This window comes from Haloferula luteola, from assembly GCF_014201715.1.
Taxonomy (GTDB): domain Bacteria; phylum Verrucomicrobiota; class Verrucomicrobiia; order Verrucomicrobiales; family Akkermansiaceae; genus Haloferula; species Haloferula luteola.
In genome coordinates this window covers 1-50,315 of the sequence record NZ_JACHFD010000027.1, presented here as the reverse complement: position 1 = coordinate 50,315, position 50,315 = coordinate 1, and the positions used below count along the sequence as shown (strand labels likewise).

Sequence of the window (50,315 nt, the reverse complement as noted above, 5' to 3'; positions counted from 1 at the left end):
ACGCCAGGAAGGTCTCCATTTCTCCTGAATACGGATTCCAGGCCCCGCCGACGAACTCCCCGAAATCATTCACATCATAGAACTGGCTGTTGGCGCCCAAGTCCGAGAATCGAATCCGGGTTCCACCCAGAGTTCCCGCGAAAGGAGTGCCCGACAGCGAGCGGATCGAGCCCACCACATCGCCATGATCGCTGACCCGACGCGGAATCGCCGAAACCATCGCGCCGCCGTCCTCCACCATGAAGGTGCGGGAAAACGCCATCGTCGGGTCCCACACAAATCCATAGCGCCCCGAATAACCGACCACCTCGCCCTTGGCATTCACGTCCAGGGCGACGAGTGGGTAGCGCGAGGAGGATCCCGCCAACCTCGGCACCTGCGACCAGCTCTGGGCTTGCGGGTGCCACAAACACGGCTCGGTGGTGCGGCTCGTCGCGCCATGGAAATAGCCGGTCACCTGGACTAGCAGGATCCCATTGGAGGCACACTCGACGATCTGATAGCTTGCCGAGCTGACCCAGGGAACTGCAGGCAGCACCTGCGAACTCCAGGTGCCGGTGGGATTTCCATAGAGTCCGCCGGTGAGAGTGTGGATCTGGTATTCCTGCAGCGCGGTGACGCCATCGCGATCGAAGTCACTCCAGGCATCCCGGGCGACATCCGGATTGAGATCGTGAGCAAGTTCCCAGGCATTGGGGATGCCATCGCCATCGGTGTCGTTGCTACTCGGCGATCGAAGAAAATCGCTGGGAAAAGGAGTCCACCCACCGACCCCACCCCATTCCGCGGAGGCGGGGAGAGCAAGCAGTAGGGAAAGAGGGAGGAGAAGCCGAAGAGAAAGCGAGAGGGAGCTCGGACGCCGAAGGGAAGAAGAGCGGGATCCTCTCGCGAACGTAGGGGGGAGATTCGCGGGAAGCATGGATTTGTCTGGTTATCAGACGCTTACCCCGAATCAAAAATCCGATCAACCAGGAAAGATGTCGTAACTCATTGAAATGGCGTCATTCCCCAAGGAATCAGGTTTTGTCCGCCCAGAGAAGGGCTCAGAAACCCCCGCATTGCCGGCAACTCTACTCTTTCTGCTGCATGATTTCCCCGAGGCGAGCGGCATCCTCAGGAGAAAGTTCGATCAGATTCCACGGTTGGTCGCGTTGAAGTGCCGAAGGGAGCACGGCCGCAGCGGGCCGATCTTCAGGGGCTCCGCGAAGCTCCAGAATGGCTTCTTCCGGATCGATGCGATTCAGTGGAAAGGAGCTGTAGCCTGCACCCATATCGACACCATCACTCTCGCGCATCTCAAAATGCAAATGGGCCGGATAATAGCCGTTAGAGGTCCCTACCGTACCAATCTTTTGGTCTCTAGCCACCAACGATCCCAGAGGAACGGTGATCTCATGCATGTGCGCATACATGCTTTGCAGCACTTTGCCATCTGCCAAGCGATGAGCCAATACGACGGTATTTCCCCATCCAGGGGATGGTTCCCCCGCATAGATCACTCGACCGTCGGCGACTGCCGTGACGGGGTCACCCAAATCGGTATTCATGCCTCCGATGCCATTGAGATCATCACCTGTGTGATGACCTCCACGGGCTTCGTTCATCTCCCAAAATGGCTGGGCATTGTAGGTGAGGGCCCCATTGGCAGCACCCATCGGGGCATCGAAGCGAACGGCCTCTGGTAAAGCAGCACGATCCCAAGCCGAAAGCTGATGCAGGCGGAATCGAGGTTGGCCATCCTCCGGCAGAAACAAGGGCGCATCGGCTGTTTGGAAATTGGCCAAAGACTCCACCTCGGGCAAATGCGATGAAGGACCCCGAAACACCAACCACCCCACCAAAGCCAGAGTCAGCGTCAACACGATGACCGATAGGGGGTGAAGTCGGCGGATCGACATAGACCAATCAGGAACTCAAAATACTAGAAATCGAGATAAATCTCAGACCGTCGATTGGCACGGCGTCCCGATGGATTGTCGGCACCCGATTCGGTAAAATTTGGCCTCAATGGCTGGCTTGGACCTCGCGCGAGTGTCTCGATCTGGGCTTCCTCGACACCGGATTTCACCAGAAACGACTTCACGGCATCCGCACGGCCCCCCGACAACTGCTCATTGTAGTTTTCACTTCCCAAGGCATCGGTGTGCCCAGAGATGGTGAGCTTCTTGTCGGGATCCAACCGCAGAATGTCGGCCACGATTTCGAGTTGGCGCTCCGTCCGGGGAGTAAGGGCGTCGGAATCAAAATCAAAGTAGAGCACGAGCGTATCGCCGCCTTTGGGATTCTTGAGCAGTGGGGTATAATAGACATCACCCCCACCTAGGCGAGCGGCGTAATCGGCAAGCAGTTCATCAAGATTGATTTCTCGAATCCTCCACCCGTGCTCCGCACTGCGGTCGAGAGTGATCGAGAACTGAGCAATGCCTTGTTCCTCGCCTGAAACCACACTCGCGAGCAGTCCAGCGGTATCTTCCTTCTCGAACATCCCGCGAAGCGGCTTCTCCGGTCTGAGGCGGTAATCGCCTTCTTCAAATAGGATGCAAAGGCCAGCAATCTTGGCGTCGGAGACGCTCGTGGAATCGACGAACTCTCGAGCCTTCTCGAAGTCTTGAATGAGGGTGGCTTGGAGAAAGGCATCGGTGATGCCTAGGGGATCGAGCACTCCCGCTTTTGGCAGCGGGATTCCGGGATTCGGGGGAAACATCAGCCGCTCCACCTTCCATCCGTCTGGCCCACGAACGAGGTCGAGAAAGATCCTTTCACGACCGGCTTCAGCGCCTTCGAGATGCAATGACCACCGCGCACGCGCATTGACCTCCATTTCTCCCACCTCATGCGCCCCATCGGGAAGCAGGCTCTTGAGGGTGCCATTCGCCGCCAGCTCGGCCAGCTTTTCTCGCGCTTCTGGAGTGAGGGCCATTCCACCAATCAGCTGACCAGCTGAATCGAGGTCGCCCGCTTCAAGTGCTTCACCGATTTCTGAAACCAACTGGCGAGGATTGCGCATGGCTTTGCCTGGTCCTGGATTCTCCGGAAGCCGTGCCGCAGTCGAATCCACCGGCTTTTCTTCCATGGCTTCCAAAGGAGGAACCCCCGCCTCCTCTTCCACAGGAAGTTCCGGAGCGAGGGATTCGGCCGCAGGAATCTCGGTGACTTCGGGCATCACCACAGGTTCCTTGGCAAATCGGTTCAGCAGCAGAAACGCGGCAAGCGCCCCGATGCCGAACGCGAGCAGAAGATAGGGAACCTGATGTCTCATCGTCGATTGGGGATGGAAACGCGACTTAAGCGAGTGATTTATCGTTGTTGAGCCAGCGGAGGAAGGGTCACGCGACCGCTGACATTGCCGCGGACAATTTGCAATGCTGTCGATTGAGCGGTGACCGATGCCGCGAGCTGAACCAAGAGATCGTCTTTGCTTCGCACGGCGACGCCATTGATGCCAAAGATCCGATCTCCTGCTTGAAGATGTCCTTCGGCCAGCGAGCCTTTGACGACCTCCGTCACGGGGAGACCCGGCAAGCTGGGATCTTCGTCACCCAAGGTTACGCCTACCTGATCGAGAACCCCTGCGACATCCCTCTCAGGCGCTGCGACCGAACGCACCCCCGCTTCCGCAATCGTCACCTGCAGCGTCTGCACCTCACCCTTTCTCCAGATCTCCACCGGCAACGTGGAGCCGACTTTCGAACGCTGTACCATGTTCAAAAGAGCAGTCACGTTCTCCACCTTCTTCCCATCGTACTGGCGAACAATGTCGTAGGGTTGGAGCCCTGCCGTTTCCGCAGGTGATCCTGCTCCAACGGTTTCGACCATAGCCCCTGTTTCCGTGTATCCCAGCTGGCGTCGAAGCTGCCGATCCAGATTGCTCATCCTCACTCCCAGGTACCCTCGAATCGGCCGACCGCGTTCGAGAATCGTCTGAAGTGCCGTCATCACTTCGTTCGAAGGAATGGAAAAGCCGACTCCTTGGAAACCGGAGTTCACACGTTCGTCTGGGCGATAAATCGCAGAGTTGATCCCGATGACCTCGCCTCTCAAGTTCACCAATGGCCCCCCAGAGTTGCCCGGATTGATGGCTGCATCCGTTTGGAAGAGATCGCGCTGCGTATCGGAAACCGAACGTTCGACCGCGGAGATGATGCCCTGGGTGACCGTCTCCCCTAGGCCAAAAGGGTTTCCAATAGCGAAAACGATCTGGCCACGACGCACTTTCGCCGAATCCCCTAGCTTGAGCGGTTCGAATTCTCCGCCGCCCTCGATTTTCAAGACCGCGATATCGAGAAGAGGATCATCTCCAACGAGGGTCGCATTGTACTTTTCGCCGTTGTGGAGTGTCACCTCGATCTTCTGCTGGTCCTTGATCACATGGTGATTGGTTACGATGTGCCCTTCATGGGTGACAATGACCCCTGATCCTTGTCCCTGGGTCGGAACCGGACGAATCAGTTGGCGACCAAATCCATCCAGCAACCTCTCGGCACGAACGCCACTGGTATCGATCGAGACCACCGATTTGACCACCGCATCGGTCAGGCGGGCATATTCATCGTTGAGTCGTGTCAAAAGCTCGACGTCGTCCAGCTCAAGCGGAGCCGTGTCAGGTAAAGTGTAAGTCTCAGGACGATAGGCCTCATGACTGGGCTCACGACCCAGAAGCTGCTGAAGCCCGCCGGTTCCATTTCGGATGAGAAAAACAGAGGCGAAGGTGCCGAGGAAGACGGCGGCCAACACGAGAAAGCTACGAGTTCCGCGATTCATGCGATGGGGTGGGGTAACGCCTCGAATGGGCCCTCGGCAGCCGTTCAATGCAAGGAAATCCTTCCTCGAAGAGAACCCTCCCTTTCAGGGCGTCGAAGGTGGTGGCATGGGATAGTCCCCTTCGTCACCAATCACTTTCGTCAACCGGAAAAGGGTCTCGCAATAGTTGCGGTAGACAGGTCCGAAAAGCTCAGCGGTGGTGGTGGTGCTCATCACGCTTCGATCATTTCGACGCAATTGCCCGGCCAGCTGTCCGAGAGCCTTCGATGTATTGAAGGCGAGGTCGTGCAGCTCGGCACGATCTGTAATCGCCTCACACAGTCCCTCAATCTCCGCCAACCTCTCCCGGCATTGAGAGTCGGCCTCAAGGAGTGCCTTGGGATCCGCCTTCTCGGCGGCCCAGGGCGGGGACAATACCGGTTTCAACCCCGCCAATGCCATGCGGATCTCCCGCGCATACATTTTGCGCTCGAGCCGACGGGGCCACTGAGAAGAGCTGCGAAGCGCCAGAAGTGAGGCCGATGCATGTTGAGGTAGCTGCGTCACGATGCCGAGCAGTAACTGACGGGTTTCCTCGCGAGCGAGGAAGCTACCCAACGAGTGAGTGCCTTGAGCTACCCGAATTTCATGGAAGTTTCGCTCCGCATCCCTCACCTCCGGTCCTGGATCGATCGCGGCGAGCTGAATGGCTTCGGTCAAATCGCGCGCGAGAAGAAGCTCATGTTGAAGAAAGAAATCACTCTGGTCCAAGGGAATCAGGGCTTTCAACAGAGGCTCGGCTTCTGCTGGAAGAATCCACTTTTCTCCGTTTCCCGGCTCCAGGTGCCGCAAAGTCTCCCAAAATAGTCCAGGCAGAACGAGTCTTCCCTCAGCATCTGCCTCCGCCAGAAGAGTGACCTCCGGATCAAGAGGAACTCCCTGAACGCTTGCCTGGACCAGCATTCGCGCAGCAGCGTCGAATAGAGCAAAGCTCGAAGAAGAGACTCGTGGAGTCTTCTCAACCAGGGTCCATCGCCAGTGGCCTTGAGGAGAGTCCTCAGTTCCGAATTCTGACTGCATCCACGGGAGGAGAGTGTTTCGAAATCGTCCCATGCTCCCAGGAAGCTGAGGAGGAAGCTCCAAAATCATCTCGGGGCTCTCCTCCCCTGGCTTCTGCACTTCGAATCGGAGAAGACCACGAGAGACATCCTGCTCCGATCCATCGGGTTTCGGAGTGACATTGGGGATGCCGATCGAGACTTCGTCCAACTGAGGAGTGATCGCTGGCAGAGGTGCGTTCTCAGGAATCTGAGGTTCGACGGTCGGCCTGGCATCTTGAAAGCGCTCCAAATCGCCCACCCAGGGTTCCCAGCTTTTTGTCGCCATTGCTTCGTGCGCCGTCGGCAGCTCCAAGGCGACAGAAAGTCGCTCGGCTAAGCGATGTCCATCGACACCTGCCTCTGAGTCCAGGAGCCATGCCCAAGCTTTCTGGAGGTCAGCGGGAAAAGGCGCCGATGAAGGTTCTGCAAGAGGTCTTCCCTCTTCCCATGCATCGAGCTTCGCACGAGCTTCGGGACTACCTGGATCCAATGCGAGGGCCAGCCCAAGAAGCTGGGCCGCACGGCGTGCAAGATAGGGATCATCCGAGGGACTGGGGACTCGCTCGATCAATTCGTGAGAGAATCGTTTGAGGATCGCGGCATCCAATGGAACTCGCTCCCTCCTGAAGGGTTCAAGACCCTCCTGAGGTGGAACCCACCGAGCTTCCGCCGTCGCCGTCATCACGAAAGCCCACGCGAGACCGAAAGTTCCTTTCATCGCCATCACCTTGAAACCGTCGGGACGACCCGACAAGGCGACAGATTCAGTCTCCTTCGATCTGGGCGTCGCGCCGACAGGTGGATTCGAAATTGTCGGGAGCTACGGGAGCTTCCAGCATTGCCCCATGAGTGAGATGCCCATCGAATGCACGACGCGTGAAGAAGTCATGTTCTTCGACACCGACTGCGGCCAAGTCGTCCATAACATCGCCTACCTCCGCATGATCGAGACCTGCCGAACCCGGCTCGCAGCGAAAATGGGCATGGATCTCGTCGAAATGACCACATCACGACGATTTCCGGTGGTGACCCGGACGGAAATCGACTACCGGCGCCCCGCCAAACTTGGGGATTGGCTCGTTCTCAAGGGCCGTGTCACCGAGATGGGCGCTGCCCGGTTTTGGTGTGATTTCGAAGTCCATCGAGAGTCCGATCAAGAGCTTCTCATCACATGCCGACAATGCCTCGCGCTCGTTCAGATGCCCGAGGGGCGGCCCGTGCGCCTCCCGAAAGAGTGGACGCACTGACACAGACCAAGCTTGGCCTCCTCAGTCCTCGGAGCGCTCGGGGGGGCGTCCCTTCTCCAACCAGATGGCCAGAACGGCGACGTCAGCGGGTGTGATGCCAGGAATCCGTGCCGCTTGGCCCAGGGACCCGGGTCGGATTTCGGCAAACCGTTGCTTCGCTTCGGTCTTCAATCCTCGAATCTCATGGAAATCGAGAGAAGCTGGAATCCGCTTCTCTTCTGCACGAGACATCCGATCGACTTGAACCTGCTGGCGCTGGAGATGGCCCTCGTACTTGAATTCCGTCTCAATCAGAGGCCAATGTTCCACGTGGAACTCTTTCAGCAGTTCGGCGGGCAGGTTTTCCCACCGGTTCTCGACCCTGCGGAACCAATGATCGAGTTTCACGCCCTCATGGGTGACTCGCCGTCCGAAGGCCATGGCCTGATCCAGTGAAGTCTGCTTCTCCCGAGCTCTCTCCACCCGGCTGCCGGTTGCCAGACCGACCTCTGCGGCGAGAGGGGTGAGTCGGAGATCGCCATTATCTTGGCGGAGCAAAAGTCGAAACTCCGCACGGCTCGTGAACATCCGGTAAGGTTCTGTGCATCCCTTGGTCACCAGATCATCCACCATGACCCCCAAATACGCCTGATCCCGCCGAAGAATCAGCGGCGCCTTGCCAGCCACTTTGAGGGCGGCATTGGCACCCGCTAACAATCCCTGTCCCGCCGCTTCTTCATAACCTGAGGTCCCATTGATCTGACCGGCGAAATAGAGGCCCGACACCTTCTGAGTTTCGAGCGTGGCCTGAAGCTGTGTTGGAGGGCAATAGTCATACTCCACGGCGTACCCCGGTCGCAGGATCTGGCATTGCTCCAAGCCTGGAATGGTCCGCAGGAAGGCAAGTTGAACCTCGTAGGGCAATGAGGTGGAAACTCCGTTCACGTAGTACTCTTCGGTGTGCCGTCCTTCAGGCTCAAGAAACACTTGGTGCCGTTCCTTCTCTGCGAATCGCACCACCTTGTCCTCAATGGAGGGACAGTAGCGAGGTCCCACCCCTTCGATCACACCGCAGTACATCGGTGATTGGTCCAAATTCTCTCGAATGATGTCGTGGGTTTCAGGCCGGGTGTAGGTGATCCAGCAGGGAGATTGTTCCATGTGGAACATCGGGTCGCCCCAGGGATTCAGCGTAAACAGGTCGTTCGGTCCCCTCTCGAGACTGTCAGAAAGATACGAGAACCGCGGTGCCGGAGTATCGCCGTCCTGTCTTTCACACTTGGAAAAATCGAGGGACCTACCGAGGAGGCGGCATGGGGTTCCCGTTTTGAAACGTTCCACGTGGAACCCTAAATGCCGGAGAGAATCAGACACGGTCGAAATGGCATCCCCCATGCGACCCCCCTTCTCGTTCCGCAAACCCACATGCATGAGCCCACGCATGAAGGTTCCTGCGGAGAGTACCACCGCTTTGGCATCAATGTGCATCCCAAGCGACGTTGTCACCCCTTGAACCGCGTCCTCCACCACTCGGAGTTCCGCCACATTGCCCTGATGGATTTCAATGCCTGGCGTCGTCTCCAGAATCCACTTCATCCGAAATTGATACGCCTTCTTATCGCACTGGGCACGAGGTGCGCGCACTGATGGCCCTTTGGAAGCGTTCAACATGCGAAACTGAATTCCGGTAGCATCCGTATTCAGTCCCATGGCACCCCCTAAGGCATCGATCTCACGGACCATGTGTCCCTTTGCCAACCCGCCAATGGCCGGGTTGCAGGACATTTGACCAATCGTGTCCAAATTCTGAGTGAGAACGGCGACTTCGGCACCAAGCCGTGCGGCAGCCAAGGCTGCTTCCAGACCAGCGTGGCCTGCACCAATCACCAGGACATCATAGGATTTCGGGTAACGAAACATGCGGGGCCGCGAAGCTAGCAGTGCTCCTACGGGAAACAAGACCATCCAACGTTCCACGTGGAACATGAATGAAGTGCCAGCTCCCTCAATCTCCCCTTCGATCAAGAATGCCTTCTCGAGCACGAGGAAGGAGATCCTCCAAACGAAAGACCTCAGACCGATGCCGATTCACCAGCCAGACTTCCGGATTCCCAAATTCCGCCAAGACCTGTCGGCAGGCTCCACACGGGGAAATGGGAATCTCCGTATCCGCCACCACCACGACCTGACAGATCTCTCGCACCCCCGCAGCAACCGCACTCCCCAAAGCAACCCGTTCCGCACAGTTCGTCAGTCCAAAAGAAAGGTTCTCAACGTTGCAACCTTGAAAGCATTGCCCCTGGGATCCCACCAGCACAGCACCCACCCGAAATTGCGAATAGGGAGCATAGGCATGCTCACGCACCTCCCAAGCCAACTCGATCCATCGTTCAAGAGACATTGCGCAGCAATTGCAGGAATTCGCACGGCCTGGCGATCATTTTCGACTCGCACCTGACTGGCGACTGCGACATCCATAGGACATGCGCACGACATGGCTTGCCTCCGCGTCCGTCTTGGTTCTTTTGGTCGCCTTCCGCCTCATCAGCGCCGCGGGCTTCCTTCCGAACTTTTCGCCCCTTCCCGCGATCTTTCTTTGCAGCCTGATCTTCTTGAAGGGCCGCACGGCATGGATTCTTCCACTTCTTGCTTGGTTGGTCTCGGATCCCTTCGTTTCCCTGATCCAAAAATCGCCGGTCCTCGGTTACCACCATCTTGCGATTTTCACGGGTCTTGCCACTGTCGCCGGCATCGGAGTTTTCCTGCGTCGCCGCCCCACTCCTCTCGTCGCCCTTGGTGGCTCTCTTGCAGCATCCCTGCTCTTCTATGCGGTGAGCAACACCTTCTCGTTCGCGACCGATCCGATCTATTCGAAGACACTGGAAGGATTTGTCCAGGCTCAGTGGACCGGACCCGTTGGCTTCGGACCCACTTGGCTTTTCCTTCGTAACTTGGCTCTGGGAAATTTCCTCTTCACCGGACTTTTCGTGGCAGTTCTCTATCCCTTCCAACTTCGGAATCGCTCGATGGTACAAGGATCTGTTCAGCATTCGTGATCGGATAAGCCTTGCCTCAAACCCCGCCCCGCCCTAAGTCGGGTCTGCCTATGTATTCCGCCGATACCCAGCAGCTCGACTTCGCCGGCTCGCCGATCAATCAGGCACTTGATGCCAAACAAAAGGTCGGGCTCTATCGAAAAATGGTGCGAATCCGCCGCTTCGAACAAGCGGCGTTGAAGTACTACAACGCCGGAAAGATGGGGGGCTTCCTCCACCTCTATATCGGTCAGGAGTCAGTCGCGGTCGGCACCCTCTCCCTCTGCGGAGATCACGACCACAACATCACCGCCTATCGTTGTCATGCTCACGCCCTCTCCGTGGGCATGAGCATGAACGAATGCATGGCGGAGCTTTACGGCAAAGCGACCGGATGCTCGAAAGGCAAAGGCGGTTCGATGCACTTTTTTGCCCCTGACAAGAACTACTGGGGTGGCCACGGGATCGTTGCTGGCCAAACTCCACTGGGCCTCGGACTCGCCTATGGCCTCAAATACAAGGGACTCGAAGGTGCTGCCCTTTGCTATCTTGGCGATGGCGCCGTCAACCAAGGTGCCTTCCACGAATCTCTCAACCTTGCCGCCCTCTTCGAGCTCCCGGTCGTCTACGTCATCGAGAACAATGGATACTCGATGGGCACCTCCCAAAAACGCTCCTCTTCCTTCAAAGGTTGCCTCGCTCAACGAGCCGAAGGGTATGATATGGAGTGGGACCTGGTGAATGGAGCCGATCTCTACGAAGTCCGCGCCAAGACCCACATTGCCATGGAACGGGCTCGCAAGCAGCACAAGCCCACCATCCTCGAGATCGCAACCTACCGTTACTACGGTCATAGTATCGCCGACGCGAACCACAAGAAGTACCGGACCCCCGAGGAAATCGAAAACTACAAGCAGAACCACGATCCCATCCGGCTGTGGGAGCGTCGCCTTGTCGATGAAGGCGTCCTCACCGACGACCTCATCAAGGAGATCGACCTGGAAGCCAAGCAAGAGGCCGCTGCTTCCGTCGAATTCGCCGAAAGCTCTCCGGCTCCCACAGTCGATTCGATCATGAACGACGTGTATTGGGAAACCGACAACCAAACCGACGCCTCCAAGGTCGGCCGCCACTTCTTTACTGATTGATTCCTCCTACGACGCCACTTGCCGTCTTGAACCGGATCACACGATACTTCTTCTGATGTCCCGTACTCTGACTTACCGCGAAGCCATCCGCGAAGGCCTCGACGAGGAACTCGCCCGCGACGAAAATGTTGTTATCCTCGGCGAGGAAGTCGCCCAATACAACGGTGCCTACAAAGTCACCGAAGGCCTATGGGCCAAGTGGGGTGACAAGCGCGTGGTGGACACCCCGATCTCCGAAGCCGGATTCATCGGCATGGGAATCGGCGCCTCCATGCTCGGCGTCCGCCCTGTCATGGAACTCATGTTCTGGTCCTTCCACTCGGTGGCCTTCGACCAGCTCGTGAACAATGCCGCCTGCGTCCGCTACATGTCTGGCGGCCTGATCAATGTTCCGATCGTGATGCGCGGCCCTGCCAACGGCGGAAACAACGTCGGCGCCACTCACTGCCACGTCCCTGAAGCCCTTTTTGCGTCCTTCCCGGGTCTCAAGGTCTGTGCACCCGCGACACCCGCGGATGCCAAAGGTCTGATCAAAGCCGCCATTCGCGACAATGATCCGGTCTACATCATGGAAAACGTCCTTCTTTACGGAACCTCCGGTGAAGTCCCCGACCCCTCCGAAGGTGACCACGTCGTTCCCCTCGGGAAAGCAGACTTGAAGCGCGAAGGCAAAGACGTGTCCATCATTGCTCACGGTCGCTCCGTACTCCAGGCCCTCGCAGCCGCAGAGACTCTCCAACAAGAGCACGGCATTTCCGCAGAAGTTCTCGATCTCCGCTCGATCCGTCCGCTGGATGTCGACGCGATCTTAGCCACCGTCCGCAAGACCAATCGGGTCGTCCTCGTCGACGAGTCGAAGGGCTTTGGTGGAGTCTCCGCGATGGTCTCCCACGTCATTCAAGATGAAGCCTTCGACTACCTCGATGCACCCATCAAACGCGTGACCACTCTCGATGCACCTGCGACCTACTCGCCCCACATCGAGCCCCATCAACTCCCCAATCCGGCTCGCATCATCGAACGCGTCCTTTCGATGGGTTGAATCGCCCAACGGCGAATCCAACTCCACAACCGGCTAGATTTTTCGTTGCCTCCTTGCTCACTCCCCGTAGCATTCCAGCAATGTTGAAACTTGTCCGTCTCCTCGTCGTTGCGGCCGCATGCTTCGCGGTTTCCTCGTGCTGCTGCCTCTTCTGACCACCTTCCTACTATCCCACATGAAAAACCTGACCCTGCTCCTGTCGCTCGTCGCCATCTCCCTTGGCTTCAGCTCCTGCTGCTCCATGTTCGGCGTGAAGAACCTCTTCGCCGGCGTGTCTGAAGAAACCTATCAAGCCAAGGTTTGCGGCTACGACGTCGTCCGTGAGGAAAAAGTCGTCGACGCCAAGTCCGGACTTGTCGAAGTCACCGAAAAGAAGGTGCCTCGCTACGAGACCCGCACCAAGAAGGTGTTCGTCAAGTGCCCCACGTGCACCCGCTTCTACTGCCTCAAGGAAGGCTGCTGCGGCTCCAACACGGAAGCCGCTCGCAAGATGGCCACGGCTCAAGGTTCTTCGGGCAGCCCCCACCTCGGTCTGATCCCGACGATGAAGCCGATCACTCCCTGATCGCTTCTCTCCCTTTGATTGCATCTTCAGCGGAGTTCCGGATCCCCGGGCTCCGCTTTTTTCGTCCCATCATCCCGAGAATCCATCACAGCCCGAAAAACGCTGGATTTGCCTCCTTCTTCGGACAAGCCTCTCGCCGGAGCCCTTTCCTAATCACGATCCATGGCTATCAATATCGAAATGCCCAAGCTCTCGGACACCATGACCGAGGGCACTCTCATCAAATGGCACAAGAAGGTCGGCGACAGCGTCGAGATCGGCGACATCGTCGCTGAAGTCGAAACCGACAAAGCGACCATGGAAATGGAAGCCTTCGACGAAGGCACCATCACCGAAATCCGCATTCAGGAAGGCGAAAAAGCTCCGATTGGGGGCGTCCTCGCCGTGCTGGATGGTGACGATGCCGGATCCGAAGCCGCCGCCCCAGCCGAAACGCCTCAAGCTCAATCCGAAGCTACCCCTGCAGCAACGGCTACCAGCCCAGCACCATCCCCACCTTCCCCGATCACCGAATCCGGTGACCGGATCAAGGCGTCTCCCCTCGCGCGCAAAATCGCCGCGGAAAAAGGCGTCGACCTCACCACTTTAGAAGGATCGGGTCCTGCAGGCCGAATCGTCAAAGCCGACGTCGAGGGTGCCAAAGCTGGAACGAAAAGCACTCAGGCCTCTGCCGCCGAAGGCCTCGCAGCCGCGGCGAAAGCCAAGGCCGCAGCGCCAGCTCCCGCTCCTCAGGCCATCCTCCCCACCGCCAAGGAGGGCGACCAAACTCTGCCTCTCTCGTCGATGCGGCGCATCATTGCCGACCGCCTTCTCACCTCGAAGCAAACCATCCCGCACTTCTATCTCCACGCAGAAGTCGACATTGCTCCGCTGATGGCGTTGCGCTCTCAGGTCAATTCCCAGGCCGAGCAAACCCACGGAAACAAGTATTCCGTCAACGACTTTGTCCTCAAAGCCGCCATCAACGCTGCCCAGGCAGTGCCAGAGGTGAATGCTTCCTTCGCCGGCGACTCCATCGTCCAATTCGCAAGTGTCGGAATGTCGGTAGCCATCGCTGTCGAGGACGGCCTGGTAACCCCCGTGATCAAAAGTGCTGAAACCAAGTCCCTCCTCCAGATCTCCAAAGAAGTGAAGGACATGGCCGCCCGGGCACGCGACAAAAAGCTCAAACCCGCCGAATTCGATGGCGGAACCATTACGGTTTCCAACCTCGGAGCTTGGGGAGTGGAGTTCTTCGATGCGATCGTCAACCCACCCCAAGCACTCATCGTAAGTGTCGGGGCAGGTATCGAAAAACCCGTCGTAAAAGACGGCCAGATCGTTCCCGGATTGCGCATGAATGTCGGCATCAGCTGCGACCACCGAGTCGTGGACGGCGCAGTGGCAGCTCGCTTCCTCGCCGAAATGAAGAAGCTTCTGGAGCAACCCGCTCTCATGCTGATCTGATCCAAGTCCGAACCTCAAATTCTGACGGCGTCCTCTTCCAAAGGAGAGGGCGCCGTTTTTGTTTCGCCTGATGCAAATCGATCCACTCCAATGCTAGGTCACGGTCCGAAGTTACCCACAGAGACGAAGGTGGGTTCTTAAAAACCCTGAAAGAGTTCTTCTTCTTCACCTTGGGAATAACTCCAAAAACTTGGAGTTCCACTTAGAGGCATCAGCGCTCCACGCTTCCAAAAGCTGTGGGAAAACCATCGGAAAACCGTGAGTGAGGGGGATTCCGGGGAAAGCCCCAGAATCTTCTCCCGAGAAAACCCCGGGTTATTCCCAAAGCATTCCCCATGAGAACCACCCCGAGCTCTCCTGGATCTCCAAACCCCGACTTGCCGCTCTGCATTCTCCCGGGTATCCCAACCGGGTGGACGAGACGCGCATCATCCAAGCTGAAGACGACGACATGAAGGATGCTGTCCGTGAGGCAGTGGCCCTCCTTGAAGGTGGCGACATCGTCGCTCTGCCCACCGAAACCGTTTATGGCTTAGGCGCAGATGCCTTCAATCCTGAGGCGGTGGCTAAGGTCTTTGAAGCCAAGGAACGCCCGAGCTTCGATCCATTGATCGTTCATATTTCGCATGCGCGGCAGCTCGAAGAAGTCGCCGTCGTTCCTCCTGAAATCGAAGAAACGGTCCGGAAGTTGATTTCAGCCTATTGGCCGGGCCCCTTGACCTTGGTCCTGCCGAAAACCGATCGCATTCCCGATCTCGTGACTAGCGGCCAACCGACGGTCGCTGTTCGCCAGAGTGCCCATCGGGTCTTTCGTGGTATCGGCAAGCAGCTGGGTCGCCCAATCGCAGCGCCCAGTGCCAATCGATTCGGTCGTATCTCCCCTACCTCCGCCAGTGCCGTGATGAAAGAACTCGGCGGTCGCATTCCTCTCATCGTCGATGCAGGTGCCTGTCGTGATGGACTGGAGAGCACGATCATTCGCATCGAGCCGGGCGAGAAAAAGCCGGTAATTCATGTCTTGCGGCCTGGGCCAGTGACCAAAAAGGAGCTGCAGAATTTTGGGCGGGTGATCGTCGAAAAAAAGCGATTGATCGATGCCCCGGAAGCTCCCGGCCAGTTGGCCAGCCACTATGCGCCGCGGACCCCACTTTTGATGTTCGAGCGACCCGATGATTTTCACCCTGAGGCTGGGAAACGTTACGGGTTGCTTTCTTACAAGGAAGATCCGAAAGCCGGTTATCTCCATCGCCACGAGTGGGCAGTGGTCGAAGCTCTCAGCCCCGGGAGCGGAAAACTCGCGGAGGCTGCCGTCCGACTTTTCCATGTGATGAGGGTGCTCGATGAAGCAGGTCTCGACGCGATCGTTGCGGAACCTGTGAGCGAGACAGGATTGGGCCAAGCGATCATGGATCGATTGCGCCGGGCCTCGACGCCATAATCCCCTCCTCCTCGATTTCTCCCCAGTTCCCTGATCGGATGCTTCGTTCCCTTTTCTCCGTAGGTAGCTTTACCCTGATGAGCCGAGTTCTCGGTCTCGTTCGGGATATGTTAGTGGCCAGCTACCTGGGTTCCAGCATGTACAGTCAGGCGTTTCTGGCAGCGATGCGGCTTCCGAATATGTTTCGGAGGATTTTTGGCGAAGGAGCTTTCAACTCCGCCTTCGTGCCTCTTTTCAATCGTGAGCTCACGGATCACGGAGTCGAGGAGGCGAGATCCTTTGCGAGCAATACCTTCTGTTGGCTCGGGATGGTCCTGACATTGGCCACCGCAGTGATCATTCCTGGCATGCCTTGGTTTGCGAAGATCCTCGTCGCGGGGTTTGAGCCAGAAAAGTACGCCATCACTGTTGCCTATTCGCGCGTCATGTTCAGCTACCTGCTTTGCATGGCACTTTCCGCGCACTTGAGTGGCGTGTTGAACTCCTTAGGGAAGTTTTTGTTGCCAGCCTTCGCACCGGTTCTCTTGAACGTGTTGATGTTGATCGTGCTCGCCGTCATCGTGCCGCTCGCTCATCTTTCCGGGAATCTCTATCAAGTCGGCCTGTGGCTCTCCTGCGCCGTCTGTGCTGCTGGGTTTGCCCAGCTTGGTATGTTGTGGTGGGCCTGTCATCGTCAAGGCATGACGATCCGGCCATCGGTGCCCAAGATGACTCCACGGGTCAAACGTCTTCTCGTCATCATGGGACCGGCGGTCGTCACTGCTGGCGTCCAACAGATCAACGCGACCATCGGCACTCAGATCGCCTCGATGCAGGATCATGCCGTTTCCTTTCTCGGAATGGCAGACCGCCTCTATCAACTACCGAATGGTTTGATTGGCGTCGCCTTCGGGGTCGTCTTGCTCCCCCAGATCACTCGATTGGTGCGTGCTGGCAAGGAGGCTGAGGCAAGCAAGAGCATGCGAGAGGGCATCGCCTTCGCCATGCTCCTCACACTCCCAGCGGCGGCGGCACTGATCGCAGCGGGAGATGAATTTGTGAGTGTGCTCTTTCAGCGCGGTCGATGGACCGCTGCCGATTCCCATGCCACGGGATTGGCGGTGGCCGCCTATGGCTTTGGTTTGCCGGCGTTTGTGCTCACCAAAGTGCTTCTTCCCGGTTATTTTGCCCGCGAGAACACACGAACACCCCTCAAGCTTGCGTTGATCACAGTGAGCGTGGATGTGACTTGCGCCGTTGGACTCTATTTCGTCTTCCGTCAGTGGGGGATCGGTCACTTCGGGGTGGCCTTGGCGACGTCGATCGCCTCATGGGTCAATGTCGGATTGTTGGCGCGCGGGCTTCGAGGTTTCCTGCAAGTGGATGCCCAATTGCTGGGCCGGTTGCTTCGAACCTTCATTTCTGCCGCTCTGATGGGGGCGTTGCTGTGGTTTGGAACGCAATGGCTTGCTGGTTGGTTTGCGGGTGGAGAATGGCAACGCCTCACCGCTACCGCCATTGTCGTGACCTTAGGTGGAATCCTGTATGCTGTCCTGACTCTCGTTACCCGTGCCACGAGCATCGCTGAGCTGAAGGCCGGTTTCCGCCGAGGATAAAGAAATCGCCGACGGAGGGAAGGCTGTCGCTGGATGGCGTGGCGGCATCTTGCGAAACAGCCATTTCCGGCTAGGCTCTACCGGCATGGGAAGAAGGAGATGGATTCTGCAAGCCGTCCTCGCCCTCGCCGTCGTGTGGGGTGGAGTTTGGGCGGTGCGTACCTATGCAGGTTCGAAACGCGTCACTGCCGATCGCGTCGAACGTACCATCGAGGATGCTCAATTTGAAGACTGGTCAGAGGGGGTTCCCCTGGGGGAGTCCGACAGGTCACGGGAACAAAAAATCACGGAGGTCGCGGATCTCTTCAATCGCCTGGATTTTGCCGAACGGCAACGTGCCCGAGAAGAACGGGTCGGAGAAAAGATGTTCTCTCACCTCACTCCAAACGAAAAAGAGCGCTTTGTAGATCTCACGCTCAGGCCGTCCATGGAGACTTTCATGGAGGCCGTCGATGCGATGTCACCCGCCGAACGGCGCAAAGTGGTGGAAGATGGTCTGCGCCAAATCGATGAGGGTCGAACGGAGGAAGAGATGCAACGCGCCCGTGAAGTCAGCGATGACCTTCTCAACAAAGTCACCCGTGAAGGACTGCGCGCCTATTTCGAGAAGGCGGGTGCCGATACGAAACTCGACCTAGCCCCGCTGATGGAAGCCATGGATGGCGTGATGAAAGGCATGTCGGGAAACGATTTCATGAGAAGGGATTGATGCCATGAGAGCCGCTGCGAAAGATCATCGACCCGGATTCACCCTTACGGAAATGCTTGTCGTGGTCGGAATCCTTGCCGCTATTGCGGGACTTTCCTTTCCGCTGGTCCATTCGGCTTTGCGGTCAGCCCACCGGGTCCATTGCGTGAGCAACCTACGCCAAATTGGAGTTGGCCTCGAAGTCTATCTGCAGGATCACGGCAAGCGCATGCCGGACCTGGCCACTGGGCGTGAGAGCCGTGATGAGCGGGAAGATGTGATCGAGGTGGCACTTGCCGACTACCTCTCCAATCCTGATATTTTCTACTGCCATGCCGACGAGGGCGAATATCAACGGACTGGTTCCAGCTACGCTTGGAATTCAGTGGTCAGCGGGCGCTTGATCTCCCGCCTCGAGTTCTTCGGATCGAGGGATGAGAAAGGCATCCCCTTGGTCTACGATAAAGAAAACTGGCACGAAGAGGGAGGCGACGAAGTCGGTACCAACATCCTCTATGCCGACGGCGGCGCTTCGAATGAAATCAACTTCTCGATCGACGAATGAGTGCGATGTTGGAAATCGATTCCCTCCACAAGAGTTTCGGCCCGAAGCCCGCGCTGGAGGGAGTCACCTTTTCGGTGATGGAGGGAGAGATTTACGGCCTCCTCGGGCACAACGGAGCAGGAAAAAGTACGACTCTTGGCATCATCTTGGGCATGGTGGCCCCTGACCGGGGCGAGGTGACCATTGGCGGCGTATCGGTGCAGCGTGAGCGAGCGAATGCCCTGAAGCGAGTCGGCTCGATCTTCGAGTCACCTAGTTTCTACGAGTACCTTAGTGGCTGGGAGAACTTGAAAATCCTCATGAGCTATTCGGTCCGCTTTGATCCGGATGAAGCCCGCCGGGTTGTGGAGATGGTAGGTTTGACCGAGCGCATCCAGTCGAAGGTTCGAACTTACTCGCACGGCATGCGGCAGCGACTGGCACTTGCCCAGGCCCTGCTCCCGATGCCGAGAGTGCTTTTGCTCGATGAGCCCACTGACGGGCTTGATCCGGAGGGAATCAAATGGTTCCGCGACTTTGTCTTGAAACTCCGAAAGTCAGAGGGAGTGACCGTCCTCTTCAATTCGCATCTTCTTGGTGAAGTGGAGGTGATGTGTGACCGCGTGGCTATTCTCAAAGCTGGGAGAAGGGTGCACGAAGGCCGCATCGCGGATCTCGCGGGAGAAGAGAGGATTTATGAGGTCGATCTCGACCGGCTTGAGGTCGCCCTTCCCTTCCTCGAATTGCAGGGATGCCAGGTACTGAGCCCAGGCCGCATCTCACTTCCCGACTCCGTGGATCCTGCGGTGATGGTGGCGGCTCTGGTCGGGCTCCACGTCCGGGTTTCCGCATTTGCTCCGGTGCGGCGGTCTCTGGAGGATCTCTACCTTGAAATCACCCGATGATGTATCTTCGCCAACTGCGAGGGGAGCTACGCAAGCTCTTTGCCCGACCTCGAACCTACATGGGATATGCGGCGTTCCTGATCATGGAGCTGATCATCGTTCTGGTGTATCGCTTTACGGATGGGCGGATCTACATGCGGAATTTGATGGAGCGCAATGGATACGAGTCCGACTTCTACTTTAGCTCCCTCACTTTGACCTTCATGGTGATGCTCCTTAGCATGTTCATGTTGGGCTCGATCTTTTTCGCTTTGGTCGCTGGCGATGTGGTCGCCAAGGAAACTGAGGACGGTAACTTAAGGCTTGTGCTCTGCCGACCCATCAGTCGATTGAGGTTACTCGGGGTCAAGTGGTCGGCGACTGCCATTTATACGTTTTCCTTCGTCTTCTTCGTCGGAATTACTGGATATCTGATGGCTGTTTTGGCAGTCGGTGGCCAGGGCGGCCTCTTCATCGCGGAACCGAAGATGAAAGTCTTTGCGGTGTACCCGGAGTGGAGTGAGGGCATCACACGACTGGCTTTGGGGGCTGCGGGAATTGGCATCAGCATGATTACGTTGTCGACCCTCGCCTTCATGTTCTCGTGCTTTCGGATCAAACCCGCTGCTGCCAGCATTCTCACTCTGGCGATTTTGTTCGTCGATATGATCCTGCAGAACTTTCCCTTCTTCAGGCCGTTCGAGCAGTGGTTCATCACGTGGCGCATGAGTGGTTGGGTCTACCTGTTTGAAAAGGACATCTCGTGGCCGAAGATCATCGAGTCCTATGCATTTCTCGGTGGCTTGAATTTCACCTTTTTCATTATCGGCTTCCTCGCCTTCCAACTGCGCGATTTCAAAACCTAAAATGAGATTCTTTCTCCCCATTCTTGGAGGACTCGTGACTTTGTCGACGCTCGTTGGATGTGTGAGTGGAGTCGATGGGCTGCGTTACGATCATCCAGCGATTCGTGAAAGACAGAAGCAGAGTCTTCGGAGCGTTCAAAATGACTCGATCGCCGGACGAAGCTTGAAGGATTTCTTCAACGACCGCATTGGACTGATTGGTGGCAAGGAAGGGATCGCCACTGGCCGCGCCGTTCCTGTTTCTCGCGATGGTTACTTTCTGACTGCTTGGCATGTCGTCGACCAGCCGTACTTCGAACTGCGGCGGACTCGAATGCTGAGGGAATTGCCCATGGGGACGGGCGTGATCGATAGGGACCGATATTTTCGGGATGAAAAGTTCCCGGGTCGCGTGGTCTGGAAGGATCCCGTAAGGGATCTCGCTCTTGTTCATTTTTCAGTGATTAGCGATCAGCCGTTCCATCCTGTTTCTTCTCATTGTTCGAACGGAACTGAGGTTTTTGCCGCTGCCTCAGGCCTGAACAGTGGCACTCTTTTTCTTCCGAACCAGGGAGGGCTTCGCGATGGCGTGGGAAATGGACCCTACGCGACGGCAGGTCACATCACGGCTTGTGAGGAGACGGAAGGTGAAATCCGAGAGTTCTCGTATCAAGCGACCCTTGTCGCGCGGGGCGGCATGAGTGGAGGAGCCGTGGTGGAGAGTGGCGGCCGACTTTGCGGCATCATCACGGGTGCCCGGTTTTTCCTCCATCCTGCAGTGCATCTTCGAACCACCTTTGGGATGCTTGAGGCAAGGGACCTGTTGAGATTGATCGCCGGGGATCGTCATTCTTCGAAGCTCAGGCCGGTTGCATCAGGTTTGCCCGAAGCTGGCTGACCTCCGCGGCAGGTGTCGTGCCGAAGTAGCGTTTGAATTCGCGGCTGAATTGGGAGGCGCTCTCATAGCCCACCTTCAGGGCGGCCGCAGCGGCGGTATCTCCCTGTTGGAGCATGAACAATCGGGCTTTGTGAAGACGGATGGCCTTGAGGTATTGAAGGGGTGGAGAGCCGGTGATGGCCTTGAAGTGTTCGTGAAAGGTCGAAAGACTCATGCCCGCATCGGTCGCAAGGTGCGCCATATTCACGGGACTGGCGAAGTCCGCATGCAGGCGCTGAAGCGTGTGGCTGATGCGGCCTACATGGCTATGAGGGGTGGCCAACAATCGAAGAGGGCCGCCCCCTGCTCCACATAGCACTCGATAGAGCATTTCACGGACGATCGCCGGGCCAAGGATCGCCGCCTCCTCGTCAGAGTTGGCAATGGCCTCCATGAGGCGAACCGCGGCGTCGTAGAGTGTGTTGTCCAGTGGATTGGCTCGGATCGCTTCATCAGGAGGATCGACGTTCGCGAATTCTGGTGGCTTCATCGATAGGAGCAGCTTTGCCACGGTGGTCGGCTCGACTTCAATGGAGAGCCCGAGCAAGGGGCCATCAGGCGATGCAAGGGTTTCGCATTCGAAGGGTAAGGGCACCGAGAGCACCAAGAAATGATTGGCATCGTAGGTGAAGATACGCTCGCCGAGGTAGCCTCGCTTGCGACCTTGGGCAATGATCACCAGGCTGGGTGAGTAGGAAACTTGGGAACGAAGGATCGCGCGGCTTGACCGCATGATTTTGACACCCGGTAGCCGGGTCGCATTGTAGCCATCCGTCGTGGCCAAGCTCGCGAGGAGGGTGGCGAGGCGCCCGGGGCGAGCCGAGGCAGGGAGGGGAGGGTCCTCTGTCATCCCGAGGATCAGGCAAGAAATCGGGAATGGATGGCAAGCCAGAAACGATCCATTGGAGGATTAGGCAAGACCTTCGGTCCATCAGGTCTATTTTTTGGGTCGATGGATGGCTAAGTTGAAATCGAAGTGTCGCCCCACTGGCAGCTTCGTTTTCCTCAAATGATGCCCGTTATGAAATCAGATTCTAAAGTTGTCCTCGTGACCGGTGCCAGCAGCGGCATCGGAGAAGCCACGGTCCGTTTGCTTGCCGAACGGGGCCATCGCCTAGTGATGGGAGCCCGACGCGCCGACCGTCTTTCAGCGCTTGCAGATGAAGTTCGGTCGGCGGGTGGAGAGGTGGAATTCACCCCCCTCGACGTCACCGATCTAGGGAGCATGCAATCATTCGTCGACCTTGCCTTGGAGAAATATGGTCGCGTTGATGTGATCGTGAACAATGCCGGGGTGATGCCGCTTTCACCCCTCGAAGCATTGAAGGTGGAAGAGTGGAATCAAATGATCGATGTCAACCTGCGTGGAGTGCTTCACGGGATTGCGACGGCACTTCCCGTCATGAAACGTCAACGGTCCGGGCAGATCATCAACGTTTCCTCGACGGCGGGCCACCGAGTCTGGCCGTCGAGTGCGGTCTACTCCGCGACCAAGCACGCGGTGGTCGCGCTTTCGGAAGGACTGAGGCAGGAGAACCCGGACATTCGGGTAACGATCCTTTCTCCGGGTGCCACCCAATCTGAGCTGGCCAAAACCATCACCCATGCGGAGACCGCAGAGTTTGTAGATCGCTTCCGCGAGGTGGCAATCCCCGCCGAAGCGATCGCTTGTGCGATCTCGTTCGCAATCGAACAACCTGCTGATGTGGATGTCAGTGAGATGATTGTCCGTCCAACGGCGAGCTCCAACTGAAGCCAGACGCTGAACACCGATCAGAAGATCGCATGGATCACCGGTGATCGTCGGGCGCAGGGACGCAACATGGCCGTCGCTCTGGCGAAGGCTCTGGGACCTTGCGGCATTCGCGTGAAGGGATTCCCAACGGGAGCCATCGACACCGACTTCACTGCGGGTCACCTCTCAATCCACTGGGTGATTGCACAGCGCTTGGAAGTATCCGGTCCAATGATCTTCTGAAAGGATCGTCCCGGCGAAAGGCAACTTCGTCGGGACGCGTTCCTCTCTCCGATGCGCAGTCGAGCTTTCGGATGGTTCGGGGTCTTCGTCCTTTCGGCTCATGCTGGTGACAGGGCGGAGCTGGTTTCTCCAGATGGAAAGAATACCTTGGCCCTGATCCGGGCAGTCGATGGGGCCTGGAGCTATGAGATCAAGCGATCCGGGAAATCTGTGCTTTTACCGTCGCCGCTGGGTCTGAAATCCGATGCTGGCGATTTTACTCATGACTTGCGGTGGATTTCGGAAAGCCAGGTGGAGAGGCGACGGGAATCTTACAAGTTACCCTGGGGTCCACCCGTAGATCAGGCCCATCGGCGAAAGCAGGTGATTCTCGAAAACCCGGAAGGTTCGCGTTTGGCCTGGGAGATGGATGTCTCCAATCAGGGCGTTGCTTTCCGCTATCGGATTCTTGGGAGAGGATCGGCCACGCTCGAGGACGAGAGAACAGGTTTTGTTTTGCCCAGCGAAGCCAAGGGATGGATGTCACCGTACAATCGATCGGCCGCGGAGAGTCCGGCTTATGAGGACTACTATTTTCCCGTTGTTCCGGGACAAATGCCTCCATTTTCCCGCGGTGGAGAGACCCGTGGATGGTACTTTCCGGCGCTCTGGAACACGGGTGATTCCTGGCTGCTCATGGCGGAAGTGGGAGGAGATTGGGGTTCCCATTTCGCGGCGACTTCGGTTGACGGTAGCTACCAATTGGAATTTCCGTTCGCGGATGAAACCACTCAGGGAATCGATCTCGGGAAAGAGGTCCGGCCCAGCGGGCAGCTGCCTTGGGCGCTCCCCTGGCGGGTGTTTGTTCTGGGTGATCGCGCCGGTGATCTGGCCACCAGCTCATTCGTCACCGACCTCGCCGAGCCGAGTCAGGTGAGCGATGGTAGGTGGATCCGGCCCGGTCGGGCTTTCTGGGATTGGTGGTCTCACCCAGAAGCGGCAACGAAGTCGGTGAGGACGAGGCGGTGCCTCGGTGGGGTCGAATTCGCCCACGAGATGGGCTGGGAGTATGCAGTGCTCGATGCGGGTTGGTGGGAAGCGGACCTCGATGGCATTCGCAGAGCTGCGCAAAAAGCGGATATTCGCCTGATCGGTTGGACTCACGCCAATGATTTCTACGATGAACACCGGAGGAACCGAAAGCTGGATGAGTTGAAAGCGTTGGGGTTCTCTGGAGTGAAAATCGACTTTTGGTGCTCCGACCGGCAGCCGACTCATGAAGCAATGCTGGCGACATTGAAGGCAACAGCAGAGAGGCAATTGGTGGTGAGTTTTCACGGGTGCACCATCCCCCGTGGCTGGCAGAGGACTTGGCCGCACCTTTTGACGGCGGAGGCCGTACTGGGAACGGAGTCTTATATGTTCGACGATCGATATCCGGAGAAGTCTGCCCAGCTCCATACACTGCTCCCATTCACCCGCAATGTGATGGCTCCGATGGATCAAACTCCCTTTGGGCTGGCTTCGAAACGCTATCGCAGACTCAATTCAGCGGCACATGAATTGGCGGCAGCGGTCGTTTTTCAAACAGGGTTGCTCAGCTATGCGGATTCTCCGGATCGTTACCGGATTCTGCCGCCAGAGGTGTTGGAGGTGATGCGAGATTTGCCCGTGGAGTGGGAAGAGATTCGGTGGCTGGGCGCGGAACCCGGCGAGCTGGTGGTGGTGGCGAAGCGGGCTGGCAAGACGTGGTGGATCGGAGCGATGAACGGGAGCACCACTTCAAGGGAGGTGGCCCTGAATCTCGCTGAATTGAGCCCGAATGGTGAGGGCATGGGGGTTTTCGAAGGACCAGAGCCGCTGGATTCGTTCCACATCCAAAAGTTGGAACGGGGCTCACGATCCTGGAACCGCACGATTCCCCCGCGAGGAGGATGGTTGCTGCGATGGGGGGAGGCGCCTTGATCAAGGGCGACCGATTGCGTTCAAAGCGAGATCCGCGAGCGAAGATCGGTGCCGATGAGTTCAATGGCGCGTAAGGTCGGCTCGTGGGCAAGGTCGGCGACGCTCATTTGCAGAGTCAGGCGATCGATCCCCCCAAGCTGCTCATCGAACCGGGCAATCTTGTCTGCCACCTGAGCGGGCTCACCGACCAAAAGGGCACCATCGGGTCGTAGCAGGGCATCAAAGTGGCGGCGAGTGATAGGTCCCCATCCCCGCTCCCGACCGATTTGATTGAAGGTGCGTTGGTATCCAGGAAAGAACTGGTCGGCGGCTTGTTCAGAATCCTCCGCAAGGAAGCCAAGCGCATGAATCCCCACTTTCAAATGGCTGGGATCGTGGCCCGCCCGTTTCGCTGATTCTCGGTAGAGGTCGATCAGGGGCCGGAAGCGGTGGGGTTCGCCGCCAATGATAGCCACCATCAACGGCAGCCCGAGGGCTCCGGCTCTCGCGAAAGAGGCGGGCGTTCCTCCTACCCCCACCCACACGGGGAGAGGATTTTGTTGGGGCCTTGGATAGACCCCCATCTGACTCAGAGCGGCACGGTGTTTTCCTGTCCAGGTGATGGTCTCCGAGGAGCGTAGTTTCAGGAGCAGGTCCAGTTTCTCCGCAAACAAGGAATTGTAGTCTTCAAGGGCCAGGCCGAATAAGGGGTAGGCATCGACGAAAGAACCCCGTCCGGCAATGATTTCTGCGCGTCCGCCGGAAATCAAATCAAGGGTCGCAAACTCCTGAAAGACTCGTACGGGATCCGCCGCAGAAAGCACCGTGACGGCACTCGCCAAGCGAATTCGCCGGGTGCGGGCGGCGGCGGCGGCCAACAGCACCACGGGGGCAGAATCCGCAAACTCCTTGCGGTGGTGCTCGCCAATCCCAAACACGTCCACCCCGACCTCGTCCGCTTTCTCGATCTCTTCCAACAGATCCTGAATGCGCTCACCGGCACTACGTAGCGCTCCGGTGACCGGGTGGGGAGCCAAGGCGACAAAACTATCGATGCCCAATTCCATGACTCGACGATCGCAGCTTCCTGACGATTGAAAAGGGTCACCACGCGGGTGGCTGAAACAACCGGGCTTTCCTTGGAGTAGCATTCCGTGCCCATGATTCACTCTCTCTTTCGCTCCGCCATTTGGGTCCCAGTGTCTGGCTGGTGTCTGGTTTCAGCCCCTCTTCATGCTGATGATGAGGTCGTCAAAGTGATGACGTTCAACAGTTGGCATCAATGGAGCCAAATTCACGATGGTTTCGAAAAGGCGCGGGCCGCGATTTTGGAATCCCAAGCCGATGTCGTGTCCCTCCAGGAATCGACACCCGAAGTGTCAGCGAAGATGGCGCAGGTGCTGGGTTGGTATCAGGCGCAAGGGGGCTCTGGGTCGGTGCAAATCCTGAGCCGCCACCCCATGGTCCAATCGATCACTGGATTTGGCATCGGCACTGACCGATGGCTGGGAGCCCGCCTTCGTATCGATGGCGATCCAGCTCGGGAGCTGCTCGTTTTCAACCTCCATCTCGACTATCAGTATTACGGTCCCTATGCCGCCCGAGATCTTCAGGCATCCCCTGCCGCCATCCTCGCGGAGAATGCCCGCTCTGAGCGGTTGCCTCAGGTGAAGGCCGTGTTGGAGTCCATTCGAACGGATCTGGAACAAACGGATCGCACCCCCCTCATCCTCACCGGGGATTTCAACGTTCCATCGTACCTCGATTGGAAGGGTGCCCTTCACGGTGGCCGCACCGTCGATTGGCCAGAGACGCACTGCTTCGCGGCTGCAGGACTGATGGACAGCTTCCGCCAGGTGCATCCTGATCCTGCCGTCGAGCCAGGTACCACGTGGTCGGCAATCCACAAAGATGGAGAACCTCAGGATCGGATTGACTTCATTCTCTACAAGGGCCCTCGACTGCATCCCGTCGCTTCCAGAACCTTCACCACCCTTGTCGAAACGACGCTCGGCCCCTGGGGAAGCGAACTTGGTGAGGCTGTCGAGAACACTTGGCCTTCCGATCATGCTGCCGTGATGACCACCTTCCGTCTCACCTCACGAGAGAGCGATGAAGAGGCCCAGGAATCCGCCCCCGAATAAAAGAAGAAGGAGCATCTTCTCGACGCATAAGAAACGTTACTTGATATCAGTTCTCATTTTTCCTGATAAAGGAATCATGCATACAATGCGGGAGGTTCTACGGCGGATCTCCGAAATCAGAGCCGATTTTTTCGAGATCGTGACCACCTTGTAAATGAGCCTCCAATCGTGAGTTATGACGATTTGTATGGCAGATCTTAAGCTCTTGGGAGAGCATTACTGAGTGAAATCAGTTTTGGGATTGCATGACCTCAACGGTGTATGCAAGCGTAGCTAAGGTGCCGAACCCACACCTGCGCATTCTAGCTGCGCCATCTCATACCCAGAACCCATGAAAAAACCCATCGCGGGCACAACTCGTGCCTCTTTGTTCGCGACGGCCGTTGCGTGCCCTCGTATCCTTTACTCTCGCGTCTCCACTCGCGGGATTTTGAAAGCCACCTTGCTGGGGGCGGTCGCCTTGAGTGCGCCGGCCCAAGCCGCCACAAATACCTGGACCGGCTCGCTGAGCCAGGACTGGAATGATCCGCTCAATTGGAGCGCAGGTCATGTTCCGAACAAGGCGGTGGATGATGAGGATGCCGTGATCAACTCGACCGCCGGTTTTCCGCTCATCACCCAACCGATCGCTCTCGTTCCTCGTGATGTCTTGGTTGGGGAAGCCGGTGGCGAAGGGCGCGTGGATCAAGTTTCGGGAACGGTCATCGGGGGTGGTGGCAACTACATCATCGTCGGACGAGGAGCGGGCAGCGTGGGCGTCTACAATCTCGCCGACACGGCCGTCTCAGGTGCCGGAGTGACGGGTTTTGGGCTCGGCGCGGGCAGCCTCTATTCCCACGAGCAAATCCGTGTTGGCGCCGGGGATGGCACAGGCACTCTCAATATCAACACGACGGGTGAAGTCAAAGCCGCCAGCGAGATCAACATGGGGGAAGGCGGTGCCGATGGCACCATCAACCTCGATGCCGGAACGGTGATTTCCAACAACTGGTTCCGTGTGGGTTGGGGGGGAGGAGGCGTCAATCACCTCAATGTGGCCGGAGGGAGCGTCCTCCAGCGCCAAGACAATTTCATCATCGCGGATGGCGACAGCACCGGTGTGATCACCCAAACCGGCGGGACGATCACGATGAACAATGACTTGTGGATCGGGCAAAACACCGGCCAGGGCACCGTCGAGATCAGTGGGGGCACTCTCACCACGCGCCGGGGCACGATGATGGTCGGCCGTGACGGCGGCATTGGCCTGCTCGACGTTTCCGGCACCGCAGAGGTCACGGCTCAGCGGGAGTTCTGGGTCGGCCAGGGTGGTTCTGCCCAAGGCACCCTGAACATCGACAGTGGCTCGATTCGCACGGGGAGCTGGTCCGTGGTGGGTCGTGAAGGTGGAAGCGGCGTGGTCAACATGACCGGCGGGAGCTTCGTCAAATACAACGATTTCGACCACACCATCATTGGCAGCAGTGGTCCGGGAACCTGGAACCTCACAGGTGGCCTGGTCGACATCCAAGGGGGGATCACTTGGGTGGGTGAAAACGAGGGAGCGACGACTTCGACTCTTAATATTTCCGCTGATGGTGAGTGGCGCACCGAGGTTTTTTCGGTAGGTCAGAACTGTCCGGCGGGCTTGCTGAATCTCGATGGCGGAGTGGTTCGTACCCACCGATTCATCGGTGCTCGGGAAGCTGATGACACCGGAAACTCCGGAGGAACGGGAACCATCAACTTCAATGGGACTCAAATCATTGTTAGCCAGAACGACGACCGCTTTCTTTCGTCGTCGGTGGACAATCTGGTCATTCAGAGCGGTGGCCTCAAGGTCGACACGAATGGTCATGTTGTGACGGGAGACGGCTTCTTGGGAGGTACGGGAAATGTCGTGAAAACCGGTGCGGGAACCCTCGGGCTTCTGGGAATCAACAGCTACACCGGCACCAATGAGGTGCAAGAAGGGGCCCTGTGGGTCAGTGCCGATTTTCCCGGTGATCCGGAATCGACCAACTCGGTGGTGGTTTCCGAAGGAGCGAGTTTTGGAGCGAAGGCCTTCTACGCCGGTGATCAGGTGGTGCTGGCCGACTACACGGCTTCAGGTGCCACCGGACTCAGCTTGGATGTGGGTGACCTTGGAGGTTCCCACCCGTCGGGGACCTTGGTGAAAATCAATGGAGCCCTCTCTCTCGGTGGACAGGTGACCGTCGATGTGCTGGGGACCCGCTTCGAAGCGGGCGAGGCCCTGCCCTTGCTCTCTTATGATGTGGGCTCGCGTGCTGGAGGAGGGAGCTTCGTCCTCGGTTCGCTGCCTCCGGGCGTGCTCAGTGCGACCCTCACTGATGATACCGTGAATGGCGTACTTTCGTTGACCGGCATCACCTACAGTGACTTGTCTTGGAACGGTGATGTCGACGATGGTTGGAGCACTGCTTCGAATTGGGTGGATTCCGATACGTCTGGAGCGGCAAGCTACGTGGATGGGAGCGTCTTGCTCTTTGATGATTTTGCGGACGAATTGGCGACCGGAAATGTCCAGATCGGTGGCAATGTGGCACCGGGGTCCATCGAGTTCTTCAACGACACGATTGCCTACGCCGTTTCCTCGACGGGAGGAGTCATCGAAGGCTCGGCGGGCCTCTTCAAACAGGGCATCGCGGGCGTCACGCTTTCGGGCTTGGCCAATACCTATACCGGTGTGACCCGGGTCGAAGAAGGCGTGCTCAGCATCGACAGCCTTGCTGATGGCGGTGTCGCAAGCTCCATCGGTGCCTCCAGCAACGATCCCGGGAATCTGGTTTTGGCGAACAATGGCACGCTCCAATACACCGGACCCGCTGTGTCGATCGATCGCGGCATGACGGTGGTGGATGAAGTGACCCTGGATACCACCAACGATCTGGGCCTCGGTGGCCCTGTCATGAGAACTCTCAAGACCTACGGTGCCCTGATTAAGCAGGGCGCGGGAACTCTGACCCTTTCGGCCGATGAGAACCGCCTGGGTGCCTACCGCAACTACGGTGGTGATACGCTCTTCCAGGGTGCGGGCGGCACGCAAATGAATGCCTCCTCCGCAATCCAGATCGACAACGGTGGCAACGTCACCCTCGCCGATGGAACGCAGTTCACCACGGGCGATGTGAACGTGGGTGAAACCAGTGGCACGGGAGTGAGCACGATGTTGCTGACGGGCGATGCCAGCCTCACCACGCCGCGCCGCATCATGATGGGTACGAATGGTTCAGAAGGAACCCTGACGCTCGAAGGCGACAGCAGTATCCTGATTTCCAGCGCTTGGTGCTCGATCGGTGCCAACGGCGCAGGCACCGGTTCCCTGATCGTGAAGGACAATGCCTCCTTCAAAATGGGCACCAGTGATTTCAACGTGAGTGACACCGACAACACCACGGGCAATCTGGTTCTGCAGGACAATGGATCGATCGATGTCAGCACCACCTTCTTCGGCAAAGCCAATGGTACGTTGGCGGAAGTCGACTTCAATGGCGGCACCTTCACGAGTTGGGGCACGGTCTTCGTGGCCGATCAACCGAGCTCGGTTGCCCATGTCGATCATACTGCGGGCGCCCTCCACCTCAATGGCAACGACTTCTACATTGGCCAGCGTGGCGATGCGACCTGGAACCAAACAGGCGGCGAACTCTATGCTGATGGTTGGGTGGTCATCGGACGCCTTGCCAATGCCGACGAGGGTTGGGCGGCCGACGCCACGGTCAATGTTTCGGGCGGCACTTTCAACCAAACCCGCTTGGGACGAAACATCGTTGTGGGTGAAGAAGGCAATGGCGCGCTCCATGTTACAGGCCCAGGGGTGGTCAATTGCCTCGGTGGCGTGATCGATGTTGCGACTCGCGACAACGATACCGGCACCATCTCTGTGACCTCCGGCGGTCGGATCGTCACCCGTGGCATCACCTGCGCATTCCACGCCGGAGCTACGTCCTCGCTGACCATTGATGACGGCACCATCAAGGCGGCACCCTTCGCTCAGGCGAACTTCCTCGGAGGCCTTCAAACGGCGACTCTCGGGAGTGGTGGCGCGACCTTCGATGCCAGCGGCCTCGACATCGTGGTGGCTCAGGATTTCGAAGGCGAAGGTGCCTTGGAGATCATCGGCGGCGGCCGGATCTCGATGGATGGATTCAGCTCCTACACAGGAACGACCACCGTCACCGATGGGATTCTGGGAGGCAATGGGCTCATCGAAGGGGATGTCGTGGTGACCTCGGGTTCTGCCGTGGGCCCCGGCAACTCGGCCGGAATCCTCACCGTTGGCAACACCACGCTCCAAGCGGGCAGCCGTTTGGAATACGAACTGGATGGTGGAGATAGCGACCTATTGGAGGTCGATGGCGATTTCACCGTGACCGGAGCTACGCTGGAGATTTCCGAAATCAACCCTGCTGTGGGAGCTTCGTTCACCGTGGCCACCTACACCGGCTCGCTCACGGGAACCTTCAGCAGCATCACCTTCAATGGCGGCGCTCTTCCGGAAGGCTGGTCGATTGACTATGGAACGGGAAGCAACTCCGAGATCACCCTGACCAATACCGATCCCTACGGAGCCTGGATCGATACCTACTTCCCGGGCATTTCTGACATCGATCTCATCGGTAAGGATGCCGACCCGGACGGTGATGGACAATCGAACCTGTTGGAATTCGCATTGGGTGGAAATCCCGATGATGCTTCTCAGCATGCCATGATCCACGTCTTCACCGCCGATAGCGATGCGGACGGCGACACAGATCCCGAACTCCTGGTCACACTGGCGGTGAGGGACGGTGGCGACGGCAGTGGAGGGGATCCGGTCTTCTCCGGTGCACCTTTGAGTGGAGCGGTGGATGCCCTGACGGTGACAGTAGAGGGAAGCACGACTCTCATCAGCTTCGCAGAAGGCGTGACGGAGACCTCCGTGGTGATTCCTGACGGTGCACCCACGAGCCCGCCTGCGGGCTACGAATACCGCACCTTCAGTCTGGACGGATCGAACAACCTGGGATCGCGGGGCTTCCTGCGGATCGAGGTGAACCCCTGATCCCGGCGCTAGAGTGGGATTCATCGGCCCCGGTCGCATCTCGCGATCGGGGCCGTTTTCCATCATCTTCATCGCAGGGAAAGATCCTGAAAGGTCCGACCTCGATCCCGCGTTACGTTCCCTTTTGCATGAAGTTTCCCACATTCTCGCTCGCCGCCCTGTGCGTGCTGGTGCCGCTCGTCAGCCATGCAGAAGAAAAGTCCTCGGATCGCCCCCGCGCGGACTCGTGGACCATCGCTGTGATTCCCGACACGCAATACTACATTCGCAGTGCTGAGGATGCGCCGCTTTTCACCGAAATCACCGAATGGTTGGTGGAGCATCGCATGAAATACAACATCGAGTTGATGCTTCACGTTGGCGATATCGTTGATGCCAATACGACCGAGCAATGGGAGCGGGCCAAGAAAAGCCTCAAGGTACTGGATGGAAAGATCCCCTATGTGTTGGCCGTTGGGAATCATGACTTGGGTAAGAATTCGTCGGATCGCAGCACGATGCTCAACGACTACTTCAAGATCTCCGACAACCGCCTGAACGAACGCATCTTTGGTGGGGCTTTCGAGGAGGGTAAACTGGAAAACGCTTGGTATCAATTTGCCCACGGCGGCCGGGAATACGTCATCTTCTCACTCGAATTCGGTCCCCGCAAGGAAGTCGTCGATTGGGCGGAAGGAGTCGCTCAGAAGCACCCGGACGAATCCTACATTTTGGTGACGCACGAGTTCATCGACCAGGAGTCGGCCCTATTCAGTGATGATGGTTGGGCGCGTCGCACCACTCGTGAGACTAAGAACAGCCCCTATTCCTATGGCATCGGCAAGGAGGGCAATGTCCACAGTGGCCAAGAACTATGGGATGGTTTCGTTTCCAAGCACTCCAATTTCGAGATGGTGGTCAATGGCCACTACAAACCTTTCAAGCGAGTCAGCCCCGACAGCGACAAGGTCGAGTGGGTCTACGACCTTGCGCTCTCCTACCGGCGCGATGCGTATGACGACGGACGCGTGTGCCACCAAATGCTGTGCAATGGGCAATGGGCCCCGCACGGTGGCAATGGCTGGTTCCGGCTTCTTGAGTTTTTGAAGGACGGCAAGACCGTCAAAGTTTGGACCATTTCCCCGCATCTCGCGGAGAAAGAAGGCGAAGCGGCCGGCTGGCCGACCAGCCCTGACAAGCGGTTCACCATCGAACTGCCACCCGCCCGAGGAAGGTGATCCGACGGGTGCACTGGCGGCTCCGCGGATGCCAACGCGGAGCGTCACGGCGCTCACGGACTTCCATCCTCCTTCGAACCCCCTTGGATGCACCCCTCTCCGTGATGATGCCCTCTTGCACCCCACTGATTCTTCTCGCCTTTGCTGGGACCGGCAGCCTCTTGGCCGCACCCATGATCTCTGAGATCATGGCTGACAATGAAGCGACCCTCGCGGACGAAGATGGGGATTTCTCCGATTGGGTCGAGATCCACAACCCGGATGCAGAACCGATCTCATTGGCAAATTGGTCGCTCACCGATTCCGCCGGCAACCTGACAAAATGGCGGTTTCCCGACGTCACTCTCGATCCGGGAGGCTTCCTGCTCGTTTGGGCCTCGGGGAAAAATCGCCGTCTACCGGATCAACCGCTCCATACCAATTTCGCCCTTTCAGCCGGGGGAGAATACCTCGCTTTGGTCGGGCCTGATGCGGTGCCCGTCGATGACTTCGATCCGGAATTTCCCGCGATGAACGATGATGAGGCCTATGGGCGAGTTTTCGACACGCAGGTCCTTCTGGGGGCGGGTGCGACGATCCGTTACCGAATTCCCCAGGATGACTCCGACAGCGATTGGTATCATCCGGACTACGACGATCAGGCATGGGCATCCGGCCCAAGCGGTCTGGGCGATGGACTGGAAGTTCCCGGCATCACGGCCCGTCAGGTTTTCAAGAATGGCAGCGTGGGTGGCCTGGCGGATGCCCTTGCCTTGCTCACATTGCCAGCAGGAGATCCGGGAATTCTGGCCGAAGCGACCCACGTCGTCGACATGGCCAACTTTCTCGGGTCCGGTTCGGATGGGCACTATGATGCCAATCAATCGCCGCCGGGAGGCAATGGTGAAAACTATGTGATCCAGCTGACGGGCTCGATCGAAGTGCCCACAGCGGGCACTTACACCTTTGGGCTGAACTCCGACGACGGAGGCCAATTGAGCATCGATGGTAGTGTGGTGATCGCCGATGACAGCTTTCATGCGCCGCAGGACCACCTTGGCAGCCGCTATCTTCGCGCCGGATCCCACACCTTTGTGGTCGTCATGTTCCAAGGAGTGGGTGGCGATGCGTTGGAGTTTTTTGCCGCGCCTGGCGGGCATAGCGCTTGGAATGAGAACTTTCGATTGGTTGGGGATGCATCGGGCGGAGGATTGGCGGCCTTCACCCCATCTGCTGGCGCTGGTGAAATCGTCGCCACTCACCTTTCACCCGCTTTGGATGGACAAGCCGGAGGCTACTTCCGAGTTGCGATTGACGGTGCCTCTGCAGCGGGAGCCACTTCATGGTCGCTCATCAGTCGCCACAAAGATGGCCTCGTTGCCTGGTTCGACGGCCAACCGGTCGTGTCTCACCAAGCGCCCCTGTCACCGCTCTGGAACTCGACCGCCACCGCTGCACGACTGCCTTCAGAAGCTTTGCGACCGCTCGGCTTTCCACTGCCCCCACCCGCTCCCGGCAGCCATCTTCTGGCTCTCCAGGGCATGAAGCACGATCCCGCCGATGCTGCCTTCCTGATGCTCCCTGAAGTGGTGGCCGGTTCCGTCGATTCAAGTTCTCCCCCTGCATTCTTCGGGGCAGGCAAAGCCACCCCCGGATGGATCAACCTTGAGCCGACTTCCTTCGGGAAAATCGCGGACACCACCTTCAGCGTCGACCGAGGTTACTTCACCGATCCCGTGGAAGTGGCCATCGAAACGGCAACGGCCGGTGCCACCATCCGCTACACCACCGATGGTTCCACGCCCTCCGCAACCCATGGTGAGATCTACACCATGCCTTTGGTCGTTTCCTCCACCACGGTCCTTCGGGCCATCGCGACTCGACCCGGCTGGGAGCCCACCGATGTGGATACTCAAACCTATCTCTTCCTCGACAGCGTTGTCCAACAGTCGGCGTCGGGCGCGGCTCCAGCCGGATGGCCCAGCTCCAGTGGAACCGATCAGGTTCTCGACTACGGAATGGACCCCCAAATCGTCGGTCACGGAAACCCCGAAATCGGAGGTGTGGATGTCATCAAGGCGGCACTCGCAGACCTTCCTGCAGTGTCTCTCGTTACGGATCTCCCCCATCTTTTCAACATCGACGGCTCCCAAGGAATCTACTCCAATCCGGGTGGCCGGGGGTTTGCCTGGGAGCGCCCGGTCTCGGTCGAATGGATCCATCCTCCCGACGCCCTCCACCCTCATGGCAGTGGGGAATTCCAGATCCCGGCTGGCTTGCGGATCCGTGGCGGCTTTTCGCGGTCGACACAAAACCCGAAGCACTCCTTCCGACTCTATTTCCGCAACGACTATGGAGCTGGGAAACTCAAGTATCCTCTGTTCGGTCATCGTGGGCCGGAAGAGTTTGATCAAATCGACCTCCGCACTGCTCAGAACTATTCATGGTCGTTTGAAGGTAGCGACGAGAACACTTTCCTCCGCGAAGAATCCTCACGCCAAGCTTTCCTTGAAATGGGTCGTCCCGGCTCCCACGTCCGCTACTGCCATCTCTACCTCAATGGCCAGTACTGGGGCCTCTACAATCTCGATGAACGCACCGAAGCCTCATTTGCCGAAAGCTACCTCGGCGGCGATAAAGACGACTACGATGTCGTGAAGAGCGAAGCCGACGCCGGCTACGTCGTGGGAGCGACCGATGGGAATCTCGATGCCTGGCGAGAAATGTGGAACCTGGGCAAAACTCACCGATCCTCGCCCACCGATTCCAACTACTTTCGGCTGATGGGGCTCGCCGCCGATGGCGTCACCCCCACCGGGGACCCTGTGCTGTTGGATCCAGGAAATCTCGTCGACTACCTGCTGCTGACCTTCTGGACCGGCAACCTCGACGGCTGTACCTCGGCTTTCCTCGGCAATGATCGCGCCAATAACTGGTTTGGCACTCGGCGCCGGGAGGGAAATGAGGGCGAAGGGTTTCAGTTCTTTGTCCATGACTTCGAGCATACCTTCTTCAACGTGAATGAGGATCGAACTGGTCCCTTCGTCAGCTCTCGTGAGGCCGATTTCGCGTACTCGAATCCCCTGTTTCTGCACCAAGACCTCCGTGCCAATGCCGAATACCGTCTGCTTTGGGCAGATCGGATCCAAAAGCATCTCGTCCATGGGGCTTTGGAGCCCGCGGCATGGCAGCAGCGGGTGAGTGATCTTGCCGGCATTTTGGATCGAGCCATCGCTGCCGAAAGCGCGCGCTGGGGGGATGCGAAATCTTCCACCCCGAAAACACGGCAAACTTGGCTCGGTGCTCGTGATCGTCTCTTGGCCTACTTTTCGCCCCGCGGTCCGGTAGTTCTGAGCCAACTTCGCGCCGACGGTCTGTATCCGGCTCTCGATGCTCCGGCTCCATTTCCCTTGGGTGGCTATCAGGATAGTGGGGTCGAAGTGGCAGTCGCCACCCCTGAGCCGGCCACCACCTACTACATGCCCGATGGCTCCGATCCTCGAGCGGTGGGTGGCGGGCTGCGAGCCGGTGCGCTTGTCCACTCGGCCACCGATGCCTCCGAAATCGTGATCCCTTGGTCGGATGATGGCTGGCGTTACCTCTACGATGGCAGTGACGCGGGCACCGCTTGGCGCGAGCGGATCTTCAATGATCGATTCTGGCCGCTTGGCACTGCCGAGTTGGGTTATGGAGATGGAGACGAAGCCACCGTGATCCCCATCCATGAAGTGGCTCCTGGCCAGAAGGCGGCGACCGCCTATTTCCGTAAGCATTTCACTTTGGATTCCCTCTCGGGATTGGCTGCAGCCGAGATTTCGATCCTCTATGATGATGCTTGTGCCGTCTATCTCAATGGAGTCCGCATCGCCGGCGATCTGCCTCTTGATCCAGCATACGATGCCTACAGTGGAAATGCAGTCGAGGAACTGACTTCCACCGTGACTGTGGACCCCACTTGGTTGATGGAGGGTGACAATGTGATCGCTGTGGAAGTTCACCAAGCCGGACCGACGAGTTCTGATTTGAGCCTGGATTTGACCTTCCGGGTCACACGAAGCGTGGCCACCACACCACTGATCCTTACCGGTGCCGGGGAGCGGCCTCTGCGCCTGCGCTGCCGTGCGGGTTCCACCTGGAGTGCGTTGAGTGAGGCGACTTTCCTGCTCGATACCGAGCCTGCATCGCCTGCCAATCTCGCGATCTCGGAGATCCACTACCATCCGGCCGATCCCAGTCCGGCGGAGATCAGCGCGGGATTTGACGATGCCGAAGACTTCGAATTCGTGGAGCTCCTGAACACCGGGACACGCCACGTCGATCTGCAGGGAGTGTACTTTGATGGAGCCATCCGCTTCGACTTCACCAACGCTGCCACTGGGCGTACGCTCGCTCCGGGTGCCCGGTGCTTGGTGGTTTCAGATGAGGGAGCCTTTCTGGCTCGCTACGGTACGGGGAAATCCGTGGCTGGAGAATACTCAGGCCAGCTTGCCAATAGCGGAGAAACCCTCGTTCTTTACACTCCAGGAGAAGCGCCTTTGCGCAGGGTCGATTACCTGGATTCCCTGCCGTGGCCGACCGCGGCCGATGGCTCCGGCTATTCGTTGGTACGCCGCCACCCAGCGGAGTCATTCGGGGATTCGGAGCCGGAAGGCTGGCGGCTCAGTGGGAGTCTCGGAGGATCGCCTGGTGAACTCGATGCGCCCTCCCCCGGCTCCTTTGATGCCTGGGCCGAATCCCAATTTGTTGCTTCCGGGCTCGCCGCTTCCGGCGTCTCAGGGATTCTGGCCGATCCAGACGGCGATGGGCGACCGAACTTCGACGAATATGCCTTGGCGACCGATCCCTTGATTCCAGATCTCCCAGAAGTGCGCTTCGTATGGAGTGGTGGCACTCACGCCGCCTTGCAGATCCGACGTCCGGAAAACCCCCAGAACCTTCTCTACGAGCTTCTCGCCGCCGACCATCTTTCCGGACCATGGGCAGTCGTAGCGGAACAACCTGTGACCACCGAGGCCTTGGACGATGGCCAACAACGAGCCGTATTCCGTGATTCTGGCCCGACTGGAGTTCCTCAGCGCTTCCTGCGGATTCGAACGAAATGGTCACCCTGACGCACCTTGAATTCCCTCGTCTCTCCAAGAACCTCCACCTATCTTCCCATCATGCTTCGAAACTCGGGACTTCTCCTTGCTTTGTGCACCCTTCTTTTTGCTTCCTGCATGGAAGATTCGAAAGTGGTGAAAATCTCCAAAGATGGCTCTGGAATCCTTCAAGAGCGCGATTTTCGCCGGACCTGGGATGAAGAAAAAGATGTCGAAATGCCCAATGCCGAAGAACTTCTCGAGAAGGCCGCCTCCTTGGGTCCGGACGTCACGGTGACCTCAGCGAAAATCAGTCAAAACCCCCGGGGTTGGTTTGGCTATGAAATCGTCTACGCCTTTCCCGACATCAACGATCTCGTCATCCATGCCTCTGGAAAGCAGAATGCAGAAAAGCCCCAAGATGATCTCATTGTGCGCTTCCACATGGAAAACGGACAACTGGAGGCGAACTTCGAAAATCCCCTGTGGACGGCTGCGAAAGCAAAGCCCATCACCGGTACCGATGGCCCCACCATCGATCCCTATGCGGATGCTCCCGGACCCCGGGCCGAGGGCTTGAAGATTTCGTTAGGCCCCTCCATCGATCCCCAGAGTGATGAATGGAAACGCATGACCCGCGGCATGCGCAAAGGCATCTTCATCCAAATCGATGGCGCTTTGAAGGAAACCAATGCTTCCTTCCAGCGCGGTGAACTCTACTCCCTGATGGATTTCGACCTGGGGAAAATGAATGAGAGTGGAGAGCTTGAGAATTTCGACCAACTGAGCCCCGCTAGTCGCGAGGGCATGCAACAGCTGGTCGAAGAGCTCGATGGCTTTCAAGTCGATCTCCAACAACCGGTTCGGTTCGTCTTCGAGTGATACCGCCGCCGAGCGGATCTTTGACTTTCCCATCGGCACTTCAGAAGAGGAAGCGATCGAAAAGCTCGATGGCGATCTTCGCCTCAATGCGCGAACCACCTTGGCCATCGTTGGAGGGGCCGACCGGGATCGATTCAGGGCCGCCAAACTGTCCGGCATTCGCGTCAGCCATTCGCTCATCCACCTCCGACTCGCTTCCACATCTCCAGATGCGTTCCTATTCGACGAATCAAGAATGGGTCCTCGATGACGGCATCCAATCGGAGATGAACCTGGCGGAGATCCGAAAGATTATAGAAGGAAAGCGATCCCCTGTTCGGTCCGCCTCGAAGGATCTCCAGCAATCTCAGGGCGCTTCCAGCGTGGTGCGGGTCGTCTTCTTCCATCGAATCCTGAAAGGTTCTGAGGCAGAGAAAAGGGATGGCGATGAAACCTAGGAACTCTCGTTGATCCTGGTCCGTGCCAAGGATGGAGTTTCCCCTGAAAACAACGGATCGCTTGGCACTTCCGCGTCGTTGGACATGCTCATCCCGTGACCGAAATGCGTGACCTTGCCGAGCGGGTACTTTTCTCCACGACCTTGGAGGAAAAGCTCTCGCCCGGACCGCTTGCTGCCACGGACGATTCCCCCGGGTCGGCCATCGCCTTGCCCGATGCTCCCGGTCGTCCCGTTGAACTGCGCCTTCGTGCTGATGGTGTGAAGGCGGACTTCCCCGGCACCCACCGGCTCGACGATGACCGTGAGCGAGGCATCATGCTCCACTTTCTTGCCAATCATGAACTGCTTGCTGCCGAGTTGATGGCGCTCGTGCTGCTGCGCTTCCCCGACGCACCGAAGGAATACCGCCTCGGCGTTTATGAGGCCATGCGTGAAGAACAGGCTCATGCCCTGATGTATGTTCGCCGCATGCGTGAGTGCGGCATCGCCTTTGGCGAGCTGCCGGTCAGTCACTATTTCTGGCGCATCGTCGCTCCCATGGAGACGCCACTCGACTTCGTCACACGTCTCAATCTCACCTTCGAGCAGGCCAACCTCGACTTTTCCAAGCACTACGCCGGGCTGTTCCGCCAAGTCGGAGACACTGCCACCGCCGCCGTATTGGAGAAAATCCATCTCGATGAGATCGGTCACGTCGGCCACGGGGTGAAATGGTTCCGCCACTGGAAGCAGCGTGGCGAGACCGACTGGGAAGGCTTCCGGCGCTGCCTGTCGTTTCCTCTCACCCCGGCACGGGCGAAAGGTCTCGCACCCTTCAACGCCGAGAGTCGTCGGCTTGCTGGACTCGACGAAGACTTCATCCGACACCTCGAAGTCTGTGAGGCCTCTCGTGGCCGAACTCCGCTCCTCCATTGGTTCAACCCAAGTGCGGAGTCCCATGCCCGCTCCATGGCCATGGGCAAACGTTGGCAACCCGATAAAGTGTCGCTTGCCCTTGAGCACGACCTTGAGGCTCTCATGCTCGCATGTTGCCGTCGCGACGACGCCATGCTCATGCGCCGGCCGCCTTCCGTCGGGCATCTCGGTCGCCTCAAGGCCACTGGGTTCGACCTTCCGGAAATCATCCCGCTCTCCGAAGTCGACCAGTTCAGTAGCGGTCGCAAGCTATCAGGCCTCCGTCCTTGGGCGTGGTCGCCCGATGCCTCCGAAGCGCTCCGTCCGTGGGGCGCTGCCATTGCCCCGGGGATGAATCACCCTTGGCGCTCACCGCTGCCCGCTGAGTGGTTCTCCAAGGCCATCGGCCTCCAGCTCGAATCCTCTCTCGGTCCCGTTCCGGAAACCGGCGAATTGCTCGTCGACGTCGCCGCTATCGACGCCGCCATTTCCCGCCACCTCGACGGCGAAACGCCCAGCCCCACCCGTCAGGCCTTGTTGAAAGCTCCCTTCGCCTGCTCCGGTCGAGGCCACCTGCGAGTGAATGACAACAGCCTCCCAACCTCAACCCGTGGCTGGATCACCAACACCCTTGCTGCCCACGGTGCAGTTGTTGTCGAGCCCTGGCTCGATCGGGTGCTCGACTTCTCCGCCCTGTATGAGGCCAAAGCAGATGGCACGGCCGAGCTCCTCGGCTTCACCGTCATGGAAAACGACCCCGCTGGCCGCTTCCAAGGCATTCGCGTCGCTCCCAAATTTGGCACCCTCTTGAAACCATGGGTCGCAGATTCCGGCTCACAGCCCACGCGAGATGACGGCGATTTGGCCCTGTTTCTTTTCCGCGAGGCGAAGTTTCTCGAACTCTATCAGAAGCAACTCCCTCCGCTCCTCGCTGACCTTCTTCCTGGATATCAAGGCCCGCTGTGCATCGACGCCATGGTCCACCGCCGCGCGGATGCATCACTGGCCTTGAAACCCATCGTCGAACTCAACGTTCGCTTCACCATGGGGAGGCTCGCTTGGGAATGGATGAAACGGAGTGGGAATCGACCATCGCGCCTTCGCCTTTTGCGGAAAGCGGAGATGTCGCTGGAAGAAATCCGTTCCCTTTCAACCGCTTCGGGTAGAATTCTCAACGACCCGGAGCATGCCGAGCTGTTCCTCGCTCATTGGTCATCCTACCCAATGGAGGAAGTTGAAGTCTCATGCTCCTGAGCCACCCGATTCAGGCCCCTCTCGACCCACGACGTTCCCCGCTTCCGCCCTTTCCCGAGCCCGGGGTGCCGGGCCACTACGGGTTCCCGTCCCGCTCCACGGCATCGCGCACCCGTCCCTCCAGCGAACGGATCTCGCCTCCGGCCGCCGCATGATGTTCAGGTAGGCGTTGCGCCGAATCTCCCGGGAGATCGTGCCCGGACTCTATTGGACGTGGACCGCTTTGGGAATCGATACGATGCTAGCTGAGATCGCATTCGACGGAACTGATCTGGGATTTAGTTGGATAGCGTATGTTGCCGTTGGAAGTCTTTTGGCGACGGTTGAATACTGGATTTGGAGTAGCTGGATTCTGAGATTCTTGAAGGGGTGCTATTACTGGGTGTCCGCTCGAGCCTTCTGGATCCTATCGATCTTTCAGCACGCGGCGTGGTTCCTCTGGCTGCACATGGAGAGTGGGCCAGGCCTCGGCTGGGATTGGGCACCGCTTTTCCTCTGGTGGAACGCCAGCATGATCGCCGTCTCAGTGCTTGGGCTGTTTTTGGAGGGAGGCCAGCCTTCACCCCAAAGAATCCAAGCAGAACTAGTCACTGGTGCCGACCGCTAGCCGCGGCCTTGTTGCGAGCTTGCAGCCAGCGCCGGGAGCGATTTGATTGGGGATGCCGGCAGGTGGCTACCCGCGATCGACACAGCTTTGACGTTGTGTTGAACTTTGGAGCACGGTGTTTCGGGGTTGATGATCCTGATGGCGGATGGATCGGGACAGGTCGGAAGCAGCATCGCGTTCGGGCACTCGACCGGTGCTGGCCGAGATGGCGCGGAGCTTCACTGGCGGGCCGCTGACCGGGCGGATAGATTTCTGAAGCACGTCGCTTTGCGGCAGTCTCCCCACGACCTTGGCCAGGCGGCACGACGGTTTCGGGAGCGTTGCGGAGCGAACCGGCAAGGCGACCCACCGCAAAGCACAACAAGGCGAATCAGGGCGACCCCTCACCGCGGCCTTGTCGAAAATCCGAGTTGATGGTTCCATGCAGCAATCAGGACAGCGCCTCCGCCACGAAGGTCGGGTCGCCTGTTCATCGACGTTCGCTGAAGAACTCATGCATTCAACCCAGCAGGACTACAGGCTGATTCCCGACCAGAGGGTTAAAGTCGCTGAGTATCGGTTCTACTGGATCGTTGGCAAAGCGCTTGTAGTGCTCATGCTCGCTCTTTCGACTCCGATGGTGTTTGGTATCAATCAGGACTCTGGCTTCGCGCTCTGGTGGCTTTTCGCAATTCCAGTGATCTTGTTGGTAGCACTCTTCTGGGGAAGTTTTCCGGCGTTTTGTCGATGCCCAGTCTGCAAGAAGAGAATGGTGTCCCGTTCAATGGCAGGGAATGTGATCAAATCGCACAGGTTGTTCGATGAGATGGGACCGAAAAGGCACTACCTGGTTTGTGACCGCTGCAAGCTCTACCTGTTTCTTGGTGAGAGCGAGGCGGGATGAAGCTTTCCATCACTTCCAGAGAAACCAACAAAGCGAACAAGCCGCAGCACCCAACCGCCTGACCCGCTCCGAGTCGAATTTTCACCGTGATTAGAACTCTCAACCCACAGTCAACGCGTGGCTTCCGTCAGGCGGTCGGTGTGCTATGACGTTCTGCTGGAAAAAGAAAGACCCATGAAAAACACACTTGGAAGTATCGGAGTTGGTCTGAAAGCCGCGGCCAAGTCATTCGTGACATCCACGACACGATATCGCGTGGGCGACAATCCTCTGATCTGCCCAGTCTGCGGGCACGACGAGTTCGATCGAAGAGAGATGCTCATGAACACGAGTGGCATGACTTTCATGAATATGGATTGGCTGAATAGTTCCGCGTGCGCCTTGGTTTGTCAGAATTGCAAGCGCATCGAATTGTTCGCAGAGACTCCATCCGGACGGCAGTCGTAGCAGCTCGATCTCCCGCCAAAATCAAATTGCAGAACAAGTCATGAGAGGCAACCGGCGACAATGTCCCTAGTTGAATCGGAGCTTGTCCCGCCGGTGCCTCCACATCAGACGTTCGGCATGAATATGAGAGTCTTCTTCGCAACCACAGTCGCCGGGATGCTGGCCGTTGAGGCCGCCGAGCCAGTAGAGGTATTCTCTCGTGATGATGTTCTAGCGGGAGCGAAGACTCCTACGACCCAGGTGTCCCAGATTGACCCGTTCAACGGGTTTCGGCTTACCCATGAGTGGTCGAATCGTTCTGACGTCGTCCTCAAGATTTGGGAGGCACCGGGCAGGTGGCCAGGGCGCTTTCCGGTGATCGCACAGATTTGGAACGGGACAGATGAATTTGTCCGTGCGGAGGAACTCACACTGCCAGCAGCACGTCCAATTAGGTTCTGGGCATTCACGTTGATGCATAACCCGATCGTCATCAACGTCGAGTGCCAGCATCGCCATCATCCAGATCAGACCGGGATCTACGCTTTTCGGGTTGGGAGGAACCTCGCGACTTCAAGCTACGATTGGCACGAGGGCGGAACGGTCATCATGGCTCCAACCAATCCACTTGAGGACAGGCTCGCAGAAGAAGATCGAAAAGCCGAACAAGGCGGCGCTGGAGAATCCGCTACCCGTTCCGAGTCGGATTCGGTGGGCGACCACAACCCTCAACCTGAATCGGAGGCGCGCTCCCGGTAGCGGATGTGTGGACTTCGACGTTGTGCTGGACTTTGGAGCGCGGTGTTCCGGGGTTGATGATCCTGATGGCGGATGGATTGGGGCAGGTCGGAAGCGGCATCGCGTTCGGGCACTTGACCGGTCCTGGCCGAGATGGCGCGGAGCTTCACCGGCGGACCGCTAACCGGGCCGATAGGTTTCTGAGGCACGGTGCATTGCGGCAGTTTCTCATCGCTATTCTGCAGCGCAGCCCGGGGCGTCGGGTCGGCTACGGGCGGCCAGTCTCCCCACGACCCTGGCCAGGCGGCACGACGGTTTCGGGAGCGTTGCGGAGCGAACCGGCAAGGCGACCCACCGCAAAGCACAACAAGGCGAATCAGGGCGACCCCTCACCGCGGCCTTGTCGAAAATCCGAGTTGGTGGTTCCATGCAGCAATCAGGACAGCGCCTCCGCCATGAGGGTCGGGCCGCCTGTTCATGGACGTTCGGGATAAAATATGAAGCTGACTCGATATCTTCTGAGCTTCGTTGCCGCTTTGCTGGCCGCTACCGCGCAGGCCGAGTCACCGGATTCCGATCCTTTTGCTGTTGATGCGAAGTACTCAGAGCCTCCCTCGAATCCAAATCACTTGGAGCCGCTGCCAGCGTATGATCCAGACGGCTACGATCAGGCCGTTTTTCGGTCACTCATCGGAGACGATCCGGGAGAGCTTTGGATGATCGGCAAGCCAAGCTTCTGTCCGGAGTATGCTGTTATTATCCGCCATGAGGTAGTATACGCTAAATCGGACGATCCGTTTGACCGCAGGATCGAATCGGAGAAGTGGATCGTCGAGCGAGCGGAAGCCAAGAAGCAGATTTGGCAGTGGAAGGAACTCGAGGAAGGCCGATCAGTATTGGACATCAAGGTTACGAAGGATGTGGTCCGGAGCCGAGCTGAGATCACTAAAGAGTTTGCTTCGCAGATGTTCTCGGCATGGCAGTCCGTTTTACAGAGGACGCGCTATCCAGATGAGGATTACCGAGGGCTTGATGGCGCTACCTTCCAGTTCTATTGCCATTACAACCTTTTCGGTGAAGTGTGGACCCCTCAGACAGGACTTCCTCGAATGCTCACCGACCTTGGATTTCAGCTTGCAGAAGTTGCGACAGCCACCGACGAGGATCGTCCAGGTGCTATTGCTAAAAGCGTTGAAATTGCCAACAAGATCTCCACCGAGAATCAAAAACAATAGTTTCAAGTTTGAAGCGCGACAGGAGATAGGCCATCATAGATTTCGTTCGGAGTCCTGAATTTCAGTCGCTTTCGCGGCCGGTTGTTCAGCTTCTCGGCGATCTTTGTGCACTCCCGCTGTGTTAGCCCCGCCAGGTCTTCGCCCTCCGGGAGATACTGCCGGATCAGGCCGTTGGTGTTCTCGTTCGTGCCCCGTTCCCAGGAGTGGTGGGGAGTCGCGAAGTCGATCGTCGTCCCCAGCGACTTCTCCACCCGCTTGTCGTTGTGGAATTCGCATCCGTTGTCCGCCGTGATCGTCCGCACCGGGTTCTGCTCTCCGCTCAGAAGCTTCACGGTCCGCGATCCGGTCTGGACCATCGAGATCCTCTCCAGCTTGCCGATCCGCACTAGGCCGCTGCGACGCTCGCCGATCATCCGCTTTCCCGCCAGCCTCCCGCGGCTGTCGTTGCGGCCATACCTCTTCCGCCGCTGTTTGCGCGCTCCACGCAGGTGCCGCCACAGCGTCCCGCCATGCCGACGGTCCAGCCAGATCCACTTGTAGATCGTTTCCTGGCTCATCGTGCCTCGCCGCTCCAAGCGCATGCGGCCGACCACCTGCTCAGGGCTCAGATCCTCTCTCAGCAATTCCTCCACCGGCTCGAAGTCCCCGGGTCCATACCTCATGTTGCGCCTTGATCGCTTCTGCCGGCCGCTCGCCTTCCAGCACGCGTGGATCGCACGGTAGCCACCGTCATGCGCCGACGCGTTGCGTTTCAGCTCCCGGTAGATCGTGCTCCGGTGCCTGCCCAGCCGCCTTGCGATCTCTTCGACCTTCACGTAAGCTCCGCGCATCGCGGCGATCGCATAACGCTCCTCTTTGCCTATTTGAACGTATTCCACACCGCCTACCTGTCGCACTTCGCTCTTGAATCCAAGGCGCCGAACAAGTTGCAGCACCCAACCGCCTGACCCGCTCCGAGTCGAATTCTTCAGATGATTAGAATCCTTAACCCCGAGTCAATGCGCGGCTGCCGTCAGGCGGTTGGTGTGCTATGACGTTCGCTCTAAATTGAAGACACTCGTTTCAATGCTCGTGGTGCTTCTTGCCTCTTCGTGGAGCGCATACGGCAAGGCATATTTCTTCACGCGGTCTGAGTTGATCGGCAATTCTTCGGCAATAGCGATCGTCGTTGTAGGAGAGCCAGAGCCGGCGAAGCCCGTGGGCGAGAACCGAGATCCTTTCGCGGCTGAGGATGAAGTAGCGTCCGGTGAGGTTGGGACCTATTCGGAGCAGGCCAACGTGCGGGTCGAGAAGGTCCTGAAGGGAGACCTGCCCGACGAATTTGTCCTCTATGGCCATGAATCATTTATCTGCGCTCACTGCCCATTGACGAAGGGGCGGTTCCTCGCATTTCTCAGCAAGGACGGAGAACTGTGGGTGGGCGCGAACTGGCAACTTTCTTTGAGGCCGATCAAGAAGGACCAGGTGGAGTGGTATGTTTCGGAGGAGCAGGGATATCCGATGAAGTTCCAGAAACTGGAGGAAGTCCTTGGGCAAGTCAGCGCAACACTGAAAAGACAAAGCGAACAAGGCAGCGCTGGACAACCCGCTACCCGGTCCGAGTCGGGCTCGGAGGGTGGCGACAAACCTCAACCAGAATCGGAGGGGCGCTCCCGGTAGCGGGTGCCAGGCTCTCGACGTTCGGCAGAAATCTCATGGGCTGCGAAGGCGACGAGAATCTAGACAACGATGCGGCAGCAGACTTGCTGGGCGATATCTCCGATCAGCTCTTCGCTCGGGTTGCGGAGCTGATGCAGCATCCACGCGGCCACGAATATGATAACGAGGAGATTGCAGAGCTGTTCGTTCGGACCGGGATGATCTTCGCACTCCATGAGCGAGGCATGATTCTCAGTGCGCCAGAACAGGGCGAGCTCGGTCGATTGGTCGATCCGTTCATCAAGCGCTGGGAGGAGTATCACCACTCATCGGGACACGGAACGCCTCAGAAGAGACTCGAGTCGATGAGGCTGACATTCCGCCGCCTCGGCGAGGTTCTCAGAGAGGTTCACACTCGCGACGTGTCGCTGGTTCAGCTAGACCCTGGCGAGATCGCTTCCAACCCGCAGGTTCGGGAGGACCTGAACATTTTCGCGAGGTGGGACAACCCATCGGATGTCGATAGGTGAGCCGCACCCCTACCACTACAAACGAAGAAGCCGAACAAGCCGTGGGAGATCGACGCTTAACCGGCGCCTTGTTGCGTTCCGTTCCGTGGGATCGGAGCGCTACCATTTTCCCGACGTGCGGCCTTGAGTTCGCGCGTCTCCACTGAGACGTTATCCCAAAAAAGAGATGGCGACTCCACAGGACATCATTAAGGCGATGGTGTCTGGTCTACATCAGCAACACTTGAAGCCTCTCGGTTTCCGCAAGTCCGGCACCACCTGGATTCGGCCGGGCGAATGGACTCAGGTTATCAACGTCCAACTCTCGAAGTGGAACTCATCCACGGAAGCGCAGTTCACCGTGAATCTCGGAATTTCGTTTGAGGAGCTTCACGCCGCATCGGAAGGGCTCCCTCTCAAGGGCGCACTGAAGGAATACGATTGCGACGTCCGAACTCGAATTGGACAGCAATTCCCTGGCAAGCAGGACAAGTGGTGGCAGGTGACCAAGACCACAGACCCGGATCAGCTAGCCGACGAGGTATTCGCCCGAATCGATCAATTTGGGCTCCCGTGGTTTGATCGCCTCGGCGACTATTCTGCAGTCGCTGGGGAATTCCTGGATCGCAAGATTCCGTTCATGGCAGCGCTTGCCTACCATCTCGGAGGTGATGCAGGGTCAGCAGAGACAGCCATGAGACAAGCTGAGGAAGAATCGAACCAGCACTTCATGCCGAAGCTCAAGCGTCTAGCGACAACACACGGGATACCAATCAATGGATAACATGTCGCTGGTGCCGACCACTAACCGCCGCCTTGTTGCGTTCTTGCTGCCGGCATCGGGAGCTGCTTGATTGGGGATGCCGGCAGGGCGAGTCGCCGTGGCCGGCACAGCTCTGACGTTGTGCTGAACTTTGGAGCACGGTGTTCCGCGGTTGATGATCCTGATGGCGGATGGATTGGGGCAGGTCGGAAGCGGCATCGCGTTCGGGCACTTGACCGGTCCTGGCCGAGATGGCGCGGAGCGTCACCAGCGGGCCGCTGACCGGGCGGATAGGTTTCTGAAGCACTTCGCTTTGCGATAGCCTCTCATCGCTATTCGGCAGTGCAACCCGGGGCGTCGGGCTGGCTGCGGGCGGCGAGTATCTCCACGACCCTGGCCGCACGGCTCGGCGGTTTCGGGAGTGTTGCGGAGCGAACCGGCAAGGCGACCCACCGCAAAGCATAAAAAGGTGAATCAGGGAGACCCCTCACCGCGGCCTTGTCGAAAATCCGTGTTGATGGTTCCATGCGGCAACGAGGACAGCGCCTCCGCCATGAGGGTCGGGTCGCCGGTTCTCTGACGTTGTGCCAGAGGAATTCCCTGCTCGCCGAGTCGCCCGTTGCAAGCTAGCTTCCCGTCCATGAGCATAGCCGAAGTTCGTAACCTCCCCCTCCGCGAGAAGCTCCAGATTCTCGAAGCGATTTGGGAGGACCTGAGCGCCCACGTAGACCGGATGGAGGTCTCCCCGGCGGAGCGCGAATTGCTCGATTCCCGGATCGAACGCGTCCGGAACGGTGAGACCGAAGTCCACGAATGGGACTCGGTGAAGCACTCGCTCGGACGGCGATGATTCACATCCGGATTTCGGGCGACGCGCTCGAGGACCTCAACCAAGGTTTCTGGTTCTACGAGGCACAGGAGCCGGGTCTCGGGGACTATTTTCTCTCTCAGTTGCGGGCGGACATTGATGGATTGAAGATCACTGCGGGGATCCATCGCCAACCCCACAAGCACCTGCATCGGCTGCTGAGTCGCAGATTTCCATACGCAATCTATTACGAGTTCGGATCCGACCAGGCACTCGTCATTGCCATCGTGGATTGCAGGCGCGATCCAGCGTGGATCGAGTCCCACCTCGACAAGTGACCGGTAGAACCAACACAAGGGCCGAACGAGACCGTCGGAAAACCCCTGTTGAGCCGGTCGTTCCGTTGCCTTCGGATGGTGCCGAGTGATGGACGTCGTTTTCGATTTCCGGGCGGGCGTTTCCCTTGCGGGGTCGTGGCGCCTCGTGATGGGCTCCTGTGACGCCCTGCCGGGGCTACGGATGCCGCGGGGCATGCCGGCCTCACCCCGTGGCGGGCTCGCCGGTGCCGTATTCCGGCCGGTAGAGGGCGATCTTGCCGATGTTGTGCATGATGTTCCAGAGGTTCCAGATGACTCCCACC

General features: G+C 58.2%; 41 protein-coding genes and 1 pseudogene. 31 read left to right on the top strand and 11 right to left on the bottom strand.

What is annotated here, in order from left to right; all coding sequences use genetic code 11:
• The 5 genes and pseudogenes from HNR46_RS18135 to HNR46_RS18115 all read right to left on the bottom strand — a co-directional run.
• Positions 1–919, bottom strand: a pseudogene (locus HNR46_RS18135) (hypothetical protein); the annotation flags it as partial.
• A gap of 151 nt (positions 920–1,070) precedes the next feature.
• Positions 1,071–1,898, bottom strand: a complete 828-nt coding sequence (locus tag HNR46_RS18130) for a M23 family metallopeptidase (RefSeq protein WP_184021466.1) — start codon at positions 1,896–1,898, stop codon at positions 1,071–1,073.
• 23 nt (positions 1,899–1,921) lie between these two features.
• On the bottom strand, positions 1,922–3,259 hold the full coding sequence (locus tag HNR46_RS18125) for an OmpA family protein (protein WP_184021464.1): 1,338 nt from the start codon (positions 3,257–3,259) through the stop codon (positions 1,922–1,924).
• A 38-nt stretch (positions 3,260–3,297) separates the two neighbouring features.
• Entirely contained in the window at positions 3,298–4,761 is a 1,464-nt protein-coding gene (locus HNR46_RS18120; protein WP_184021461.1) for a trypsin-like peptidase domain-containing protein, read from the bottom strand.
• Between the two features lie 84 nt (positions 4,762–4,845).
• Complete coding sequence (locus HNR46_RS18115; RefSeq protein ID WP_221285272.1) at positions 4,846–6,558, bottom strand: hypothetical protein; 1,713 nt, start codon at positions 6,556–6,558, stop codon at positions 4,846–4,848.
• Between the two features lie 127 nt (positions 6,559–6,685).
• On the opposite strand from HNR46_RS18115, the gene HNR46_RS18110 reads away from it, so the two are divergent.
• Positions 6,686–7,087 carry an acyl-CoA thioesterase gene (locus tag HNR46_RS18110; RefSeq protein ID WP_221285271.1) on the top strand — a complete coding sequence of 134 codons (402 nt, stop codon included), beginning with the start codon at positions 6,686–6,688 and terminating at the stop codon, positions 7,085–7,087.
• Between the two features lie 21 nt (positions 7,088–7,108).
• Here the strand turns inward: HNR46_RS18110 and mnmG are convergent, their stop codons facing one another.
• Positions 7,109–8,986, bottom strand: coding sequence for a tRNA uridine-5-carboxymethylaminomethyl(34) synthesis enzyme MnmG (mnmG, locus tag HNR46_RS18105; protein ID WP_184021456.1), 1,878 nt, complete (start codon positions 8,984–8,986; stop codon positions 7,109–7,111).
• Between the two features lie 85 nt (positions 8,987–9,071).
• Complete coding sequence (locus HNR46_RS18100) at positions 9,072–9,467, bottom strand: cytidine deaminase (protein WP_184021453.1); 396 nt, start codon at positions 9,465–9,467, stop codon at positions 9,072–9,074.
• Positions 9,468–9,549: 82 nt separating this feature from the next.
• On the opposite strand from HNR46_RS18100, the gene HNR46_RS18095 reads away from it, so the two are divergent.
• From HNR46_RS18095 to HNR46_RS18040, 12 genes are all read left to right on the top strand, one after another.
• Complete coding sequence (locus HNR46_RS18095; RefSeq protein ID WP_184021450.1) at positions 9,550–10,122, top strand: DUF6580 family putative transport protein; 573 nt, start codon at positions 9,550–9,552, stop codon at positions 10,120–10,122.
• Positions 10,123–10,172: 50 nt separating this feature from the next.
• The gene (gene pdhA, locus HNR46_RS18090) at positions 10,173–11,249 is read left to right on the top strand and encodes a pyruvate dehydrogenase (acetyl-transferring) E1 component subunit alpha (RefSeq protein WP_184021447.1); all 1,077 of its coding nucleotides are present in this window, start codon (positions 10,173–10,175) and stop codon (positions 11,247–11,249) included.
• 55 nt (positions 11,250–11,304) lie between these two features.
• Positions 11,305–12,291 carry an alpha-ketoacid dehydrogenase subunit beta gene (locus tag HNR46_RS18085; RefSeq protein WP_184021445.1) on the top strand — a complete coding sequence of 329 codons (987 nt, stop codon included), beginning with the start codon at positions 11,305–11,307 and terminating at the stop codon, positions 12,289–12,291.
• Between the two features lie 175 nt (positions 12,292–12,466).
• Positions 12,467–12,856, top strand: coding sequence for a hypothetical protein (locus tag HNR46_RS18080; protein WP_184021443.1), 390 nt, complete (start codon positions 12,467–12,469; stop codon positions 12,854–12,856).
• A gap of 162 nt (positions 12,857–13,018) precedes the next feature.
• Positions 13,019–14,302 (top strand): dihydrolipoamide acetyltransferase family protein, encoded by a 1,284-nt coding sequence (locus tag HNR46_RS18075; RefSeq protein ID WP_184021440.1) that lies wholly within the window; start codon positions 13,019–13,021, stop codon positions 14,300–14,302.
• Positions 14,303–14,714: 412 nt separating this feature from the next.
• Positions 14,715–15,740, top strand: coding sequence for an L-threonylcarbamoyladenylate synthase (locus HNR46_RS18070; RefSeq protein ID WP_343076063.1), 1,026 nt, complete (start codon positions 14,715–14,717; stop codon positions 15,738–15,740).
• A gap of 38 nt (positions 15,741–15,778) precedes the next feature.
• A complete protein-coding gene (murJ, locus tag HNR46_RS18065) occupies positions 15,779–17,335 on the top strand; it encodes a murein biosynthesis integral membrane protein MurJ (RefSeq protein ID WP_184021438.1) in 1,557 nt (518 codons plus the stop codon).
• Positions 17,336–17,420: 85 nt separating this feature from the next.
• The gene (locus tag HNR46_RS18060; RefSeq protein ID WP_184021436.1) at positions 17,421–18,044 is read left to right on the top strand and encodes a hypothetical protein; all 624 of its coding nucleotides are present in this window, start codon (positions 17,421–17,423) and stop codon (positions 18,042–18,044) included.
• Between the two features lie 4 nt (positions 18,045–18,048).
• Complete coding sequence (locus HNR46_RS18055; protein ID WP_184021433.1) at positions 18,049–18,588, top strand: type II secretion system protein; 540 nt, start codon at positions 18,049–18,051, stop codon at positions 18,586–18,588.
• A complete protein-coding gene (locus tag HNR46_RS18050) occupies positions 18,585–19,472 on the top strand; it encodes an ABC transporter ATP-binding protein (protein WP_184021430.1) in 888 nt (295 codons plus the stop codon). Before HNR46_RS18055 ends, HNR46_RS18050 begins: the two co-directional genes overlap by 4 nt.
• A complete protein-coding gene (locus HNR46_RS18045; RefSeq protein WP_221285270.1) occupies positions 19,469–20,317 on the top strand; it encodes an ABC transporter permease in 849 nt (282 codons plus the stop codon). Before HNR46_RS18050 ends, HNR46_RS18045 begins: the two co-directional genes overlap by 4 nt.
• Position 20,318: 1 nt before the next feature.
• Complete coding sequence (locus tag HNR46_RS18040; RefSeq protein WP_184021425.1) at positions 20,319–21,194, top strand: S1 family peptidase; 876 nt, start codon at positions 20,319–20,321, stop codon at positions 21,192–21,194.
• Here HNR46_RS18040 and HNR46_RS18035 read toward each other — a convergent pair.
• Positions 21,157–22,083: an AraC family transcriptional regulator gene (locus HNR46_RS18035; RefSeq protein ID WP_184021423.1), complete on the bottom strand. Its 927-nt coding sequence runs from the start codon at positions 22,081–22,083 to the stop codon at positions 21,157–21,159. The genes HNR46_RS18040 and HNR46_RS18035 overlap by 38 nt on opposite strands.
• A 162-nt stretch (positions 22,084–22,245) precedes the next feature.
• Between HNR46_RS18035 and HNR46_RS18030 the strand changes: the two genes are divergently transcribed.
• Positions 22,246–22,986 carry an SDR family oxidoreductase gene (locus tag HNR46_RS18030; protein WP_425491710.1) on the top strand — a complete coding sequence of 247 codons (741 nt, stop codon included), beginning with the start codon at positions 22,246–22,248 and terminating at the stop codon, positions 22,984–22,986.
• Positions 22,987–23,262: 276 nt separating this feature from the next.
• Positions 23,263–25,155 carry a glycoside hydrolase family 97 N-terminal domain-containing protein gene (locus HNR46_RS18020; RefSeq protein WP_184021419.1) on the top strand — a complete coding sequence of 631 codons (1,893 nt, stop codon included), beginning with the start codon at positions 23,263–23,265 and terminating at the stop codon, positions 25,153–25,155.
• 20 nt (positions 25,156–25,175) lie between these two features.
• On the opposite strand, the gene HNR46_RS18015 is transcribed toward HNR46_RS18020, so the two are convergent.
• A complete protein-coding gene (locus HNR46_RS18015) occupies positions 25,176–26,201 on the bottom strand; it encodes an Atu2307/SP_0267 family LLM class monooxygenase (protein WP_184021417.1) in 1,026 nt (341 codons plus the stop codon).
• A gap of 93 nt (positions 26,202–26,294) precedes the next feature.
• Between HNR46_RS18015 and HNR46_RS18010 the strand changes: the two genes are divergently transcribed.
• The 5 genes from HNR46_RS18010 to HNR46_RS17990 all read left to right on the top strand — a co-directional run bounded on the left by HNR46_RS18010 (position 26,295) and on the right by HNR46_RS17990 (position 39,481).
• Positions 26,295–27,278 (top strand): endonuclease/exonuclease/phosphatase family protein, encoded by a 984-nt coding sequence (locus HNR46_RS18010; RefSeq protein WP_184021415.1) that lies wholly within the window; start codon positions 26,295–26,297, stop codon positions 27,276–27,278.
• Positions 27,279–27,609: 331 nt separating this feature from the next.
• Positions 27,610–32,322, top strand: coding sequence for a beta strand repeat-containing protein (locus HNR46_RS18005; protein ID WP_184021413.1), 4,713 nt, complete (start codon positions 27,610–27,612; stop codon positions 32,320–32,322).
• Between the two features lie 128 nt (positions 32,323–32,450).
• Positions 32,451–33,539, top strand: a complete 1,089-nt coding sequence (locus HNR46_RS18000) for a metallophosphoesterase (RefSeq protein WP_184021411.1) — start codon at positions 32,451–32,453, stop codon at positions 33,537–33,539.
• 104 nt (positions 33,540–33,643) lie between these two features.
• Positions 33,644–38,629 carry a lamin tail domain-containing protein gene (locus HNR46_RS17995; RefSeq protein WP_184021409.1) on the top strand — a complete coding sequence of 1,662 codons (4,986 nt, stop codon included), beginning with the start codon at positions 33,644–33,646 and terminating at the stop codon, positions 38,627–38,629.
• A 51-nt stretch (positions 38,630–38,680) separates the two neighbouring features.
• A complete protein-coding gene (locus HNR46_RS17990) occupies positions 38,681–39,481 on the top strand; it encodes a hypothetical protein (RefSeq protein ID WP_184021407.1) in 801 nt (266 codons plus the stop codon).
• 40 nt (positions 39,482–39,521) lie between these two features.
• Here HNR46_RS17990 and HNR46_RS21275 read toward each other — a convergent pair whose 3' ends face one another.
• The gene (locus HNR46_RS21275) at positions 39,522–39,653 is read right to left on the bottom strand and encodes a hypothetical protein (RefSeq protein ID WP_281375612.1); all 132 of its coding nucleotides are present in this window, start codon (positions 39,651–39,653) and stop codon (positions 39,522–39,524) included.
• Positions 39,654–39,690: 37 nt separating this feature from the next.
• Between HNR46_RS21275 and HNR46_RS17985 the strand changes: the two genes are divergently transcribed.
• From HNR46_RS17985 to HNR46_RS17960, 6 genes are all read left to right on the top strand, one after another.
• The gene (locus HNR46_RS17985) at positions 39,691–39,918 is read left to right on the top strand and encodes a hypothetical protein (protein ID WP_184021404.1); all 228 of its coding nucleotides are present in this window, start codon (positions 39,691–39,693) and stop codon (positions 39,916–39,918) included.
• 104 nt (positions 39,919–40,022) lie between these two features.
• Entirely contained in the window at positions 40,023–42,068 is a 2,046-nt protein-coding gene (locus HNR46_RS17980; RefSeq protein ID WP_184021401.1) for a DUF455 family protein, read from the top strand.
• 238 nt (positions 42,069–42,306) lie between these two features.
• The gene (locus HNR46_RS17975; RefSeq protein ID WP_221285268.1) at positions 42,307–42,675 is read left to right on the top strand and encodes a hypothetical protein; all 369 of its coding nucleotides are present in this window, start codon (positions 42,307–42,309) and stop codon (positions 42,673–42,675) included.
• A gap of 421 nt (positions 42,676–43,096) precedes the next feature.
• Positions 43,097–43,558, top strand: a complete 462-nt coding sequence (locus tag HNR46_RS17970; protein ID WP_221285267.1) for a hypothetical protein — start codon at positions 43,097–43,099, stop codon at positions 43,556–43,558.
• A gap of 564 nt (positions 43,559–44,122) precedes the next feature.
• Positions 44,123–44,743, top strand: a complete 621-nt coding sequence (locus HNR46_RS17965; protein WP_184021394.1) for a hypothetical protein — start codon at positions 44,123–44,125, stop codon at positions 44,741–44,743.
• Positions 44,744–45,219: 476 nt separating this feature from the next.
• Entirely contained in the window at positions 45,220–45,957 is a 738-nt protein-coding gene (locus HNR46_RS17960; RefSeq protein ID WP_184021392.1) for a hypothetical protein, read from the top strand.
• A gap of 2 nt (positions 45,958–45,959) precedes the next feature.
• On the opposite strand, the gene HNR46_RS17955 is transcribed toward HNR46_RS17960, so the two are convergent.
• Positions 45,960–46,835, bottom strand: coding sequence for an IS30 family transposase (locus HNR46_RS17955; protein WP_184021472.1), 876 nt, complete (start codon positions 46,833–46,835; stop codon positions 45,960–45,962).
• 196 nt (positions 46,836–47,031) lie between these two features.
• On the opposite strand from HNR46_RS17955, the gene HNR46_RS17950 reads away from it, so the two are divergent.
• The 5 genes from HNR46_RS17950 (at position 47,032) to HNR46_RS17930 (ending at position 50,013) form a co-directional block, all read left to right on the top strand.
• The gene (locus HNR46_RS17950) at positions 47,032–47,616 is read left to right on the top strand and encodes a hypothetical protein (protein ID WP_221285265.1); all 585 of its coding nucleotides are present in this window, start codon (positions 47,032–47,034) and stop codon (positions 47,614–47,616) included.
• A 35-nt stretch (positions 47,617–47,651) separates the two neighbouring features.
• A complete protein-coding gene (locus HNR46_RS17945; RefSeq protein ID WP_184021387.1) occupies positions 47,652–48,125 on the top strand; it encodes a hypothetical protein in 474 nt (157 codons plus the stop codon).
• A 166-nt stretch (positions 48,126–48,291) separates the two neighbouring features.
• A complete protein-coding gene (locus HNR46_RS17940; protein ID WP_184021385.1) occupies positions 48,292–48,888 on the top strand; it encodes a DUF4304 domain-containing protein in 597 nt (198 codons plus the stop codon).
• Between the two features lie 619 nt (positions 48,889–49,507).
• On the top strand, positions 49,508–49,717 hold the full coding sequence (locus HNR46_RS17935; RefSeq protein WP_184021383.1) for an addiction module protein: 210 nt from the start codon (positions 49,508–49,510) through the stop codon (positions 49,715–49,717).
• Positions 49,681–50,013, top strand: coding sequence for a hypothetical protein (locus HNR46_RS17930; protein ID WP_221285264.1), 333 nt, complete (start codon positions 49,681–49,683; stop codon positions 50,011–50,013). The genes HNR46_RS17935 and HNR46_RS17930 overlap by 37 nt, the downstream gene beginning before the upstream one ends.
• Positions 50,014–50,315: the final 302 nt, after the last annotated feature.

Coding starts and splice junctions, on each gene's coding strand:
- HNR46_RS18130 (WP_184021466.1), bottom strand. CDS start 1,898: ATGTCGATCCGCCGACTTCACCCCCTATCGGTCATCGTGTTGACGCTG.
- HNR46_RS18125 (WP_184021464.1), bottom strand. CDS start 3,259: ATGAGACATCAGGTTCCCTATCTTCTGCTCGCGTTCGGCATCGGGGCG.
- HNR46_RS18120 (WP_184021461.1), bottom strand. CDS start 4,761: ATGAATCGCGGAACTCGTAGCTTTCTCGTGTTGGCCGCCGTCTTCCTC.
- HNR46_RS18115 (WP_221285272.1), bottom strand. CDS start 6,558: ATGAAAGGAACTTTCGGTCTCGCGTGGGCTTTCGTGATGACGGCGACG.
- HNR46_RS18110 (WP_221285271.1), top strand. CDS start 6,686: ATGAGTGAGATGCCCATCGAATGCACGACGCGTGAAGAAGTCATGTTC.
- mnmG (WP_184021456.1), bottom strand. CDS start 8,986: ATGTTTCGTTACCCGAAATCCTATGATGTCCTGGTGATTGGTGCAGGC.
- HNR46_RS18100 (WP_184021453.1), bottom strand. CDS start 9,467: ATGTCTCTTGAACGATGGATCGAGTTGGCTTGGGAGGTGCGTGAGCAT.
- HNR46_RS18095 (WP_184021450.1), top strand. CDS start 9,550: ATGCGCACGACATGGCTTGCCTCCGCGTCCGTCTTGGTTCTTTTGGTC.
- pdhA (WP_184021447.1), top strand. CDS start 10,173: ATGTATTCCGCCGATACCCAGCAGCTCGACTTCGCCGGCTCGCCGATC.
- HNR46_RS18085 (WP_184021445.1), top strand. CDS start 11,305: ATGTCCCGTACTCTGACTTACCGCGAAGCCATCCGCGAAGGCCTCGAC.
- HNR46_RS18080 (WP_184021443.1), top strand. CDS start 12,467: ATGAAAAACCTGACCCTGCTCCTGTCGCTCGTCGCCATCTCCCTTGGC.
- HNR46_RS18075 (WP_184021440.1), top strand. CDS start 13,019: ATGGCTATCAATATCGAAATGCCCAAGCTCTCGGACACCATGACCGAG.
- murJ (WP_184021438.1), top strand. CDS start 15,779: ATGCTTCGTTCCCTTTTCTCCGTAGGTAGCTTTACCCTGATGAGCCGA.
- HNR46_RS18060 (WP_184021436.1), top strand. CDS start 17,421: ATGGGAAGAAGGAGATGGATTCTGCAAGCCGTCCTCGCCCTCGCCGTC.
- HNR46_RS18055 (WP_184021433.1), top strand. CDS start 18,049: ATGAGAGCCGCTGCGAAAGATCATCGACCCGGATTCACCCTTACGGAA.
- HNR46_RS18050 (WP_184021430.1), top strand. CDS start 18,585: ATGAGTGCGATGTTGGAAATCGATTCCCTCCACAAGAGTTTCGGCCCG.
- HNR46_RS18045 (WP_221285270.1), top strand. CDS start 19,469: ATGATGTATCTTCGCCAACTGCGAGGGGAGCTACGCAAGCTCTTTGCC.
- HNR46_RS18040 (WP_184021425.1), top strand. CDS start 20,319: ATGAGATTCTTTCTCCCCATTCTTGGAGGACTCGTGACTTTGTCGACG.
- HNR46_RS18035 (WP_184021423.1), bottom strand. CDS start 22,083: ATGACAGAGGACCCTCCCCTCCCTGCCTCGGCTCGCCCCGGGCGCCTC.
- HNR46_RS18030 (WP_425491710.1), top strand. CDS start 22,246: ATGCCCGTTATGAAATCAGATTCTAAAGTTGTCCTCGTGACCGGTGCC.
- HNR46_RS18020 (WP_184021419.1), top strand. CDS start 23,263: ATGCGCAGTCGAGCTTTCGGATGGTTCGGGGTCTTCGTCCTTTCGGCT.
- HNR46_RS18015 (WP_184021417.1), bottom strand. CDS start 26,201: ATGGAATTGGGCATCGATAGTTTTGTCGCCTTGGCTCCCCACCCGGTC.
- HNR46_RS18010 (WP_184021415.1), top strand. CDS start 26,295: ATGATTCACTCTCTCTTTCGCTCCGCCATTTGGGTCCCAGTGTCTGGC.
- HNR46_RS18005 (WP_184021413.1), top strand. CDS start 27,610: ATGAAAAAACCCATCGCGGGCACAACTCGTGCCTCTTTGTTCGCGACG.
- HNR46_RS18000 (WP_184021411.1), top strand. CDS start 32,451: ATGAAGTTTCCCACATTCTCGCTCGCCGCCCTGTGCGTGCTGGTGCCG.
- HNR46_RS17995 (WP_184021409.1), top strand. CDS start 33,644: ATGATGCCCTCTTGCACCCCACTGATTCTTCTCGCCTTTGCTGGGACC.
- HNR46_RS17990 (WP_184021407.1), top strand. CDS start 38,681: ATGCTTCGAAACTCGGGACTTCTCCTTGCTTTGTGCACCCTTCTTTTT.
- HNR46_RS21275 (WP_281375612.1), bottom strand. CDS start 39,653: ATGGCTGACGCGAATGCCGGACAGTTTGGCGGCCCTGAATCGATCCCG.
- HNR46_RS17985 (WP_184021404.1), top strand. CDS start 39,691: ATGCGTTCCTATTCGACGAATCAAGAATGGGTCCTCGATGACGGCATC.
- HNR46_RS17980 (WP_184021401.1), top strand. CDS start 40,023: ATGCGTGACCTTGCCGAGCGGGTACTTTTCTCCACGACCTTGGAGGAA.
- HNR46_RS17975 (WP_221285268.1), top strand. CDS start 42,307: ATGCTAGCTGAGATCGCATTCGACGGAACTGATCTGGGATTTAGTTGG.
- HNR46_RS17970 (WP_221285267.1), top strand. CDS start 43,097: ATGCAGCAATCAGGACAGCGCCTCCGCCACGAAGGTCGGGTCGCCTGT.
- HNR46_RS17965 (WP_184021394.1), top strand. CDS start 44,123: ATGAATATGAGAGTCTTCTTCGCAACCACAGTCGCCGGGATGCTGGCC.
- HNR46_RS17960 (WP_184021392.1), top strand. CDS start 45,220: ATGAAGCTGACTCGATATCTTCTGAGCTTCGTTGCCGCTTTGCTGGCC.
- HNR46_RS17945 (WP_184021387.1), top strand. CDS start 47,652: ATGGGCTGCGAAGGCGACGAGAATCTAGACAACGATGCGGCAGCAGAC.
- HNR46_RS17940 (WP_184021385.1), top strand. CDS start 48,292: ATGGCGACTCCACAGGACATCATTAAGGCGATGGTGTCTGGTCTACAT.
- HNR46_RS17935 (WP_184021383.1), top strand. CDS start 49,508: ATGAGCATAGCCGAAGTTCGTAACCTCCCCCTCCGCGAGAAGCTCCAG.
- HNR46_RS17930 (WP_221285264.1), top strand. CDS start 49,681: ATGGGACTCGGTGAAGCACTCGCTCGGACGGCGATGATTCACATCCGG.